49 protein-coding genes, 3 tRNA genes and 1 pseudogene (1 of these 53 running past the window's edge) are annotated in these 56,731 nt (G+C 71.3%); 21 read left to right on the top strand and 32 right to left on the bottom strand.

From position 1 onward, the window contains the following. The 4 genes from AB0C82_RS16380 to AB0C82_RS16365 form a co-directional block, all read right to left on the bottom strand. Positions 1–467 carry the start of an alkaline phosphatase PhoX gene (locus tag AB0C82_RS16380; protein WP_362841672.1) on the bottom strand. It extends 700 nt beyond the left edge of the window, so 467 of the gene's 1,167 nt are visible here — the first part of the coding sequence; the start codon lies at positions 465–467; the stop codon falls past the left edge of the window. 120 nt (positions 468–587) lie between these two features. Then, on the bottom strand, positions 588–953 hold the full coding sequence (gene nirD / locus AB0C82_RS16375) for a nitrite reductase small subunit NirD (protein ID WP_362841670.1): 366 nt from the start codon (positions 951–953) through the stop codon (positions 588–590). Beyond that, complete coding sequence (gene nirB, locus AB0C82_RS16370; protein WP_362841668.1) at positions 953–3,538, bottom strand: nitrite reductase large subunit NirB; 2,586 nt, start codon at positions 3,536–3,538, stop codon at positions 953–955. The genes nirD and nirB overlap by 1 nt, the downstream gene beginning before the upstream one ends. Before the next feature lies 1 nt (position 3,539). Next, positions 3,540–4,814: an FAD-dependent oxidoreductase gene (locus AB0C82_RS16365; protein WP_362841665.1), complete on the bottom strand. Its 1,275-nt coding sequence runs from the start codon at positions 4,812–4,814 to the stop codon at positions 3,540–3,542. Between the two features lie 171 nt (positions 4,815–4,985). Here AB0C82_RS16365 and AB0C82_RS16360 point away from each other — a divergent pair, with 171 nt between their 5' ends. Continuing rightward, positions 4,986–5,777: a TSUP family transporter gene (locus tag AB0C82_RS16360; RefSeq protein ID WP_362841662.1), complete on the top strand. Its 792-nt coding sequence runs from the start codon at positions 4,986–4,988 to the stop codon at positions 5,775–5,777. A 9-nt stretch (positions 5,778–5,786) separates the two neighbouring features. On the opposite strand, the gene AB0C82_RS16355 is transcribed toward AB0C82_RS16360, so the two are convergent. The 4 genes from AB0C82_RS16355 to AB0C82_RS16340 all read right to left on the bottom strand — a co-directional run bounded on the left by AB0C82_RS16355 (position 5,787) and on the right by AB0C82_RS16340 (position 8,747). Further along, positions 5,787–6,419 carry a class F sortase gene (locus tag AB0C82_RS16355; RefSeq protein WP_362841660.1) on the bottom strand — a complete coding sequence of 211 codons (633 nt, stop codon included), beginning with the start codon at positions 6,417–6,419 and terminating at the stop codon, positions 5,787–5,789. Next, positions 6,419–6,979 carry a hypothetical protein gene (locus AB0C82_RS16350; RefSeq protein WP_362841657.1) on the bottom strand — a complete coding sequence of 187 codons (561 nt, stop codon included), beginning with the start codon at positions 6,977–6,979 and terminating at the stop codon, positions 6,419–6,421. The genes AB0C82_RS16355 and AB0C82_RS16350 overlap by 1 nt, the downstream gene beginning before the upstream one ends. A 389-nt stretch (positions 6,980–7,368) precedes the next feature. Then, on the bottom strand, positions 7,369–7,830 hold the full coding sequence (locus AB0C82_RS16345) for a DUF5990 family protein (protein WP_362841654.1): 462 nt from the start codon (positions 7,828–7,830) through the stop codon (positions 7,369–7,371). Between the two features lie 128 nt (positions 7,831–7,958). Then, entirely contained in the window at positions 7,959–8,747 is a 789-nt protein-coding gene (locus AB0C82_RS16340; protein ID WP_362841651.1) for an aminotransferase class IV family protein, read from the bottom strand. A gap of 77 nt (positions 8,748–8,824) precedes the next feature. Between AB0C82_RS16340 and AB0C82_RS16335 the strand changes: the two genes are divergently transcribed. From AB0C82_RS16335 to AB0C82_RS16325, 3 genes are read left to right on the top strand one after another with little or no spacing between them, the layout of a single operon-like run. Next, complete coding sequence (locus AB0C82_RS16335; protein ID WP_362841648.1) at positions 8,825–9,454, top strand: NAD(P)H-dependent oxidoreductase; 630 nt, start codon at positions 8,825–8,827, stop codon at positions 9,452–9,454. A gap of 56 nt (positions 9,455–9,510) precedes the next feature. Continuing rightward, positions 9,511–9,852 (top strand): divalent-cation tolerance protein CutA, encoded by a 342-nt coding sequence (gene cutA / locus AB0C82_RS16330; protein ID WP_362842094.1) that lies wholly within the window; start codon positions 9,511–9,513, stop codon positions 9,850–9,852. Further along, positions 9,849–10,298 (top strand): gamma-glutamylcyclotransferase family protein, encoded by a 450-nt coding sequence (locus AB0C82_RS16325; protein ID WP_362841645.1) that lies wholly within the window; start codon positions 9,849–9,851, stop codon positions 10,296–10,298. The genes cutA and AB0C82_RS16325 overlap by 4 nt, the downstream gene beginning before the upstream one ends. Here AB0C82_RS16325 and AB0C82_RS16320 read toward each other — a convergent pair. Continuing rightward, a complete protein-coding gene (locus tag AB0C82_RS16320; RefSeq protein ID WP_362841642.1) occupies positions 10,261–12,339 on the bottom strand; it encodes a molybdopterin oxidoreductase family protein in 2,079 nt (692 codons plus the stop codon). The genes AB0C82_RS16325 and AB0C82_RS16320 overlap by 38 nt on opposite strands. Before the next feature lie 125 nt (positions 12,340–12,464). Next, positions 12,465–13,073 carry an ElyC/SanA/YdcF family protein gene (locus tag AB0C82_RS16315; protein ID WP_362841640.1) on the bottom strand — a complete coding sequence of 203 codons (609 nt, stop codon included), beginning with the start codon at positions 13,071–13,073 and terminating at the stop codon, positions 12,465–12,467. Between the two features lie 342 nt (positions 13,074–13,415). On the opposite strand from AB0C82_RS16315, the gene AB0C82_RS16310 reads away from it, so the two are divergent. From AB0C82_RS16310 to AB0C82_RS16290, 5 genes are all read left to right on the top strand, one after another. Continuing rightward, positions 13,416–14,339: a sirohydrochlorin chelatase gene (locus tag AB0C82_RS16310; RefSeq protein WP_362841637.1), complete on the top strand. Its 924-nt coding sequence runs from the start codon at positions 13,416–13,418 to the stop codon at positions 14,337–14,339. Between the two features lie 48 nt (positions 14,340–14,387). Next, positions 14,388–15,698, top strand: a complete 1,311-nt coding sequence (locus AB0C82_RS16305; protein ID WP_362841634.1) for a deoxyguanosinetriphosphate triphosphohydrolase — start codon at positions 14,388–14,390, stop codon at positions 15,696–15,698. 244 nt (positions 15,699–15,942) lie between these two features. After that, positions 15,943–17,202 carry an FAD-dependent oxidoreductase gene (locus tag AB0C82_RS16300; protein WP_362841631.1) on the top strand — a complete coding sequence of 420 codons (1,260 nt, stop codon included), beginning with the start codon at positions 15,943–15,945 and terminating at the stop codon, positions 17,200–17,202. Between the two features lie 110 nt (positions 17,203–17,312). Beyond that, positions 17,313–19,223: a DNA primase gene (gene dnaG, locus AB0C82_RS16295; protein WP_362841628.1), complete on the top strand. Its 1,911-nt coding sequence runs from the start codon at positions 17,313–17,315 to the stop codon at positions 19,221–19,223. A gap of 221 nt (positions 19,224–19,444) precedes the next feature. After that, complete coding sequence (locus tag AB0C82_RS16290; RefSeq protein WP_362842091.1) at positions 19,445–20,536, top strand: RNA polymerase sigma factor; 1,092 nt, start codon at positions 19,445–19,447, stop codon at positions 20,534–20,536. Between the two features lie 88 nt (positions 20,537–20,624). On the opposite strand, the gene AB0C82_RS16285 is transcribed toward AB0C82_RS16290, so the two are convergent. From AB0C82_RS16285 to AB0C82_RS16270, 4 genes are all read right to left on the bottom strand, one after another. Beyond that, positions 20,625–22,559: an ABC transporter ATP-binding protein gene (locus tag AB0C82_RS16285; protein WP_362841625.1), complete on the bottom strand. Its 1,935-nt coding sequence runs from the start codon at positions 22,557–22,559 to the stop codon at positions 20,625–20,627. After that, positions 22,559–24,292 carry an ABC transporter ATP-binding protein gene (locus AB0C82_RS16280; RefSeq protein ID WP_362841622.1) on the bottom strand — a complete coding sequence of 578 codons (1,734 nt, stop codon included), beginning with the start codon at positions 24,290–24,292 and terminating at the stop codon, positions 22,559–22,561. Before AB0C82_RS16280 ends, AB0C82_RS16285 begins: the two co-directional genes overlap by 1 nt. A 126-nt stretch (positions 24,293–24,418) precedes the next feature. After that, the gene (locus AB0C82_RS16275; RefSeq protein ID WP_362841619.1) at positions 24,419–25,864 is read right to left on the bottom strand and encodes an FGGY family carbohydrate kinase; all 1,446 of its coding nucleotides are present in this window, start codon (positions 25,862–25,864) and stop codon (positions 24,419–24,421) included. An 80-nt stretch (positions 25,865–25,944) separates the two neighbouring features. Beyond that, positions 25,945–26,259: a YtxH domain-containing protein gene (locus tag AB0C82_RS16270; protein WP_362841617.1), complete on the bottom strand. Its 315-nt coding sequence runs from the start codon at positions 26,257–26,259 to the stop codon at positions 25,945–25,947. A 184-nt stretch (positions 26,260–26,443) separates the two neighbouring features. Here AB0C82_RS16270 and AB0C82_RS16265 point away from each other — a divergent pair. The 3 genes from AB0C82_RS16265 (at position 26,444) to AB0C82_RS16255 (ending at position 26,900) form a co-directional block, all read left to right on the top strand. Further along, positions 26,444–26,516: transfer RNA gene (locus AB0C82_RS16265), tRNA-Asn, on the top strand. A gap of 5 nt (positions 26,517–26,521) precedes the next feature. Then, positions 26,522–26,594: transfer RNA gene (locus tag AB0C82_RS16260), tRNA-Asn, on the top strand. Between the two features lie 232 nt (positions 26,595–26,826). Beyond that, positions 26,827–26,900, top strand: a tRNA-Ile gene (locus AB0C82_RS16255). A gap of 397 nt (positions 26,901–27,297) precedes the next feature. Here the strand turns inward: AB0C82_RS16255 and AB0C82_RS16250 are convergent. The 3 genes from AB0C82_RS16250 to AB0C82_RS16240 form a co-directional block, all read right to left on the bottom strand. Continuing rightward, positions 27,298–28,098: a VOC family protein gene (locus tag AB0C82_RS16250; protein WP_362841614.1), complete on the bottom strand. Its 801-nt coding sequence runs from the start codon at positions 28,096–28,098 to the stop codon at positions 27,298–27,300. Positions 28,099–28,176: 78 nt separating this feature from the next. Further along, complete coding sequence (locus tag AB0C82_RS16245) at positions 28,177–29,649, bottom strand: acyl-CoA synthetase (RefSeq protein ID WP_362841611.1); 1,473 nt, start codon at positions 29,647–29,649, stop codon at positions 28,177–28,179. 69 nt (positions 29,650–29,718) lie between these two features. Continuing rightward, a complete protein-coding gene (locus AB0C82_RS16240) occupies positions 29,719–30,858 on the bottom strand; it encodes an MFS transporter (RefSeq protein ID WP_362842089.1) in 1,140 nt (379 codons plus the stop codon). 212 nt (positions 30,859–31,070) lie between these two features. On the opposite strand from AB0C82_RS16240, the gene AB0C82_RS16235 reads away from it, so the two are divergent. Beyond that, positions 31,071–31,502, top strand: a complete 432-nt coding sequence (locus AB0C82_RS16235; RefSeq protein ID WP_362841608.1) for an Lrp/AsnC family transcriptional regulator — start codon at positions 31,071–31,073, stop codon at positions 31,500–31,502. Here AB0C82_RS16235 and AB0C82_RS16230 read toward each other — a convergent pair. From AB0C82_RS16230 to AB0C82_RS16220, 3 genes are all read right to left on the bottom strand, one after another. Further along, on the bottom strand, positions 31,480–33,144 hold the full coding sequence (locus tag AB0C82_RS16230) for a GAF domain-containing protein (RefSeq protein ID WP_362841606.1): 1,665 nt from the start codon (positions 33,142–33,144) through the stop codon (positions 31,480–31,482). The two genes, AB0C82_RS16235 and AB0C82_RS16230, sit on opposite strands and share 23 nt — an antisense overlap. Before the next feature lie 27 nt (positions 33,145–33,171). Then, positions 33,172–34,209: a rod shape-determining protein gene (locus AB0C82_RS16225; RefSeq protein WP_362841603.1), complete on the bottom strand. Its 1,038-nt coding sequence runs from the start codon at positions 34,207–34,209 to the stop codon at positions 33,172–33,174. Between the two features lie 131 nt (positions 34,210–34,340). Continuing rightward, positions 34,341–34,907, bottom strand: coding sequence for a hypothetical protein (locus tag AB0C82_RS16220; protein ID WP_362841601.1), 567 nt, complete (start codon positions 34,905–34,907; stop codon positions 34,341–34,343). 144 nt (positions 34,908–35,051) lie between these two features. Here AB0C82_RS16220 and AB0C82_RS16215 point away from each other — a divergent pair, with 144 nt between their 5' ends. Then, positions 35,052–35,783 (top strand): hypothetical protein, encoded by a 732-nt coding sequence (locus AB0C82_RS16215; protein WP_362841598.1) that lies wholly within the window; start codon positions 35,052–35,054, stop codon positions 35,781–35,783. A 71-nt stretch (positions 35,784–35,854) separates the two neighbouring features. On the opposite strand, the gene AB0C82_RS16210 is transcribed toward AB0C82_RS16215, so the two are convergent. Next, the gene (locus tag AB0C82_RS16210) at positions 35,855–36,292 is read right to left on the bottom strand and encodes a MarR family transcriptional regulator (RefSeq protein ID WP_362841595.1); all 438 of its coding nucleotides are present in this window, start codon (positions 36,290–36,292) and stop codon (positions 35,855–35,857) included. A gap of 110 nt (positions 36,293–36,402) precedes the next feature. Between AB0C82_RS16210 and AB0C82_RS16205 the strand changes: the two genes are divergently transcribed. From AB0C82_RS16205 to AB0C82_RS16195, 3 genes are all read left to right on the top strand, one after another. Beyond that, positions 36,403–37,422 carry an NADP-dependent oxidoreductase gene (locus AB0C82_RS16205; RefSeq protein WP_362841592.1) on the top strand — a complete coding sequence of 340 codons (1,020 nt, stop codon included), beginning with the start codon at positions 36,403–36,405 and terminating at the stop codon, positions 37,420–37,422. Positions 37,423–37,520: 98 nt separating this feature from the next. Further along, entirely contained in the window at positions 37,521–37,949 is a 429-nt protein-coding gene (locus AB0C82_RS16200; RefSeq protein WP_362841589.1) for an organic hydroperoxide resistance protein, read from the top strand. A gap of 325 nt (positions 37,950–38,274) precedes the next feature. Further along, on the top strand, positions 38,275–39,780 hold the full coding sequence (locus tag AB0C82_RS16195) for an alpha-N-arabinofuranosidase (RefSeq protein ID WP_362841587.1): 1,506 nt from the start codon (positions 38,275–38,277) through the stop codon (positions 39,778–39,780). Positions 39,781–39,890: 110 nt separating this feature from the next. On the opposite strand, the gene mmsB is transcribed toward AB0C82_RS16195, so the two are convergent. The 6 genes from mmsB to AB0C82_RS16165 form a co-directional block, all read right to left on the bottom strand. Next, the gene (gene mmsB / locus AB0C82_RS16190; protein ID WP_362841584.1) at positions 39,891–41,117 is read right to left on the bottom strand and encodes a multiple monosaccharide ABC transporter permease; all 1,227 of its coding nucleotides are present in this window, start codon (positions 41,115–41,117) and stop codon (positions 39,891–39,893) included. A 7-nt stretch (positions 41,118–41,124) separates the two neighbouring features. Beyond that, entirely contained in the window at positions 41,125–42,669 is a 1,545-nt protein-coding gene (mmsA, locus tag AB0C82_RS16185) for a multiple monosaccharide ABC transporter ATP-binding protein (protein ID WP_362842086.1), read from the bottom strand. A 17-nt stretch (positions 42,670–42,686) separates the two neighbouring features. Then, positions 42,687–43,790, bottom strand: coding sequence for a multiple monosaccharide ABC transporter substrate-binding protein (gene chvE, locus AB0C82_RS16180; protein ID WP_362841582.1), 1,104 nt, complete (start codon positions 43,788–43,790; stop codon positions 42,687–42,689). 15 nt (positions 43,791–43,805) lie between these two features. Further along, positions 43,806–44,807 carry a hypothetical protein gene (locus AB0C82_RS16175; protein ID WP_362841579.1) on the bottom strand — a complete coding sequence of 334 codons (1,002 nt, stop codon included), beginning with the start codon at positions 44,805–44,807 and terminating at the stop codon, positions 43,806–43,808. Between the two features lie 106 nt (positions 44,808–44,913). Continuing rightward, on the bottom strand, positions 44,914–45,933 hold the full coding sequence (locus AB0C82_RS16170; protein ID WP_362841576.1) for an alcohol dehydrogenase catalytic domain-containing protein: 1,020 nt from the start codon (positions 45,931–45,933) through the stop codon (positions 44,914–44,916). Next, entirely contained in the window at positions 45,930–47,084 is a 1,155-nt protein-coding gene (locus tag AB0C82_RS16165) for a mandelate racemase/muconate lactonizing enzyme family protein (RefSeq protein ID WP_362841573.1), read from the bottom strand. The genes AB0C82_RS16170 and AB0C82_RS16165 overlap by 4 nt, the downstream gene beginning before the upstream one ends. A gap of 111 nt (positions 47,085–47,195) precedes the next feature. Here AB0C82_RS16165 and AB0C82_RS16160 point away from each other — a divergent pair, with 111 nt between their 5' ends. Beyond that, positions 47,196–47,975: an EI24 domain-containing protein gene (locus tag AB0C82_RS16160; RefSeq protein WP_362841570.1), complete on the top strand. Its 780-nt coding sequence runs from the start codon at positions 47,196–47,198 to the stop codon at positions 47,973–47,975. Positions 47,976–47,980: 5 nt separating this feature from the next. Beyond that, entirely contained in the window at positions 47,981–48,589 is a 609-nt protein-coding gene (locus tag AB0C82_RS16155; RefSeq protein ID WP_362841567.1) for a LysE family transporter, read from the top strand. A 37-nt stretch (positions 48,590–48,626) separates the two neighbouring features. On the opposite strand, the gene AB0C82_RS16150 is transcribed toward AB0C82_RS16155, so the two are convergent. Then, positions 48,627–49,202: a TetR/AcrR family transcriptional regulator gene (locus AB0C82_RS16150; RefSeq protein WP_362841564.1), complete on the bottom strand. Its 576-nt coding sequence runs from the start codon at positions 49,200–49,202 to the stop codon at positions 48,627–48,629. A gap of 172 nt (positions 49,203–49,374) precedes the next feature. Between AB0C82_RS16150 and AB0C82_RS16145 the strand changes: the two genes are divergently transcribed. Continuing rightward, entirely contained in the window at positions 49,375–51,852 is a 2,478-nt protein-coding gene (locus AB0C82_RS16145; protein WP_362841561.1) for a glycoside hydrolase family 3 C-terminal domain-containing protein, read from the top strand. 98 nt (positions 51,853–51,950) lie between these two features. Here AB0C82_RS16145 and AB0C82_RS16140 read toward each other — a convergent pair whose 3' ends face one another. Next, positions 51,951–52,973 carry an aldose epimerase family protein gene (locus AB0C82_RS16140; RefSeq protein WP_362841558.1) on the bottom strand — a complete coding sequence of 341 codons (1,023 nt, stop codon included), beginning with the start codon at positions 52,971–52,973 and terminating at the stop codon, positions 51,951–51,953. Between the two features lie 11 nt (positions 52,974–52,984). Beyond that, positions 52,985–53,902: an SGNH/GDSL hydrolase family protein gene (locus AB0C82_RS16135; RefSeq protein ID WP_362841555.1), complete on the bottom strand. Its 918-nt coding sequence runs from the start codon at positions 53,900–53,902 to the stop codon at positions 52,985–52,987. Between the two features lie 372 nt (positions 53,903–54,274). On the opposite strand from AB0C82_RS16135, the gene AB0C82_RS16130 reads away from it, so the two are divergent. After that, entirely contained in the window at positions 54,275–54,769 is a 495-nt protein-coding gene (locus tag AB0C82_RS16130) for a DUF3145 domain-containing protein (RefSeq protein WP_362841552.1), read from the top strand. A 909-nt stretch (positions 54,770–55,678) separates the two neighbouring features. Here AB0C82_RS16130 and AB0C82_RS16125 read toward each other — a convergent pair. Together AB0C82_RS16125 and AB0C82_RS16120 are read right to left on the bottom strand one after the other, a co-directional pair. Beyond that, complete coding sequence (locus tag AB0C82_RS16125) at positions 55,679–56,290, bottom strand: hypothetical protein (protein ID WP_362841549.1); 612 nt, start codon at positions 56,288–56,290, stop codon at positions 55,679–55,681. A 12-nt stretch (positions 56,291–56,302) separates the two neighbouring features. Continuing rightward, positions 56,303–56,578, bottom strand: a pseudogene (locus tag AB0C82_RS16120) (hypothetical protein); the annotation flags it as partial. Between the last annotated feature and the right edge of the window lie 153 nt (positions 56,579–56,731).

Raw genomic sequence — 56,731 nt, 5'->3', positions numbered from 1 at the left:
TCGTACACGAAGCCGCGGCTGACCTCCTCGCAGGACAGCCAGGTGTCCCACGGCGTACGGCCGCCCGCGCAGTTGTTGTTGGTGCCGGACAGGATGCGGGAGGCGGAGGTGACGGTGCCCGCGGAGTTGAAGCGCACGGCACTCGCGCCGCCGCCGCTGCCCGAGGAGACCTCGGCGTTGGAGACGTAGATCCAGCCGGTGCCGTCGGCGAAGGTGGCGCCGCCGTCGGGTGCGCTGTGCCAGGTGTACGAGGTTCCGGCGACGGTCTGGCCCGAGCGGGCGATGATCCTGCTGGTGAAACCGCTGGGCAGCAGGATGCCGTTGGCGTTGGCCGGCTGGAGCGCCCCGTAGGGGCCGGGGGCCGGCTGGGCCGGGGCCGCGAAGGCGGCGCCCCGCCACAGGGTGCCGCCGAAGGCCGCCGCCGAGGTTCCGACCACCGCTGTGCGCAGAAATGTCCGACGTTCCACGATCACTCCACAGGTGACGTGAGGGCCCGCCGCCCGGTCGGGCGGCGGGTCGCGCGTCAGGACAGTAGAGCGGCGCAGTTGACGGAGCGGCAACGACGGGTGAACGCTCCGCGCACGCGGTCAGTCCGCCCGGACCACGAACACCGGGACCGAGACCTCGTCGTCGTCCAGGCAGCTGCCCGTCGCCAGATCGAAGCGCTGCTTCAGCAGGGGCGAGGCGACGAACGGCCGGCCCCCCGCGGAGCCCACCAGACCCCGCGAGAGCACGTACGCGCCGGTGAAGGGGTCGCGGTTGTCGATCGCGTACGCCTTGCCCGACCGGTCCACGAAGAGCGCGACCTGGCGGCCGTCCGGGAGCAGGGCCGCGACCCCCCGCCCCGGCGTCAGCAGTGAGCGGTCGCAGACCGTGAACCAGTCGTCCCCGTGGGCGAGCTGGATCACCTCGGTGTCCTGTGCCGTCTCGGTCGTTGCCGTCTGTACTGACATCAGGAGGCGGTCCCTTCAAGTGTGCGGATGGCGAGCACCGGTCCCGCGAGGATGTCCAGGTCGGGCTTGACCTGGTCCCGCTCCGGGACGAACTTCACCGAGGGGTCGGGTGCGTCGGGGGCGTTGACGAAGGTGACGAAGCGGCGCAGCCGCTCGGGGTCGTTGATGGTCTCCGCCCACTCGTCGCGGTAGCCGGCGACGTGGTCGCTCATCAGGCGTTCCAGTTCGGCGCAGATTCCCAGCGAGTCGTGGACGACCACGTCGCGTACGTGGTCGAGACCGCCCTCGATCCGGTCCAGCCAGGTCGAGGTGCGTTCCAGCCGCTCGGCCGTACGGATGTAGAACATCAGGAACCGGTCGATGAGACGCACCAGTTCGGCGTCGGACAGGTCCTGGGCCAGCAGGTCCGCGTGGCGCGGTTCGGCGCCTCCGTTGCCGCCGACGTACAGGTTCCAGCCGTTGGCGGTGGCGATGATGCCGAAGTCCTTGCCGCGCGCCTCGGCGCACTCGCGGGCACATCCGGAGACCGCCGACTTGAGCTTGTGCGGGGAGCGAAGGCCCCGGTAGCGCAGCTCCAGATCGATGGCCATCTTCACCGAGTCCTGCACGCCGTAGCGGCACCAGGTCTGCCCCACGCAGGACTTGACCGTCCGCAGCGACTTCCCGTACGCGTGCCCCGACTCGAAGCCGGCGTCCACGAGCCGGGTCCAGATCAGCGGCAGCTGGTCGACGCGGGCGCCGAACATGTCGATGCGCTGGCCGCCGGTGATCTTCGTGTAGAGCCCGAAGTCCCGGGCCACCTCGCCGATCACGATCAGTTTCTCGGGGGTGATCTCGCCGCCCGGGATGCGCGGGACGATCGAGTACGAGCCGTTGCGCTGGAGGTTGGCCAGGAAGTGGTCGTTGGTGTCCTGGAGGGCCGCCTGCTCGCCGTCCAGCACGTAGCCGCTCGCTCCGAGCGTGGGCGCCAGCGAGGCGATGATCGAACCGACCGTCGGCTTGCAGACCTCGCAGCCGTCCCCGCCACGCGCCGCCGGGCGGCCGTGTGAGTCGAGCAGCGCCGCGTACGAGGTGGTCCCCAGGGTCCTGACGATCTCGTACAGCTCACTGCGGGTGTACGAGAAGCAGCCGCACAGGCCCTTGTCGGCGCTCTGCGGCAGCAGCTGGCCGATGACCTTGACGCAACTCCCGCAGCCCGTACCGGCCTTGGTGCACTTCTTCACCTCGGGCAGGGTGGTGTGCTCGCAGATCGCGCCCTTGGTCACGTTGTGGCAGGAGCAGATCACGGCGTCGTCCGGCAGCGAGGACGGGCCGAGGGTGACCGGGCCGCCCGCGCCCGCCGGCAGCACCAGCTGCTCGGGCGCCACGGGCAGGACCGTGCCGGTCATCGGCCGCAGCGTGCCGTACTGGTCGGCGTCCCCGACGAGCACCCCGCCGAGCAGGGTGCCGTCCTGGCCTATGACCAGCTTCTTGTAGACGCCCGAGCGGGAGTCCGAGTAGACGACGTCGAGGCAGCCCTCGGCCGCGCCGTGCGCGTCACCGAACGAGGCCACGTCCACCCCGAGCAGCTTCAGCTTGGTCGACAGGTCGGCGCCGGTGAAGGAGGCCGTCTCGCCGGCGATCACCCCGGCCACCGTCTGCGCCATCTCGTAACCCGGCGCCACCAGCCCGTACACCCGGCCGTCCGAGGCCAGGGCGCACTCGCCGATCGCGAACACGTCACTGTCGGACGTACGGCACTCCTCGTCGACGATGATGCCGCCGCGCTGGCCGACCGCCAGACCGCAGTCACGGGCCAGCTGGTCCCGGGGCCGTACGCCGGCCGAGAAGACCACGAGGTCCGTTGCGAGGGAGGAGCCGTCGGAGAGGGACATGCCGTTCACCGCGCCGTTGTCGTCCGCGGTGACCTCCTGCGTACCGACACCCGTGTGAACGCTGAGACCCATGTTCTCGATGGTGCGCAGCAGCGCGGCGCCGCCGCCCGCGTCGACCTGGACCGGCATCAGCCGGGGCGCGAACTCCACCACGTGCGTCTCGAGTCCGAGGCCCTTGAGCGCTCCGGCCGCCTCCAGGCCGAGCAGCCCTCCGCCGACCACCGCGCCCGTCGTCGCCGTCTTCGCGTACTCCTCGATGGCGAGCAGGTCCTCGATGGTGCGGTAGACGAAGCACCCCTCGGCGTCCTTGCCGGGGACCGGCGGCACGAAGGGGTAGGAGCCGGTCGCCAGGACCAGCGTGTCGTACGTGAACGTCAGCCCGGAGCGGGAGACCACCCGGCGCGCCTCGCGGTCGACGCTTTCGGCCGGGTCGCCGAGGTGCAGCTCGATGCCGTGCCGCGCCATGAAGTCCGGCTCGACGAGGGACAGGTCGTCCGGGGTCTTCCCGGAGAAGTACGAGGTCAGCTGGACCCGGTCGTAGGCAGGACGGGGCTCCTCGCAGAGCACGACGACCCGGGCGGTGCCCGCCGTCGCGGTGAGACCGCGGTCGGCGAGTGCCTCCAGGAACCGCTGGCCGACCATGCCGTGCCCGACGACCACGATCGTCGGCACTCCTGCGGCGGGAGCGTTCGGGGAAGTGGGCACCGGCATCTCAGAGACCTCCGTCGTTGGTGAGCAGGTGGAGCAGGGACATGTCGGCGGGCAGCGGTTCGTCGTTCTGCCAGGTGCGGGCGAGGGTCCCGACCGCGCCCAGGTCGCCGAACAGCACCCCGCCGGCCAGCCGGTCGCCGCGGACGACGACCGAGCGGTACGCGCCCTTGGTGGCGTCGGCCAGCCGGATCACGTCGTCGCCGGGCAGCGGCCGGGAATCCCCGAACGCGGCCAGGTCGAGCGCCCCGGTCGCCGGGGCGGTGGCGGCAGTGCCGGCGGCGAGCGCACCGGCGAGCGCCGGGGCTGGTGCGGCGGACGCGGCGGGGGAGCGCAGGGTCAGCCGGGTCAGGGCGCGGGTGCCGGTGTAGCGGGCGGGCCGGCCGGCCAGTACCTCGGCCAGTACGTCCGCCTGCTCCAGTGCGGCGCCCGCCAGGCCGTAGACGGTCGAGTCGTGCTCGGCGCAGTCGCCGACCGCGTGGATGTACGGGTCGGACGTGCGCAGTTCGTCGTCCACCACGATGCCCTTGCGGACGTCGAGACCGGCGGCGAGCGCCAGGCCCGTACGGGGGCGGACCCCGCAGGCCAGCACCGTGATCTCGGCCTCCAGCTCGTAGCCGTCGGCGAGCTCCACGGCGCGTACCGCGGAGTCGGCGCAGCGCAGGCCGCGGACGCGGCACTCGGTGTGCACCTCGACCCCGAGGGCTTCGAGGTGGCGCCGCAGCAGCCCGGCCGACTCGGCGTCCAGCTGCCGTTCCATGAGGTGCTCGCCCTGCTGGGCCAGCACCACCTGGGCGCCGCACTCGGCGAGCGCACGGGCGGCGGAGACCCCGAGGAGGCCGCCGCCGATGACGACGGCGCGCGTTCCGGGACGTACCGCCGCGCGCAGGGCCAGGCAGTCGTCGAGGGTGCGGAACGGATGCACCCCGTCGGGCAGTGTGTTCCCGAGCCCTCGCAGCGGCGGCAGCACCGGGTTGGAACCGGTGGCCAGCACCAGGCGCCCGTACCTGACGACGCTGCCGTCGTCGCAGTGCACCAGCCGGTCGGCCGGATCGATACGCACCACCCGGACCCCGCGCCGCACATCGGCGGGCGGCAGGGCGATCACGTCCGGTGCGTACCGTCCGGCCAGCACCTCGGCCAGCAGCACCCGGTTGTACGGGGCGTGCTCCTCCTCGCCGATGACGGTGACACCGGGGACCCGGGCGGCGAGCCGTGCGCCCGCCATTCCGGCGCCGATCACCACCACACGTGCCGCGTTCTCCGTCTGTGTCCTCATGGAGACGAGAGTGCGCGGCGGGTGTTACCCGACCGCATCCCCGCTGTTTCCCGGGAGGAACCTTGCGCTCAGCGCGGTGCCGGGAGGTGTGTGAGGGGTCCGACGGGCTGGCCGCCCGGGTGTGTGAGGGCGCGTGCCGGACGGCCCGGCCGGGAGCTTAGGGTCGGGATCATGCCCGAGATATCGCTGACCACCCTCGTTCTCCTCTGCCTGGCCGCCGCGGCGGCCGGCTGGATCGACGCGGTGGTGGGCGGGGGAGGGCTGCTGCTCCTGCCCGCGTTGCTGCTGGGTCTGCCCCAGGTGTCCGCCGCGCACATCCTCGGCACCAACAAGGCGGTGGCGATCGTCGGCACCTCGGGAGCCGCGGTCACGTATCTGCGCAAGGCCCCGGTGCGGGTGGGCACGGCCGTACGGATCGGGCTCATGGCGCTGACCGGCTCGATGGCCGGTGCGTTCTTCGCCGCCGGGATCAGCAGCGAGGTCCTGCGTCCGGTGATCATGGTGGTGCTGCTCGGAGTCGCGGCCTTCGTGCTGCTGCGGCCGTCGTTCGGCACGGCGGTCGCGGGGGACGGTACGGGCCGCGAGGTCTCCCGGGCGCGTACCGTCACGGCGATCGTCCTGGTCGGCGGCGGCATCGGCTTCTACGACGGGCTGTTCGGGCCGGGCACCGGCACCTTCCTGGTGCTCGCGCTGACCGCCGTACTCCACCTCGACCTGGTGACCGCTTCCGCCAACGCCAAGATCGTCAACGTGTGTACGAACGCCGGGGCGCTGGCGATGTTCGCCTACCAGGGCACGGTGCTGTGGCAGCTGGCCGCCCTGATGGCCGTATTCAATCTGGCGGGCGCCATGTTCGGTGCGCGGATGGCGCTCAGGAAGGGCAGCGGGTTCGTGCGCGGCGTACTGCTGGTCGTGGTGTTCTCGCTGGTCGCCAAGCTCGGCTTCGACCAGTGGACGGCGTGACCCGGTCGCTCAGCGCACCTCGGTGAGGTGCGCGTACGCCACGACGTTGCCCTGGTAGCCGGTCTTCTCCGAGAATCCGCCGCCGCAGGTGATCAGCCGCAGCGAGGCGTGCGGCGACTCGCCGTAGACCCGCTGGTCGGGGAAGTCCTCGTTGTCGTACACCTCGATCGCGTCGATCGAGAAGACGGCCGTGCGCCCGTCCTTGCGGTCGATCTCGACCGCGGTGCCCCGCTTCAGCGCCCCCAGGGCGTAGAAGACGGACGGCCCCTGGGCGTTGTCGACGTGGCCGGCGACGATCGCGGTGCCCTTGGCGCCGGGCGGGGTGCCGTTCTTGAACCACCCCGCGACGTTGCGGTTCCCGTCCGGCGGCACGTCGAGGCTGCCGTCCTTCCCCAGCCCCAGTCGCATCATCGGCGCGTCCACGTCGATGCCGGGGATGCGGATGCGGACCGGTTCGGACGGGCGCATCGGGTCGGCGACGGGGGAGCCCGGCTGGAGCTGGGGACCGGCGGCGAAGGACTCGGCGGCGGTCGGCTGGGGCGGCACGATCAGGGTGTCGGACCCGTTCTGGATCAGCCAGAGGCCGCACAGTACGGCGATGCCGACCAGCCAGCCCTTGGCCTTCTGTGCCGTCTGGGACATCAGCTGCCGTGCGTGCCGTTCGCCCGGCGGCGCATCAGCAGCGCCCCGCCGACGGCCGCCGCGGCGAGCACGCCGGCGCCCGCGGCGATCTGCGCGGTGTCCGGCCCCACGCTGCCGCCGACGCCGGTCCTGACGTGCCCTGCGGGCCGGTCGTGCTCGGGCTTGTAGGGGTCGGGCGTGTGGGAGCCGCCGCCGGCGGTCACTTCGAGGTCACCGCCGGCCTCCTTGCCGTTGTCGCACACGACGCCGATGCCGTACGTTCCGGGCTTGGTGTCGTGCGGCACGGTGAACCGGCCGACCACGACCTCCTTGTGGGTCCCGGCGCTCACCTCGAAGTCACCGGCGTCCAGGGAGTTCGCGTCGCCGATGCCCGAGCCGTTGGGTCCGCACGCGGTGGTGCTCACGGTGACCGTGGCGCCGGGAGTGGCGGTCGCCGGGGTGATCTCCAGCTTGCCGAGGTCCCCCGCGTACGCGGAAGGGGTGGCGAGAGTGAGGCCGAGCGCGGCGACGGTGAGCGCCGAGGCGGCGGTACCGGTCACGAGGCGGGCAGGACTGAGCATGGGGAATTCCTCCGGGCAGACGGCACGAACATGGGTGTCCTGTCTCCGAGGTAACGGTCGCCCCGCCACTCACGCCTGCTGACGCCCGGTCAGCTTTCACCCGTACGGCCCGGCGCGGCACCCTTGCCCCCTGGTGTCGCCGCAGGTCAGGGCGGTGCGGCTGCGCTGTTCGGTCGGCCGCGGCGCACCCCGTGCCGATCGAGTGACGAGCCGCCGGGCAAGTGTGACACAGGTCACACGCATGGCCGCGGCGGTCCAGGGCACACGAACGACAACCCCCCCACGGGACACGGCATCCCCCCGCCGTCGCCCCACGGCAGTCGCCCTCACGGACCCACCCCCCCCCGGGTCCGTGGGGGCGACGTCGTCTCTCCGCGCGCCCCGCCGGGTCAGGCCCCGCCCGTGGCGGTCCATTCGACGACCGGTGCGCGCAGCCGGCCGCACAACGGCTGTCCCTTCGCGTCGGTCAGCGCGAGCCGCGCGGTGAGATGCCCGGTCCGTACGGCCGCGTCGAGGACCGCCGGGTCGATGTCGCTGAACATCAGCTTGGCCCGGCGGAACATGGAGAACACTCCCGAGTCGTCCACCGTTCCCCAGGACAGGTAGACGAAGCGCCCGCCGAGCCGGTTCTGCACGTACGGCCCCGACACCTGCGTGCCTTCCTCCGAAGGTGTCGTGACGCAGTCCAGCGTCCAGTCCGCGGAGGGGGCGTCGCCGGGGCACAGCCCGAGCAGCTCACCTGGGCGGTCCTTGCGCTGCACCCCGACATGGATGTTCTCGTAGCCGGGAAAGTCGGAGTCCGGCCCGCAGGCGCGGCCCGGCAGCGCGGAGGCTTCGATGTGGATCTGCATGGAGCCGAGGATATGTTCGCCGTCCTGCGCCGGGCCCAGACCTCCGGTCCGTATATCCACGGGTACCGGCCCTCGCGCCGCCGGTACACGCTCGCCGGTTACGCGCGCCGGGCGCGGACGGCACCCCGTCAGACGCTGTCCCAGGGCGCGTCCTCGTACACCTTCCCGAGCCGTCCCATCAGCGCCTCGTCGACATCGAAGGGCCGGTCGTCGATCCGGTGGACCGCCGCGATGCCCTGGGAGTTGCTGACGAACGCCGACCGGTACGCCCCCAGATCCTCCAGCGTCACCGGCCGCCGCACCGAGCCGGCGGGGCCGAGCCCCCGCTGGAGGAGCGCCATCGTGGTGCCGGTCAGAGCGGGGGCGTCCGGCCAGACCACCGAGGTGCCGTCCCAGAAGCCGATGTTGGTGAACGCCCCCTCCGTCACCACACCGCCGGGTGCGGTCAGCAGGGCCCCGTCGAAACCGGCGCGTTCCGCCAGCCGCCCGTAGTAGGTCTGGCCGAACTCGCCGGGGCGCTTGATGTGCGGCACCGCGCGGGCGTACGGGACCGACATCAGGCTCTGCGGGGCCCCGGCCGTCCGCACGGGCGGCCGTACCGTCACCATCACCGTCGTCGCACCCTCGCCCGGCGGCAGGAGTCCGTGCACCCGCACCGAGCCGTCCACCACTCCGGCGCCCTCCAGGGCGTGCCCGACCAGCCCGCGCACCGACCCACCGTCCAGCGGCAGGCCGAACAGTTCCCTGTTCGCTCCGTCCAGCCGGGCGAGGTGCAGATCCAGGCCGCGCACCCCGCCGTCCCTGACCTGCATGGCGGTGAAGTGGCCGTACGGGAAGAAGGCGGCGACGCGCAGGTCGTCCTCGGTGGCCGGGTGCCCGTTGACCTCTACGTACGGCGCCTGTGCGGGAGTTGTCATGCCGTCCACCGTATGACGGGAAATCGCGAGAACGGGCCGCTTGACCTCAAGTGCGGTTGAGGCACGAGCCTCTGGGCATGGACCTCGACGCGAACGTATCCGCATCCGTATCCCACGCCACTACGACTCCCGCTCCGCTGAAGGTGGCGGTCATCCTCGGCAGTAACCGTGAAGGGCGCTTCGGCCCCGTCGTCGCCGACTGGTTCCTCTCCCGGGCGGCCGGCCACCCCGGTATCGAGACCGAACTGCTCGACGTCGCCGGACTGGACCTCCCGTTCGCCCTCTCCTACAGCCCCGACCCCGCGGCGAAGGCCCGACTCGCCCGCGTCTCGACGCGGTTGGCGGCGGCCGACGCCTTCGTCGTCCTCACCCCCGAGTACAACCACTCCTTCCCCGCCCCGCTCAAGAACCTCATCGACTGGCACCACGCCGAATGGCAGGCCAAACCCGTCGCCTTCGTCTCGTACGGAGGGATCTCCGGTGGTCTCCGGGCCGTCGAGCAGCTCCGGCAGGTCTTCGCCGAACTGCACGCCGTCACGATGCGCGACACCGTCTCCTTCCACAACGCGGGCACGCACTTCGACGACGAGGGCCGCCACAAGGACCCCACGGTGCCCGACGCGGCGGCCAAGTCGATGCTCGACCAGCTGGTCTGGTGGGGGCACGCACTGCGGGACGCCAAGAAGCGCCGCCCGTACGGCGCCTGACCGGGACCCGGCCGACAATCGATGAGTCCACCGCCGTACGTACTCCCGAGGAGCCGATCATGACCGAGCCGGCATGGCTGACCGTACTGACCACCACGGACAGCGAGGAGAAGGCCCGGTCCCTCGCCCGGAGCACGGTGGAGGCCCGGCTGGCCGCCTGCGCCCAGATCTCCGCACCCGTCACCTCCGTCTACCGGTGGGAGAACGCCATCGAGTCCACCGAGGAGTGGCAGGTGCTGTTCAAGACGACAGCCGAGCGGTACGAGGAGCTGGAGGAGCACATCGAGGCGGTGCACGACTACGAGACCCCGGAGATCATCGCGGTCCCCGTCGTGCGCGGCAGCGCCGGCTACCTCGCCTGGGTGACGGCACAGACGGCACCCGTGGTGGCCCTGTGACCGCCGCTCCGGCCGCGGAACTGCCGTTCTTCGTCTACGGCACGCTGCTGCCGGGGCAGCGCAACCACGACCTGTTCCTCCTGGGCCGCACGGCCCGGGAGGAACCCGCCCTCCTGCCGGGGGCGCTCCTCTACGAGGGACCCGGCTACCCGTACGCCGTCGAGGGCCACGGCACGGTCCACGGCGTCCTCGTCGTCCCGTCGCCCGGTGCTTACGGGGAACTGCTGGGAATGCTCGACCGGCTGGAGCGGTACGCCGGCCCGGGCCACCCGCGCAACCTGTACGAGCGGGTGGCCCGGGACGTCCGGACGGAAGCGGCCACGACCAGCGCCTGGGTCTACTTCGCGGCCGCCGCCGTCACCCGCTCGCTGCGCACGGGCGGCACCCGGATCCCCGGCGGGAACTGGCTCACCCCGCGGGCTCCACCCGCACCGCGCACACCTTGAACTCCGGCATCCGCGAGATCGGGTCCAGGGCCGGGTTCGTCAGCGTGTTGGCCCGGCCCTCGCCCGCCCAGTGGAACGGCATGAACACGGTGTCCTGCCGGATCGCCACCGTGATCCGGGCCGGCGCCACGGCCCGCCCCCGCCGTGAGGTGACCGCGACCGCGTCGCCCTCCCCCACCCCGATCCGCTCCGCGAGCCGCGGGTGCAGCTCCACGAACGGGCCGGGCGCCGCCGCGTTCAGTTCCGGCACCCGGCGGGTCTGCGCCCCCGACTGGTACTGGGAGACGACCCGCCCGGTCGTCAGCACCACCGGGTACTCCGCGTCCGTCTCCTCCGCCGACAGCCGGTGCGTCACCGCGACGAACCTGGCCCGGCCGTCGTCCGTGGCGAACCCGTCGAGGAAAAGCCGCGGCGTACCGGCGTGCTCCACGTCCGGGCAGGGCCAGAACACCCCGTCCTCCGCCACGATCCGCTCGTAGGTGATGCCCGCGTAGTCCGCTGGGCCGCCCGCCGAGGCCCTGCGCAGCTCGTCGAAGACCTCCTCCGGGTCGGTCGGGAAGCCCTTGCCGTGCCCGAGGAGCCCGGCCAGCCCGTTCAGCACCTCAAGATCGCTGCGTACGCCCTCCGGCGCGGTCACCGCCTGGCGCCGCAGCAGGACCCGGCCCTCCAGATTGGTCGTCGTCCCGCTCTCCTCGGCCCACTGCGTCACCGGCAGCACCACATCGGCGATCGCCGCCGTCTCCGACAGCACCACGTCCGCGACGGCCAGGAAGTCCAGCGACCGCAGCCGCTCCTCGACGTGGCCGGCGCGCGGCGCGGAGACGACCGGGTTGGAGCCCATCACCAGGAGCGACTTCACCTCCGACCCCAGCGCGTCCAGGAGCTCGTACGCACTGCGGCCGGGCCCCGGCAGCGAGTCCGGGTCCACACCCCACACGCCGGCCACGTGACGGCGGGCCGCGGGGTCCGTGAGCTTGCGGTAACCGGGCAGCTGGTCGGCCTTCTGGCCGTGCTCGCGACCACCCTGCCCATTGCCCTGGCCGGTCAGACAGCCGTAACCGGACAGGGGACGACCGGCCCGGCCGGTGGCCAGACAGAGGTTGATCCAGGCGCCGACCGTGTCGGTGCCCTTCGCCTGCTGCTCGGGGCCCCTGGCGGTCAGCACCATGCCGGTCTCCGCGCCGCAGAACATCTCCACCGCCTCGCGCAGCTGCGGCACGGGCACCCCGGTGATGCGCTCCACCAGCTCCGGCCAGTGCGACATCACCCCGGTCCTGGCCTCGTCCCAGCCGTTCGTGCGGGAGGCGACGAACTCCTCGTCCACCCGGCCGTCGGCCACCACCAGGTGCAGCATCCCGAGCGCGAGCGCCAGATCGGTGCCGGGCCTGGGCGCCAGGTGGAGGTCCGCCTGCTCGGCCGTCCTGGTGCGGCGCGGATCGATGACGATCAGCTTGCCGCCGTTCTCCCGCAGCTCGGTCAGGTAGCGCAGCGCGGGAGGCATCGTCTCGGCGAGGTTGGAGCCGACGAGGATCACGCACCCGGTGCGGGGGATGTCCTCCAGGGGGAACGGCAGCCCGCGGTCGAGGCCGAAGGCCCTCTGGTGCGCGGCGGCGGCCGACGACATGCAGAAGCGGCCGTTGTAGTCGATCTGGGAGGTGCCGAGCACGACCCGGGCGAACTTCCCGAGCGTGTACGCCTTCTCGTTGGTCAGCCCGCCCCCGCCGAACACCCCGACGGCGTCGGGCCCGTGCGCCGCCCGGGTCCCGCGCAGCCCGTCTGCGATCCGCTCCAGGGCCTCGTCCCAGCCGGCCGGCTCCAGCTCGCCGCTCACGGTGTTCCGAACGAGCGGGCCGGTGAGCCGCACCGCCGACGAGAGCACGGCGGGCGCGGTCCGGCCCTTGCCGCACAGCGCTCCCCGGTTGACGGGAAAATCGGTACGCTCCACGACCTCGACCACCGCGCCATCGGTGACCGGTCGCAGATTCATCCCGCACTGCAGGGCGCAGTACGGGCAGTGGGTGGAAGTCTCGGTGCGGGCCATACGCCCAGCGTGCGAGCTGGGTATTACGAGCACCACAGCTTCCGGTTACGCACCGGGTACACCCACCTCAGCCCGCCCGGGACCCGGCGGTGAGGTCGGCCGGGCAGGCGTCACCCCCGTACGGCTCACCTTGCCGCCAGCGCCTCCGTGACACCCGGCTCGCGCGGGCCGAGGAACTGCGGATCCGGCCGGAACACGACGTCCAGCCCCGCCTTCGCCGAGGCGAACAGCTCCCGTGTACCGCCGTAGTACCAGGTCGTGTCGTGTACGGCGTCGACCCCCACCCCGTACGCGTCGATCCCCGCACTGCGGCACAGCGCGATCGCGCGCCGGATGTGGAAGCCCTGGCTCACCAGGACCGCCCGGTCGACCCCGAAGATCCTCTTGGCGCGTACGCAGGAGTCCCAGGTGTCGAACCCCGCGTAGTCGCTGACGATCCGCCCGTCCGGCACCCCGCGCCCGGTGAGGTACGTCCGCATCGCGTCCGGCTCGTCGTACTCCACCCGGCTGTTGTCGCCCGTGACCAGCACGACCCTGACCTTGCCCGTCCGATACAGCTCGGCGGCCGCGTCGAGCCGGTGTGCGAGATACGCCGACGGCCTGCCCCGCCACAGTCCGGCGCCGAAGACCACCGCGACCTGCTGTGCGGGTGCGTCGGCCGTCGTGCGTACCCGGGCGTCGGCCGTGGCGTGCATCCAGGTCGCGGGGGCGAGACCCAGCACGCAGGCCACCATGAGCCCCTGGACGACCAGCCGCTGCGCGCGGCGGCTCCGCGGCAGCGACGGCCTCGGCCGGCCCTGCCACCGGAGCCTGTCCGGCCACCGGAGCCGCCGCCGCGCCGCCGGCCGTCGCGCCCATCCGGGCATACCCGGCCGTCTCAGTCGTCCCTCGGGCACCCGGGCCCCCCTGTCGGTTCGTCGTCACCACGTTCTGCCGTCCCCTATGACCGGACGAACGACAGGCCGAAACAGTTCACTCCCGCGCTCACCTCTCCGCGACATCTGCCGTGAGCCCACGGCAAACACCCGTCACCCTCACGCAACGGCACGGCAACGTCCGACCGGCACCATCGGTCCATGACGGCGCCGGCATCGGAACATCCCCGTGAGTCCCTGCCCCTCGACAGCACCGCGCAGCTCCTGACCCGCATCACCGATCAACTCGGTACCCAGCTCAGCCTCGTCTCCCTGAACGGAACCCGCAGGCCCATGCACCGCACCCGGCAGTACGCCCGACCCGCCTCCGTGGCCGGCGGCACACCCGCCCCCACGCTGGTCGCCGTCGCGCACGGCAGCCGGGACCCCCGGGCCCTGCGCACCGTCCTGGAACTCCTCGAACGGGTCAGGGAGCTCCGCCCCGGCCTCGACGTCCGTCTCGGCCACATCGAGCTGAACCAGCCCCTGCTGCCCGCGACCCTGGCCGCCGTGGGCGAGGGCGACGCCGTCCTCGTACCCCTGCTGCTCAGCCGCGGTCACCACGTCAAGCACGACCTGCCCGCCGCGGCGGCCGCCGCACCCGGCCTGCGGAGCCGGATCGCCGCACCGCTCGGCCCGCACCCCCTGCTCGTCGAGGCGCTCCACGGGCGGCTCCTCGAAACCGGCTGGGACCCGGGCGACGGGACGGGCCGCAGCGCCGGGGTCGTCCTCGCCGCCGCCGGTTCGCGCGACCCCGACGCGGCCACCGACACCCGCCGTACCGCCAGGATGCTCAGCGACCGGCTCGGCGGCATACCCGTCGTGCCCGCCTACGCCTCCGCCGCCGCACCCACCGTCCCGGCCGCCGTGCGCGCCCTCGCAGCCCGGGGCCGCCACCAGGTCGCCATCGCCTCGTACTTCACCGCACCCGGCCGCTTCGCCACCGCGGCAGCCGACGCCGCACCGGGGGCAGCGGCCGCACCACTCGGTGCGCATCCGGCGATGGCGCGGCTGCTGCTGCACCGGTACGACCACGCACTCGGCTACGGATCCCCGGTGAACGAACGGCTTCTGGCGTCCGCCTGACCCCGGTTCGTCCCTGGTTTGTCAGCACCGCCGATTACTGTCGGAACCATGGACGGTACGCACGGCAGCCACGACACGCACCCGGCCGCATACGGGCCCCGGGACACCGAGCGCTGGGACACCGAGCCCGACAAACGGCCCGGCCGCACCGCGTTCCAGCGCGACCGCGCCCGTGTGCTGCACTCGGCGGCCCTGCGCAGGCTCGCGGGGAAGACCCAGGTGGTCACCCCCGGCACCCGGAGCCGCGCCTGGGACGCCAGCCCCCGGACCCGGCTCACGCACTCCCTGGAGTGCGCCCAGGTCGGCCGCGAGCTGGGGGCCGCGCTCGGCTGCGACCCCGACCTGGTCGAGACGGCGTGCCTCTCCCACGACATGGGCCACCCCCCGTTCGGACACAACGGGGAGCAGGCACTCAACGACTTCGCGTCGGACTGCGGCGGATTCGAGGGCAACGCCCAGTCGCTGCGCCTGCTGACCCGCCTCGAACCCAAGCGCTTCGTGCGCGATCCCAGCCGCGGGGAGCTCGTCAGCGTCGGGCTCAATCTGACCCGCGCCGCCCTGGACGCCGCCACGAAGTACCCCTGGCCGCGCGGTGGCCACCCCACCGACCCGGGCTCCACGAAGTTCGGGGTGTACGAGGACGACCTCCCGGTCTTCCGGTGGGTCCGCCAGGACGCCCCCCGCGACCGGATCTGCTTCGAGGCCCAGGTCATGGACTGGGCCGACGACGTCGCCTACTCCGTGCACGACTTCGAGGACGGACTGCACGCCGGGCACATCGACCCGAACTGTCTCTTCGCCGAGCCGGAGCGGTGCGAGATCTGGGCCGTCGCCATCGGCAGGTACGTACCGGCGGACACCGACCCGCAGGAGCTCGCCGACGCGCTCGACCGGCTCGTCGACCAGGAGTGGTGGCCGCACGGCTACGACGGATCGGCCGTCGCCCAGGCCCGGCTGAAGGACGCGACGAGCCAGCTCATCGGCCGCTTCTGCCAGGCGGCGGAAGCCGCCACGTTCGCGCACCACGGCCCCGGGCGCCTCAGCCGGTACGGCGCGGAGCTCGTCGTACCCCGCGAGGCCCGCAACGAATGCGCCGTTCTCAAGGCCGTCGCCGACCGGTACGTCATGCAGCGCGCCGAGCAGGAGGTCATCCGCGCCGAACAGCGCGTCGTCATCGCGGAGCTTGCCGCCGCCCTCACCGCCCGCGCGCCGGAAGGGCTGGAGCCCCAGTTCCGCGCGCAGTACGAGAGCGCGCCGGACGACAGGGCCCGCAAGAGGGTCCTGGTCGACCAGATCGCCGCACTCACCGACGCCTCGGCCCTGTCCCTGCACACGACGCTGACCCTGCGCCACTCCTGACCCCGCGGCACTCCCGCGGTCCGAGGGGCGCGGCGACGGCGTCCGGCCGCGCCGCAAGTGGTGTGCTGGGGGCACATGACCGCCGTCGGGGACCCCTCTCCGCGCGGCGCCGACCAGGATCGGCACACTGAACCGTGACCACTGGGTGTGACCTGATCGGGGCACACCCCCTTTCGTCATCACGCTGCGTGCGGGACGCTCGCAGGTGGCGGCGGAGCACAGCACCAGCACCGAGGAGGCACAAGTGGTCGACGCACATCGCACGTTCGTCATCGTCGGCGGAGGACTGGCAGGAGCGAAGGCGGCGGAAACACTCCGTGCCGAGGGGTTCAGCGGGCGGGTGATCCTGATCGGCGACGAGCGTGACCATCCCTACGAACGGCCCCCGCTCTCCAAGGGCTATCTGGCCGGCAAGGAGGAACGGGACAGCGTCTTCGTCCACGAGACGGCCTGGTACGCGGGGGCGGACGTCGAACTCCACCTCGGCCAGCCCGTCACGGCCGTCGACCGCGCCGCCCGTTCCGTGCAGCTCGGTGACAACACCGTCATCCACTACGACAAGCTGCTCCTCGCCACCGGGGCCGAACCCCGCAGGCTCGACGTCCCCGGCACGGACCTCGTCGGCGTCCACCACCTGCGCCGGCTCGCCCACGCCGACCGGCTGCGCAACGTCCTGGCCTCCCTCGGCCGGGACAACGGCCACCTGGTCATCGCCGGAGCCGGCTGGATCGGCCTGGAGGTCGCCTCCGCGGCCCGTGGATACGGCGCCGAGGTCACGATCGTCGAACCCGAGCAGACCCCGCTGTACCAGGTCATCGGCCCGGAGCTGGGACAGATCTTCACCGATCTGCACAGCGAGCACGGTGTGCGCTTCCACTTCGGGGTCCGCCTCACCGAGATCACCGGCCAGGACGGCCTCGTCCTCGCGGCCCGCACCGACGACGGCGAGGAGCACCCCGCACACGACGTCCTCGCCGCGATCGGCGCCGCACCGCGCTCCGCGCTCGCCGAGGCGGCCGGACTCGCCATGGCCGACCGGGCGCACGGCGGCGGCATCGCCGTCGACGCCTCGCTGCGGACCTCCGACCCGCACATCTTCGCCGCTGGCGACGTGGCCGCCGTCCAGCACCCGCTGCTCGGCACCCGGCTGCGGGTGGAGCACTGGGCGAACGCGCTGAACAGCGGCCCGGCCGCCGCCCGCGCCATGCTGGGCCAGGAGGTCTCCTACGACCGGGTGCCGTACTTCTTCTCCGACCAGTACGACCTCGGCCTCGAGTACTCGGGCTGGGCCCCGCCCGGCAGCTACGACCAGGTCGTCATCCGCGGCGACGCGGGCAAGCGCGAGTTCATCGCCTTCTGGCTGAAGGACGGCAAGGTCCTGGCCGGGATGAACGTCAACGTCTGGGACGTCACCGAGCACATCCAGCAGCTGATCCGGGCCGGCGGCCAGATCGACGCCGACGCGCTCGCCGACCCGTCGGTGCCCCTGGAGTCGCTGCTCTGACCGTGCGGGGCGGCCGGGAGGAGCGGTCCGTCCTCCCGGCCGCCCCGCCCGTTCCACGGATCACACCGTCGTGCGGTCCGGGTGTCCTGGCCCACCCGTAGACTTCACGCGTGGCAGGCAGGATCAATGACGACGACGTGAAGGCGGTCCGGGACGCGGTCCCGATCGACGCCGTCGTTTCCGAGTACCTCCAGCTGCGCAACGCGGGCGGCGGAAACCTCAAGGGACTCTGCCCCTTCCACGACGAGAAGTCCCCCTCCTTCCAGGTGAGCCCCAGCAAGGGGCTCTTCCACTGCTTCGGCTGCCAGGAGGGCGGCGACACGATCGCCTTCGTGATGAAGCTCGACCACCTCACCTTCTCCGAGACGGTCGAGCGCCTCGCCGCGAAGGCGGGCATCACCCTGCGTTACGAGGAGGGCGGCTACAACCCCTCCCACCAGCGCGGCGAACGCATCAGGCTGGTCGAGGCGCACAAGGCGGCCGCCCAGTTCTACGTCGAGCAGCTGGAGAGCCCGGAGGCCGAGATCGGCCGGAAGTTCCTCGCGGGACGCGGCTTCGACCAGGCGGCCGCCGCCCACTTCGGTGTCGGCTACAGCCCCGCCGGCTGGGACCACCTCACCCGCCATCTGCGGGGCAAGGGCTTCAGCGACAAGGAACTGATCACCTCCGGCCTCTCCCAGGACGGCCGCCGCGGCCCCATCGACCGCTTCCGCGGCCGGCTGATGTGGCCGATCAGCGACACCTCCGGAGAGATCGTCGGCTTCGGCGCCCGCAAGCTGCGCGACGACGACAACGGACCGAAGTACCTGAACACCCCGGAAACGTCGATCTACAAGAAGTCCCAGGTGCTGTACGGGATCGACCTGGCGAAGAAGGACATCGCCAAGGCCAGCCGCGCCGTCGTCGTCGAGGGCTACACCGACGTCATGGCCTGCCACCTCGCCGGAGTCACCACCGCCATCGCCACCTGCGGCACGGCCTTCGGCAACGACCACATCAAGCTCCTGCGCCGCCTCCTTATGGACAACGGCAGCGCCCGGGTGATCTTCACCTTCGACGGCGACTCGGCAGGCCAGAAGGCGGCCCTGCGTGCCTTCGAGGACGACCAGAAGTTCGCCGCCGAGACCTACATCGCGATCGCCCCGGACAACATGGACCCGTGCGACCTGCGGCTGGCCAAGGGCGACGAGGCCGTCCGCGAGCTCGTCGAACCCCGCACCCCGCTCTTCGAGTTCGCGCTGCGCCAGATCGTCGGCCGGTACGACCTGGAGACCCCGGCGGGCCGCGCCGCCGCGCTCGACGAGGCCGCACCCGTCGTCGCCAAGATCAAGACGAGCAGTGTGCAGCGCGAGGTCGCCGTCCAGCTCGCGGGCTTCGTCGGCATCCTGGACCAGGAGTTCGTCGTGCGCCGGGTGGCGCAGATCGCCCGCTGGGCCCGGGACCGGGGCGACCGCGGCCCCGCGCAGGGCCCGCCCAGGGGCGCCCCCCAGCACCCCGGCCAGGCCTCCGCGGCCCCGGCCGGCATCTCGGGCCCCGCGCTCAACCTGCGCAGCCCCGCCCACCGCACCGAACGCGAACTGCTCAAGCTCGCCCTCCAGAAGCCCGCCCTGGTCTCACCCGCCTTCGACGCGTACGGCATCGACGAGTTCACCGCCCCGCCGTACGCTGCGGTGCGTCAGTGCATCGCGGAGGCGGGCGGCGCCGAGCAGGGCCTGGCCGAGACCCGCGAGTACCTGGTCAACGTGCTGGACGTGGCCCCGGACGACACCGTGCGCAACCTCGTCACCGAACTGGCCGTCGAGGTCTTCCACGGCAAGTCCATCGACGAGACGTACGCGGGTATGCAGCTCGTCCAGGTCCGCCTGCGCGCCGTCGACCGACGTATCAACGACGTGCAGGGCAGCCTCGCCCGCCTCGGGAGCAACGTGGCCCCCGAACACCTCGCGGCCGCGCAGAACGAGGTCTGGGTCCTCCAGCAGTACGCGCAGTCGCTGCGCAGCAACGGCGCCGACGCGCTCTGACGCGCCCGCCCGCCGGCCCGGGCGCACCGCCGTCACCCCGGGCCCGGTAACCGTCCGGTGACGCACCGGACTCAGAAAGTCACCGCACGCCCCTCGTGGCGGTGATGTGTCGTACCCCACACTGGGTGGCGGTGCCTGAGTCATCGGAGCGCGGTCGGTCCACCGAGGGCGGACCCACACCCGCCGCGGTCCGGCAGCGCGATCACCTGGAGGTCGCCCCCGTGCAGACCCGGACCGTGACGAGCCCGACCGAGCGTGTCCCGGCGATTCCCGCGCAGAACCGGGCTGTGCGCCATCCGGAGGCCACAGCGGCCCCACCCGGGGAGGCGGTGGGCACAGTGATGGAAGAAGGCCCGGAGCTGCCCGAACTCCCGGAGCGGCGCAGCCGCCCGGACACCGGGGGCACCTCGTCCGACCTTTTTCGCCAGTACCTGCGGGAGATCGGCAGGATCCGGCTACTCACCGCAGCCGAGGAGGTCGAACTCGCCCGCCGCGTCGAAGCGGGGCTCTTCGCGGAGGAGCGGCTCGCCGGCACCCCCGACCCCGACACCGGACTGGCCGTCGACCTCGACCGGCTCGTGGTCATGGGGCGGATGGCGAAGCGCCGGCTCATCGAGGCCAACCTCCGCCTCGTGGTCTCCGTCGCCAAGCGGTACGTCGGCCGGGGGCTGACGATGCTCGATCTCGTCCAGGAGGGAAACCTCGGACTGATCAGGGCCGTCGAGAAGTTCGACTACGCCCGGGGCTACAAGTTCTCCACGTACGCGACCTGGTGGATACGCCAGGCCATGTCCCGCGCGCTCGCCGACCAGGCCCGGACCATACGGGTCCCGGTGCACGTCGTCGAGCTGATCAACCGCGTCGTACGGGTGCAGCGCAGGCTGCTCCAGGAGCGGGGCTGCGAGCCGACGGCCGAAGAGGTCGCCGCCCAGCTCGACCTGACGCCGGAACGGGTCGGCGAGGTACTGCGCCTCGCCCAGGAGCCCGTCTCGCTGCACGCCCCGGTCGGCGAGGAGGACGACGTCTCCTTCGGCGACCTCATCGAGGACGGCGACGCCGCGTCCCCCGTCGAGTCCGCCGCGTTCCTGCTGCTGCGCGAGCACCTGGAGGCGGTGCTCTCCACACTGGGCGAGCGGGAGCGCAAGGTGGTCCAGCTGCGGTACGGGCTCGACGACGGGCGGCCCCGCACGCTGGAGGAGATAGGCCGGATCTTCGGCGTGACGCGCGAACGCATCCGCCAGATCGAGTCCAAGACCCTCAGCAAGCTGCGGGACCACGCCTTCGCGGACCAGCTTCGCGGCTATCTCGACTGACCGGTCCGCCCGTCGCCAGGGCCTGTCGTACGGATCATGCCGGAGCTCGCGGGCTCGCGGGCTCCGGCATGATCCATGACCGAAGGCCCTAGTCGACCTCGGCGAGCGCCTGCGCGAACTGGGCCGCGTACAGCCGGGCGTAGGCGCCCTTCGCGGCCAGCAGGCCGTCGTGCGTGCCCTGTTCGACGATCGAGCCGTTCTCCATCACCAGGATCACGTCCGCGTCCCGGATCGTGGAGAGCCGGTGCGCGATCACGAAGCTGGTCCGGCCGTGCGCGAGGCGCGCCATCGCCTTCTGGATCAGTACCTCGGTACGGGTGTCCACCGAGCTGGTCGCCTCGTCGAGCACCAGGATCACCGGGTCGGACAGGAACGCCCGCGCGATGGTGATCAGTTGCTTCTCGCCCGCGCTGACCCCGGAGCCCTCGTCGTCGATCACCGTGTCGTAACCGTCCGGCAGGGTGCGGATGAAGCGGTCGGCGTGGGCCGCCCTGGCCGCCTCCTCGATCTCGGCGCGGCCGACCTCGCGCGAAGCGCCGTACGCGATGTTCTGCGCGATCGACCCGCCGAACAGCCAGGTGTCCTGGAGGACCATGCCTATCCCGGACCGCAGTTCGTCGCGGGACATCGTCGACACGTCGGTGCCGTCGAGGACGATCCGGCCGCCCGTCACCTCGTAGAACCGCATGAGGAGGTTGACCAGGGTCGTCTTGCCGGCTCCGGTCGGGCCGACGATCGCGACCGTGTGACCCGGCTCCACGCTCAGCGACAGATCCTCGATGAGCGGCTTGTCGGGGTCGTAGCGGAACGACACCTTCTCCAGCGAGACGCTTCCCAGCGGCTTGCCGGGACGCTCGCGCACCTCGGGGTCCGGGTCCGGGTCCTGCTCGTCGGCGTCCAGCAGCTCGAAGATCCGCTCGGCCGACGCGACACCCGACTGCACCAGGTTCGCCATCGAGGCGACCTGGGTCAGCGGCATCGAGAACTGCCGCGAGTACTGGATGAACGCCTGCACGTCACCGATGGACAGCGCGCCCGACGCGACCCTGAGCCCACCGACGACCGCGACCAGTACGTAGTTCAGGTTCGACACGAACATCATCAGCGGCTGCATGATCCCGCTGTTGAACTGCGCCCTGAAGCCCGCCTCGTACAGCGCGTCGTTCTGCTCGGCGAAGTCCCGCGCGGACTCCTCCTGACGGCCGAAGACCTTCACCAGGGTGTGACCGGTGTACATCTCCTCGATGTGTGCGTTGAGACGGCCCGTCACCTTCCACTGCTGCACGAACTGCGGCTGCGAACGCTTGCCGACCCGGGCGGCGACGAACACCGACACCGGGATCGTCACCAGGGCGACCAGTGCCAGCAGCGGAGAGATCCAGAACATCATGATCAGTACGCCGATGATGGTCAGCAGGGAGTTGATGAGCTGCCCCATCGTCTGCTGCATCGTCTGCGAGATGTTGTCGATGTCGTTCGTCGCGCGGCTCAGCACCTCGCCGCGCTTCTGCCGGTCGAAGTACGACAACGGCAGCCGCGCCAGCTTCGTCTGGAGGTCCTCGCGGAGCTGGAACACGATCCGGTTGATCACCCGGATCGACAGCCGCGTCGACACCAGCATCAGCAGCCCGGCACCCAGATAGACGACCAGCGCCACCAGCAGGACGTCGCCCACCGCGCCGAAGTCGATGCCCTGGCCCGGGGTGAAGTCCACGGTGGAGAGCATGTCGGCGAGACCGCCGCTGCCCTTCTCCCGCAGGTCCTCGATGGCCTGCGCCTTCGTGGTCCCCGCAGGCATCTCGCGGCCGACGACCCCCGCGAATATGAGGTCGGTCGCGTTCCCGAGGATCTTCGGGCCGACCACCGAGAGTCCCACGCTCAGGGCGACCGCGACGAGCATCGCGTACAGCGAGGACTTCTCCCGGCTGAATCTCCTCAGCAGCCGTTTTCCCGACCCCTTGAAGTCCATGGACCGCTCGGTCGGAGCCCCGCCCGCCATCATGCGTCCGCCAGGCCCGGCCATTACGCGGCCTCCGCTTCCGTCAGCTGGGAGAGCACGATCTCCCGGTATGTTTCGTTGCCGTCCATCAGCTCGTGATGGGTGCCGGTCCCGACGACCCGGCCCTCGTCCAGCACCAGGATCCGGTCGGCGTCGCGGATGGTGGACACCCGCTGCGCCACGATCAGCACCGTCGCCCCGGCCGTCTCCCGCGCGAGCGCCCCGCGCAGCGCGGCGTCCGTCGCGTAGTCCAGCGCCGAGAACGAGTCGTCGAAGAGGTAGATCTCCGGCCGCTGCACGAGCGTCCTGGCGATCGACAGGCGTTGCCGCTGACCACCGGAGACATTGGTGCCGCCCTGCGCGATCGGCGCGTTCAGCCCGTTCTCCAGCCCCTCCACGAACTCCTTGGCCTGCGCGACCTCCAGCGCGTGCCAGAGCTCCTCGTCGGTGGCGTCCGGATTCCCGTACCGCAGGTTCGTCGCGACCGTCCCGGAGAACAGGTACGGCTTCTGCGGTACCAGGCTCACGGTCTTCGCCAGCAGCACCGGGTCGAGCGTCCGCACGTCGACGCCGTCGACCAGCACCTCGCCGCCCGTCGTGTCGAACAGTCGCGGCACGAGACCCAGCAGCGTCGACTTCCCGCTGCCCGTCGACCCGATGATCGCGGTCGTCTCACCGGGCCGCGCCACCAGGTCCACCGCGCGCAGCACCGGCTCCTCGGCGCCCGGGTAGCGGAACTCCGCTCCCCGCACCTCCAGGTGGCCGTGGCTGCGCAGTTCGGTGACCGGGGCGAGCGGCGGGACCACGCTCGAATCGGTCTCGAGGACCTCCTGGATGCGCTCGGCGCAGACCTCGGCGCGCGGCACCATCATGAACATGAAGGTGGCCATCATCACCGCCATCACGATCTGCATCAGGTACGCGAGGAACGCGGTCAGCGCACCGATCTGCATCCCGCCGCTGTCGATGCGGTGCGCACCGAACCAGACGACGGCGATGGAGGACACGTTCACCACGGTCATCACGGTCGGGAACATCAGCGCCATCAGCCGGCCCGTGGACAGGGACACGTCCGTCAGGTCGGTGTTGGCGCCGCGGAAACGCTCCTCCTCGTACGCGTCCCGGACGAAGGCCCGGATGACGCGGTTGCCGGTGATCTGCTCGCGCAGCACCCGGTTCACCGTGTCGAGCCGCTCCTGCATCGTGCGGAACAGCGGGCGCATCTTCTTCACGATGAGGCTCACCGAGATGCCGAGGACCGGCACCACGGCCAGCAGCACGGCGGAGAGCGGCACGTCCTGCCCGAGCGCCATGATGATGCCGCCGACACACATGATCGGCGCAGAGACCATCAGGGTGAACGCCATCAGGACCAGCATCTGGACCTGCTGCACGTCATTGGTCGTACGGGTGATCAGCGAGGGCGCGCCGAAGCGGCCGAGTTCACGCGCGGAGAAGGACTGCACCCGGTCGAAGACCGAGGCCCGGACATCGCGGCCGAGCGCGGACGCGGTCCGTGCCCCGTAGTAGACCGCCCCCACGTTGCACACCACCTGGACGACGCTCACGGCGATCATGAGACCGCCGAACTCCAGGATGTAGCCCGTGTCCCCCTTCACGACACCGTTGTCAATGATGTCCGCGTTGAGGCTGGGCAGATAGAGGCTGGCGCAGGTCTGCAGGAGCTGGAGAAAGACCAGCAGTGCGATGGGTTTCCGGTACGGACCGAGATAGGTCCGCAGAATTTTTATGAGCACGCGTGTCTCTCGGAGTCGGCGTCGGGCAGAGGCCGACCCATTTTCCGGTACTCCGCACCACGACCGCGAACGCTTTTCCTCAAGCCCAGGTCAAATACTCGGCGCGGTCCCAGGGCTGGTTCCCTTTCAGGCGGAACCGCCGAAGGCACCGGGGTGGATCTGGTCACGGGTGACCTCGTACTGCTGGCGCACGGCCCGCCCGGCGGACAGTTCCTCGCCCGGCTCCAGCACCTGGGCCGAGGCCCCGCGCCAGGCCGGGGGAGTACGCGGGTCGAGCGTCCCCTGCGAGACCCCGAGTGCCCACGCGGCCTGCCGGGCCGCGCCCAGTGCCGCGTACTCGGCGGGCTGCGGCACGACGACCTGGGTACCGAACACCGAGGGCGCCAGCGCCTGCACCGCGGGCAGCTCGGCCGCGGCACCCAGCAGGAACACCCGCCGCACCTCGACCCCGCGGCGGCGCAGCACGTCCAGCGCGTCGGCCAGCGAGCACAGCATCCCCTCGAACGCAGCCCGGGCCAGGTGCTCCGGCTTCATCGACTCGCGGCGCAGCCCGCACAGGGTGCCCGCGGTGTGCGGCAGCTGAGGGGTGCGCTCACCCTCCAGATACGGCAGGAGTACGAGCCCGGAGGCGCCCGGCGTCGACTTCAGCGCCAGCTCGGACAGCTCGTCGAGCCCCTCGACCCCCAGCATCTCGGCGGTGCCGCGCAGCGCGCGCACGGCGTTGGAGGTGTGGACGACCGGCAGGTGCATCCCGGTGGCGTCGGCGAACGAGGTGATCATCCCGGTCGGATCGGCCAGGGCCTCGTGGTGCACGGCCATCACGGAACCGGAGGCGCCCAGCGACACCACGGCGTCGCCGACGGCGACCCCGAGCCCGAAGGCGGCGGCCATCGTCTCGCCGGTGCCCGCGGAGATCAGCAGACCCTCGGGTGTCATCCCGGCGGCCTCCGAGGGGCCGAGCACCTCGGGCAGCGTCGCCTGGTGGCCGAGTGCGAGCTCGACGAGATCGGGGCGGTAGGAGGCGGAGCCCGCCGACCAGTACCCGGTACCGGAGGCGGCGCCGCGGTCGGTCGTACGCCGGGCCGGGCGGCCCAGCAGCTGCCACACCAGCCAGTCGTGCGGCTGCATGAGGGCGGCGACGCGCTGGGCGTTCTCCGGTTCGTTCCGTGCCAGCCAGCGCAGCTTCGAGACCGGCTGCGGGGCCTGGGGTACGGCGCCGACCGCCTCGGCCCAGGCCTGCCGGCCACCGAGTCCGTCGATCAGGTCGGCCGCGGCGACCTGTGCCCGCCGGTCGTTGCCGAGCAGCGCGGGGCGCACGAGATTGCCCTGGCGGTCCAGGGGGAGGAGGCCGTGCTGCTGGGCGGAGACGCCGATGGCCTGCACGCCTTCGAGCAGCCCGCCGGAGGCCGCCTCGCCGAGCGAGAGCAGCCATACCTGCGGATCGACCTCGGTGGCCTTCGCCTCGACGGGGTGTGCGGCGTACCCCTGCCGCAGCACGGCGCCCGTGTCGGTGTCACAGACGACGATGTGAGTGAAGGCGGAAGAACTGTCCAAGCCGGCGACTATGCCCATACACAGATTCTGCCGCACCGGCGGAGCTTTCCCGCACCGGACGTCCTCGGACGCCCGGCGCGGGCCGCGGGCCGGGCGGGCTAGGTATTGGTCGTACCCCAGTCGTCGGCGCCGTTGTGCGCACTGCGGTCACGCAGCGAGCGCACCCGGTCGGCCACCGACGCGGGCACCCGGTCGCCGACGGTGTCGCCGACCTTCTCGCTCACCGAGTGGTACGCCTTGCCGGCGAACTCCCGGCCGCCGTGGGCCGCTGACTCCGCGGCGTTCCGGACGGCGGGATTCTGGGCCAGATGCTGCGCGGACTTCTTCAGTTGCTCGTACCGCTCGCGCCCGGCTCGCGTGCCGAGCACGTAACCGAGGGCCAGTCCGGCGATGAATGTGAGCCGGTACCGCATGGGTGCCACCCTTCCTTCGCTCCGTGCGACGTGTGCCTTGCCCGCCTACCCGGGGGCACCCGAGATCACCCCGGGTGGAACCGATTGGCGGAGCACCCCCCTGCTTGCGCTAATGTATGTGTCGCAGCGAACGCGCGCCGCCCGGCAGCCGCCAGGCAGGTACGATTTCGCAGCAACGCCTCAATCCCCTGTAGCTCAATTGGCAGAGCAGCCGGCTGTTAACCGGCAGGTTACTGGTTCGAGTCCAGTCGGGGGAGCGCGATCCTCTGTAGCTCAATTGGCAGAGCAGCCGGCTGTTAACCGGCAGGTTACTGGTTCGAGTCCAGTCGGAGGAGCAAATGGAAGAGGACCCTTCGGGGTCCTTTTTCGTGTGCCCGGCCCGTCCTTCACACCACCGCGGCGGACTCCGGCGGTGACTCTTTCGAGGGGACCCGGCCGCGGCCGGAACCGGGCAGGCGGCAGCGCGGTCTTCATGGTCATGCGAAGCGGGGCATCCGAAGCGAGAGATCGTATGACCGGCTATGCTGCGGCAGACGGCGCGCACACGTGTACGCGCCACGCCGAAACGGGGCGGTAGCTCAGCCGGTTAGAGCAGCGGACTCATAATCCGTCGGCCGTGGGTTCGAGTCCCACCCGCCCCACTCCTGAGGTTCCCAGCAGAATCGTTTCGAGCTGAGAGAACCACCATGCCCCCGAGGGCGCGCGCAGCGAGCGCGACGCACCGGGGGCTCGGTCGTTTCCGTGCCGTTCCCGCACACGCCCGGCAGGGCGCGTGGGTGAGGGGCGATCAGATGTTCGGTGTCCTCGCGCCGGGGGTCGCCACCTCTCCGCCACGGGGAGGGTCCGACGGCGCTCGCCGTGCCGCTCCGGGGCCGGCGGGTGCTCCCGGGGCCCGGGACGGGAGTGGGCGGCGCGGACCTCGCGTGTGTGGCCTGGGGCGTCCCTGACGGTGTTGCGGTGGCACGGTGCCGCACACGACGTACGGGACCCGCGGCCGGGGAAACGGCCGGGGTCCCGCGCGATGCGTACTGCCGAGGTTCAGCCCGCGTCGTGCAGCGAGGGCATCTCGCCTTCGGTGGTGTCGACGTCGATGACCGAGAACGCCGCTCCCTGCGGGTCGGAGAGGGCGGCGAACCGTCCGAACGGGCTGCTCATCGGTCCGAACCGCAGCACCGCGCCACGCTCCGTCGCCTTCGCCACCGCCGCGTCGCAGTCGGAGACGGTGAAGTACACGTTGACGTACGAGGGCACCTCGGGCGGGAAGTCGTCCGTCATCTTCATGCGCCCGAGCACGGTGTCCTCGCCCAGGTTGTAGACGGCGAAGTCGATCGCGTCGTCCTCCATCTCCCTCACCTTGTACGGGAAGAGACGGGGGAAGAAGGCGTCCGACTTCTCCGGCGCCCGGGTGAAGACCTCCGCCCAGCAGAACGCGCCGGGCACGGCCTGTGCCTCGAACCCCTTGTGCGTGTCCGGCTGCCAGATCCCGAACACCGCCCCGCCCGGGTCGGCGGCCAGCACCATCGTGCCGAAGTCGCCGACCTGCATCGGCTCCATCAGGACCCGTCCGCCGCTGTCGCGGACCTTGTCCGCGGTGGCGGAGGCGTCGGAGGACGCGAGGTACAGACACCAGGCTGCGGGGGCCGCTTCCTGGCCGGGCATCGGCGGGGCCACGGCGGCCACCGCCTTTCCGTCCGCGTACGCCTGGGTGTAGTTACCGAACTCCGGCGACGACTCGCCGAAGGACCAGCCCAGCACATCCCCGTAGAAGCGCTTCGCCGCTTCCATGTCGGGGAACGTGGCGTCCGCCCAGATCGGCGAGCCCTCAGGTGTTTCGGCCATGGCGCTGCTCTCTCTTCGCTCGATGACAGTCCGGTTTTTCACGCTAACCAACCATTCGTCACCATGCGCGCCGGAGCGTCAGCGACTCAGCGAGCGCTTCATGATCTTTCCCAGGTCGTTACGGGGCAGCGCGTCCAGGAAGTGGACCGCGCGCGGGCGCTTGTGCGGGGCCAGCAGGCCCGCGACGTGGTCCGCCAGCTCCTGCGCCGAGGGGAGCGAGCCGGGCCCGGCGGGTACCACCCAGGCGACGATCCGCTCTCCGAGGTCCGGATCGGGCTCCCCGGTCACGGCGGCCTCCAGGACCCCCGGGTGGTCCAGCAGCGCGTTCTCGATCTCACCCGCGCCGATCTTGTACCCACCGCTCTTGATGAGATCGGTGGCCTTGCGGCCGACGATCCGCACATATCCGTCGGCGTCGAGCGTCGCCATGTCGCCCGTACGGAACCAGCCGTCCTCGGTGAGGGCGGCGGCCGTCGCGTCGGGCCGGTTCAGATAGCCGGTGAACAGGTTCGGACCGCGCACCTGGATCTCACCGATGACGGACGGCTCGTCGAGCACCGAGCCGTCCTCCTCCACCAGGCGGAGGGCGACGCCGCGCAGGGGCGGCCCGACCGTCCCGGGGCGGGCCTCGCCGTCGGCGCGTACACCCGTGTTCATCAGGGTCTCCGTCATCCCGTACCGCTCGATGACCCGGCGCCCGGTCGCCGCGGCGATCCGCTCGTGGTCGTGGACCGGCAGCGCGGCCGAGCCGGAGACCAGCAGCCGGGCGCCGGCGAGCGCCTTCGTGAGTCCGGGGAAGCCCGCAGGGCCGGCGAGTGCCTCGGCCAGCCGGTGGTACATCGTCGGTACGCCGAAGAGCATCGTGCCGCCGGACAGCAGCTCCGCCGCCACGCCGTCGACGGAGAACCTGCCCAGGTGGCGGACCGCCCCGCCCCGGCGCAGCGGTCCGAGCACGCCCAGGATCAGACCGTGCACGTGGAACAGCGGCAGGGCGTGGACGAGGACGTCGTCGCCGGTCCACTGCCAGGCGTCCTCCAGCGCGTCCAGCGAGGCGGCGATGGCACGGCGGGGAAGGATCGCGCCCTTCGGCGGTCCCGTGGTGCCGGAGGTGTAGACGATCAGCGCCGGGGCTTCGGGGGAGGGCTCGGTGAACCCGGCGGCAGGGGAGTCCGCCGCCGTGTCGACGTCCAGGCGTTCGAGCCCGGCCAGCGCCGCCGGGAGAACGTCGCCCGCCCCGGCGAGCACGATGGCCGGGCCGCTGTCGGCGACGATGTGCGCCAGCTCGCGTTCGCCCGTCATCGGGTTGACCGGGACGGCAGGCACTCCGGCGCGCAGCGCCGCCACCACCGCGACGACGGTCTCCGCGGTGGGCGTGGCCCAGACGGCGACCCGCCCGGCGCCCGCGATACGGGCCGCGAGAGCGTCCGAAGACGCTGCCAACTGTGCGTACGTCAGGGAGAGTCCGCCGAACCGGACGGCTTCCCGGGAGGCCGCGGCGACGGGGCCGGACGGTCCTGACAGATCCTGGAGTGCAGGCAGAAGAGGCGTCACCCGGCGAAGCCTAGAGCCTCCCGCCGGGAAGGCGCCGGGCTCGCCGGGTGCGGGTGCGGTGCCGGTGGTTCAGCTGTCGCGCTGGATCGTCCGCATCCGGCCGTACGCGTACACGCACCCGGCCAGCGCCAGATCGGACAGCAGCATGAAGCCGATCGAGTACGAGTCCTTGGCGCTGTAGATCGCGCCCATCACCAGCGGCGGCACGAAGCCCCCGAGGCCGCCCATCGCGCCGACGATGCCCGTCACGCTGCCCACCTTGGGCTGCGGCGTCACCTGCGAGACCAGGGCGAAGACACTGCCGCTGGCGGTACCGAGACCGGCCGCCATGCAGAGCAGTGCGATGGTGCCGCCGGGCACCAGAGGCGGGTCGAAGGCCTGCACGATCGCCATCAGCGCGGCCACCAGCAGGGCGGCAGACGTGACCATCGCCGGGTGGACGCGGTCCGACAGCCAGCCGCCGATCGGCCGGAAGAGGACCGTGACCACGGCGAACCCGGCGGCACGCGTGCCCGCGTCGGTCGGTGAGAGGTCGTACCAGGTCTTCAGGTACGTGGGCAGGTAGACGCCGAAGGCGACGATGCCGCCGAAGCCGATCGCGTACAGCGCGGACAGCTCCCAGGTCACCCGCAGTTTCCCGGCCTCGCCCAGCCTTTGGGCCAGGGTGTCGGTCGGGATCTTCCGGTCCGGGCGGTCGGTGATCAGTACGGCGGCGAGGAACGCGTAGACGACGAGCGCCCCGCCGACCACGAGGAACGGCAGATCGTCACCGTGCTTCGCGATCCTGGGCGTGAAGTAGCCCGACAGCGCCACCCCGCCCATGCCCATGCCGAAGATCCCCAGGGCGAAGCCCCGCTTGGCGGGCTGGAACCACGAGTTCACCAGCGGGACGCCGATGGCGAACGTGGTGCCGCCCAGTCCCAGCAGGAAGCCGACCGCGAGCATCGCGCCGTAGGAGTCCCTGGCCGGAATCAGCAGCAGTACGGGGACGACCGTCAGCGCCGAGATCAGCGGGAACATCTTCCGCGCGCCGTACTTGTCGGTGAGCGCGCCCACCGGGATCCGGCCGAGTGAACCGACGAGCACCGGCACGGCGACGAGGAGGGACTGCTCGAACGAGCTGAGCCCCAGCCTGTCCTTGTAGTCCGCGGACATCGGGGCGATGAGGTTCCAGGCCCAGAAGGTGAGCGTGAAACCGACCGTGGCCATGGCCAGGTTGCGGTAGGGGACGGTGGACTCCTCCGCCGCGGGGGCGGGTGGCTGATTCACGGCGGTATGCACAGCCCAAGTCAAGGGCGCGAGCTCTGCACGAGCCCGTCGGACTGCTCCATGCGGGGTAGGGAGCCCCGCGGGCGGTGGTCAGAGGCCGCTTGTCCGCGCTTTCGCCGTCGTTATCCGGCCAGTGCTGAGACAATCGCAGTATGGACAGGCTCGACAGAGAAATCCTCTCCGTCCTCCAGGAGGATGCGCGGATCTCGTACCGAGACCTGGGCGTACGCGTGGGACTGAGTGCCAACGCCGCGGGCGACCGGGTACGCCGGATGCGCCGTGACGGGGTGATCCGCGGCTTCACCGTGATCATCGACCCGGCCGCCGACACCCGTTCCGGCCTGGTCGTCTTCATCGATGTGTCCCTGCGCCTCGACACGACCAACGAGGAGTTCGAACGCTCGGTGCTGATGCTGCCCGGAATCACGGAGGTGGTGCATGTGACTGGTGGACACGACTACCTCGTCCGCGCGACGGTGGCGGACCCGGGAGCCCTGGACACGCTGCTGCGCCGGCTGAAACGGGAGGCGGGGGTCGCCCACTCCAACACCCGGATCGCCCTCAGAGCGGCGCCTGCCAGGTGAAGGTCGGCGTCCGCGCCCCGTCATCCTCGCGCCCGTCGTCGGCGACCACCAGACGTACCGCCGCCCCGCCCGTGGGCGTACGCACCGTCGCGTCCACCTCGACCTCGATGGCGCGGACCCCGGCCCGACGGTGCGCGGCGGCCAGGGCGCCGCGCAGCGCGGCGAGGAGATCCGTCGCGGCGGGCTCCCCGACGAGTGTGTCGACCGCTCCCGTGAAGTGCACCGACGGCTGGAGACCTAGTACGGCCGCCGCGCCCCCCGTCTCGCGCAGGACCCGGCCCCGGAACGTGGCGGGTACCTCGGCGGGCGGCTGCTGCAGGGCGAAGATCGTGGTGCGGACCTCCTGGATGGTGGAGTCCAGCTCGTCGACCGCCCTGACGAGCAGTTCATCGGTCTCCGGCGCGGCGCTGCGGCGGCGGGTCGACTCCAGCATCATCTCGGTGGCGAACAGCCGCTGGACGACCAGATCGTGCAGGTCACGGGCGATCCGGTCACGGTCCTCGTAGACCGCGAGCTGCTCCCTGTTGTGCTGGGCGTCCGCCAGGACCAGAGCCAGGGCGGCGTGCGAGGCGAACTGGGTGGCGAGCGTCCGCTCCTCGGGTGAGTACGGGGGCTCCTCGCGCCCCCGGGGCAGGGCGAGGGTGCCGATGAGCCGGCCGCCGCTCTGCAGCGGCAGCATCATGCTCGGGCCGAACCGGGACCGTACCGGCGTCGTCATCCGGGGATCGGACGCCGAGTCGTCGATGAAGACGGGTTCGCCGCCCAGGAGCTTGACGAGGACCGGGGAGCCCGGCTCGATGACCGTGCCGACGATGCCGGCAGGGTCGTCGGGGGTGGACGCCGTGACGATCTCCATGCCCCCCTCGGGGGTCGGCTGGAGGATCACTCCCGCCGAGGCCCCGGCCAGCACCCTGGCCTGCTCGGCGACGGTCCTGAGCGCGTCGGCGGGGTCGGCGCGGCTCAGCAGCGCCGTGGTCACGGCGGCGGCGCCCTCGATCCAGCGTTCCCGCTGGCGCGCCGTCTCGTAGAGGCGGGTGTTGCCGAGGGCGATGCCCGCCTGGGCGGCGAGGACCCGCAGCAGCCCGGTGTCCGTGTCGTCGAAGCACCCGGAGCGCTTGTCCGCGAGGTAGAGGTTGCCGAACACCTCGTCGTGCACCCGGATCGGGACCCCGAGGAAGGAGCGCATCTCGGAGTGTCCCGGCGGCACGCCGCAGGCGCGCGGATCGGCGCTCACGTCGTCGCAGCGCAGCGGCTGCGGGTCGTCGACGAGGAGGCCGAGGACGCCGTGGTGGCCGTCGGGCAGCCGGCCGATGCGCCGGCGTTCCTCGTCGGTGAGGCCGGTCGTGTACAGCTTCGTGATGCGGTCGCGCACCGGGTCGAGGACCCCGAGGGCCCCGTAGCGCGCGTCGGTCAGGGCGGCGGCGGCGTCGACGATCTGCTGGAGCGTGGCGCGCTGGTCGAGGTCGGACCCGACGCCGAGCAGCGCCTCCAGCAGGGCGGGCAGCCGCGGTGCGGCGCGGCGCCGCACCCGCTCCGGCTCGTCGCCCCGCCCGGAGTTCCGCCTCGCGGCCGGCTCCGTGTCCCGCTCCGGGTCCTGTGCCATGTTCTGAGCCACGTTCCGTGCCGTGCGTTGCCGGGGCATGTGCTCCCCCTCGGGGGCTGCCGGCTGTCAGCCGGCGAGCGGGTTGAGGACCATCGGCTGGATCTTGCCGTCCAGCATGGCACCGAGACCGAGCACGGAGCACACGTCGGGGCGCTCGGCGATGTGCACGGGCATACCCGTCGCGTCGCGCAGCATCTGGTCGAGGCCCGGCAGCAGCGCGCTGCCGCCGACCATCATGATGCCGCGGTCCGCGAGGTCGGCCACCAGATCGGGCGGGCAGTCCCGGAGTACCTTGCCGAGCCCGTCCAGCACCGCGGTGAGCGGGGTGTGGATGGCCTGCCGCACGGCGGCGGTGTCGACCTGCACCGAACGGGCCAGACCGGTGGCCACGTCGCGGCCGTGGATCTCGGTCAGGGCGGGGCCCGTGGGCGTCAGTCCGTTGCTGCTGAGTGCCAGCTGCAGAGGGCGCACGGACTGGCTCGGCAGCACCAGCTCGTGCTGCTGGCGCAGGTGCTGGATGATCGCGTGGTCGATGGCGTTGCCGCCGACCGGAATACGTACGGCGGTCACGATGGACCCGAGCGAGAGCACCGCGATCTGGGTGGTCGCGGCCCCGCACACCATGATCATGGTGGCGGTCGGCTGCTCCACGGGCAGTCCGCAGCCGACCGCCGCCGCGATCAGGGTGTCGACCAGTTCGACCCGCCGGGCGCCGAGCCCGACGAGGGTCTCGATGGCGGCGCGCTGGGCGAGCGGATCGCTGTCGTGCGGTGTGCAGGCGGCCGCGCGCAGCCGGGGCTTGCGGCGCAACTGGCGGCGGAGCTTGTCCCCGAGCAGATGGCGCAGCATCCGCTGGGCCATCTCGATGTCGACGACGGTCCCGCCGGAGACCGGGCGGACCACCCGGATGTACGCGGGTGTCCGGCCCGTCATCTGTTCGGCGAGCGCGCCGACGGCGATGAGCGAACCGGTACGGGTGTTCACGGCGGCGACACTCGGCTCGTCGACGACGAGCCCCAGCCCCTTGACGTACACACGGGTCCTCGCGGCCCCGAGATCGACGGCGATGTGGCAACGGCGCAACTGCTCAAGACTGACGGTCACGGCAGGTTCTCCCGAGAACGCTGGGACGGGGCACCGGCGGCAGCCGGTTCTCCTTGCATCGTTGCCCCGGCGGAGGCGTCCCGCTCGCTGGGATGAGCCGTAGGGGGGTTTCCAGCTGACGGCGTGCCAGGTCAGCCGGGCAGCAGTCGCTGGAACAGCCCCCAGGTGAACTCCGCGACGTGACGCCGCCCGCTGCCGGGGCAGGTGATCGCCAGCGCCCACCGGGTCGGCGCGCTGCCCTCCATCGGCCTGGCGGGTGCGAAGGCCCTGGCCACCTCGTCGACCGTGCACGACCAGGGCCGCAGGTCCTCGACGGTACGCAGTCCGGGCCCGTCCGCCCCCGGCGCGCGGACCAGCCACTCGTTCCACACCGCCCCGCCGGGCGCGGCCGTCACCTCGAACCGCAGGTCCGGCCAGAGGGGCACAGGCCAGAACAGCACGTCGCACTCCAGATCGCCGATCCTGCGGCGTACGGAGAGCTCGGGCTCCCCGAGCACGGAGCGGTAGCGCCGCAGCGTCCCCCGCCCGCGAGGCGCGCGCACCATGGCCTGCCAGCGGCGGTTGGCCTCCCGCATGTCGGCGAGCGAGGCACTGAGCTCCTGCCGGGCTTCCTCGACGAGCTCCGGCTGATGATCCGCCATCCGGCGCAGCAGGACGAGCTGGAATTCGAGCGGCCCGAACGGGGCGGGAGCGGTCATGCCGCCCATCCTCCCGCGTGTGCCGCTTATCGGAGCGGTATTACACGTATCGGACTCCCACGCCGTGGAATGACCGCTTCCACACACGATCCTCACCTGATCGGCTTCCTCCGTCGATCCGCGCACGTCTACTCTGCGGGCGCCATGGATTACTGCCAACCGTGCCGACGGCACCTCAACGGCGCTCTGGCCTGCGCCGGTTGCGGAACCCCCGCCGAGGCGCTCGGCCCCTATGACGCCCCCGCGTACTCCGGTCACGAGCCGGATCCGCGGGACGAACCCCGTGAGCCGTCCGCGGCCACGGGGCGGCGCCGCCGTGCGCCCGAACCCGTACGCGGCCGGGGCGCGGGACGCGGCGCGAGGAAACGCGAGAGCCGGGGCAGGCGCGGCCACCGCCGACGGGGCCGTACGGCGCTGCTCGCGGTGCTCGGAGTCGTACTCGCGGTCGGGGCGCTGGGCGTGACCCGGCTGGCCACGGCGCCGGAGGGGGACAGCGGCGCCGCCGACTACGTGAGCGAGTCCGCCACGACGGCCGAGCCCGTCCCGGATCCGTCGCGAAGCGTCACGCCGGACCATCCGGCGCCGGTCGAGAGCCTCGCCGCGCGCCCCACGGCCCCCACCACGAAGGGCACGGGGACCGGCTCGGCGAAGCCCACGGAGACGGCGCCCACGGAGGAGCCCCGCGCATCGGCCACACCCTCGCCCTCCGGCACCACGGGCGTACCGGCCGTCCCCGACGACACCAGTGCGTCGACCGGCCCGTCGGGACCCGCCGACGTCCCGACGACCGCCCCCGCCCCGCAGGAACCCACGGCCCCCGCCCCGACCCCGGAGCCGACCGAGACGTGCGACTGGTTCCTGTGGTGGTGCACCTGACGGGCCGACGCGACGGGTAGGCGTCACGCGCGTCGTCGCACACGGCCGCGCCGGCTCACGGGCCATGGCGGCTACGGGATCACGTCGGCGCCCAGCATCCGGCGCAGCAGGTCCCGCAGCACCGTGCGCTCCTCGTCCGACAGCTCGGCGAGGGGCTCGCGGGCGAAGCCGAGGGCTTCGCGCAGCCGGCGTGCGGTCCCGATGCCCTCGTCGGTGGGCGCGGCGAGCTTCACGCGCCGGTCGGACGGGTCGGGCCGCCGTTCCACGAGGCCGCGGGCCTCCAGGCGGTCCACTATCCCGGTGATGTTCGACGGCTCGCACCGCAGCTTCCGGGCGATCTTCCGCATGGGCATCGGTTCCATGGAGAGCAGCCCGAGCACCCGGGCCTGCGCGCCTGTGAGCGCGTGCGCGGCCGCCGCCCGCTCGTACTCCTCGTAGTAGCGCGCCACTACGGTGCCGATCAGCTCGACCACTTCGAGGGTCAGGGGGTCTGTGCGCGGGGTGGCCATGACACACAGGATACGCACTTGCTTGACAACGTGAAATATTCAGGCGCATGGTTGTTTCACGTCATGAAGCATTTTCTGCTTCTCCGGAAGGCATCTAGGAGACCGAGCCCATGTCTGCAGCACTTCCCACCTCCAGCCGCGAATGGCACCTCGTCGCCCGTCCGAGCGGCTGGCCCGTGGCCGAGGACTTCGCGCTGCGTGAGGCCCCCGTCACCGCCCCGGCCGAGGGTCGCGTTCTCGTCCGCAACCTGTACTTCTCGGTCGACCCCTACATGCGCGGCCGGATGAACGACGTGAAGTCGTACACCCCGCCCTTCAAGCTCGACCACCCCATGGACGGCGGCGCGGTCGGCGAGGTCATCGCCTCCGACGCCGAGGGTTTCGCCGTCGGTGACCACGTCCTGCACGGTCTCGGCTGGCGTGAGTACGCAGAGGTCCCGGCCAAGCACGCGGTGAAGGTCGACGCCTCCCTCGCCCCGCTCTCCGCCTACCTCGGTGTGCTCGGCATGACCGGACTCACCGCCTACGCGGGCCTGTTCGAGGTCGCGTCCTTCAAGGAGGGCGACACCGTCTTCGTCTCCGGCGCGGCCGGTGCCGTCGGCAGCCAGGTCGGCCAGCTGGCCAGGATCAAGGGTGCGGCGCGGGTCATCGGCTCGGCCGGCTCCGATGAGAAGGTCAAGCTCCTCGTCGAGGAGTACGGCTTCGACGCCGCGTTCAACTACAAGAACGGGCCCGTCGGCCAGCAGCTGCGCGAAGCCGCCCCGGACGGGATCGACGTCTACTTCGACAACGTCGGCGGCGAGCACCTGGAGGCGGCGCTCTCCTCGTTCAACGTGCACGGCCGCGCCACCATCTGCGGAATGATCGCCCAGTACAACGCCACGGAGCCCTCCCCGGCCCCGCGCAACCTCGCGCTGGTCATCGGGAAGCGGCTGCGTCTCCAGGGGATGCTCGTGAACGACCACGCCGCGCTCCAGCCGCAGTTCGTGAAGGACGTCGCCGGCTGGCTGGCCTCCGGCGAGCTGAAGTACCGCGAGACGACCGTCGAGGGCATCGAGAACGGCTTCGAGGCGTTCCTCGGCCTGATGCGCGGCGAGAACACCGGCAAGATGATCGTCTCGCTGGTCTGACCGCCATCCCGCCGCTCCGGGTCACCCGTTAGGCTCTCCGGCAGGCCGTCGCGATCGTGGGCGCGAGTCGCGGCGCATCAGCAGGAGGAATCCTCGGCATGACCATTCAGCAGATAGACGTCGCCTACACCGCCGTGGCCACCGCGCAGAACGGCCGCGACGGACGGGTCGCCACCGACGACGGCAAGCTCGACGTCGTCGTCAACCCGCCGAAGGAGATGGGCGGCAGCGGCGCGGGCACCAACCCGGAGCAGCTCTTCGCGGCGGGCTACAGCGCCTGCTTCCAGGGCGCCCTGGGTGTGGTCGCGCGTCAGGAGAAGGCGGACATCTCCGGATCGACCGTGACCGCTTCCGTCGGTATCGGCAAGACCGAGGCGGGCGGATTCGGCCTGCAGGTCGCGATCACGGCGACCATCCCGAACGTCGACCGGGCCACGGCCCAGTCGCTGGTCGAGAAGGCGCACCAGGTCTGCCCGTACTCGAGCGCGACCCGAGGCAACATCAAGGTCGCCCTCTCGGCGGCCTGATCCGCGGAACGTCCGAAGGACCGCACCCCGTCCGGGGTGCGGTCCTTCGTCGTGCGGCGGGGCGGATCGTCGCCTGACTGCCCCTCACCGTTCGGCGTACCGGCGGTTGTCCGAGATCTTCGCGCAACCCATTGACGTGCCGTTGAATCGATTTTACGGTCCGTCCGAAGTTACGAGCGTCATTCGATATGTCGAACAAGAAGGGCGGGCAGGACGTGGGGCGGCCTGACCTCGACCGGAGGCGGCTGACCGGCGGGCTCGGTGGCCGGCCGCGTCAGGAGGCTCTGCCACGCCCTCCCTTCCGCACACACATGACGAGGGATTCATGACCCGAACCGCACGCTTCACCCTCCACCCCTCCTTCACCGTCGGCGAGGTGAACCCCCGCCTCTTCGGCTCCTTCGTCGAGCACCTCGGACGCTGCGTCTACACCGGCATCCACGAGCCCGGCCATCCCACCGCCGACGAGGCGGGGCTGCGCGGCGATGTGCTCGAACTGATCCGTGAACTGGGCCCCACGGCCATCCGCTACCCGGGCGGCAACTTCGTCTCGGGCTACCGCTGGGAGGACGGTGTCGGCCCCGTCGAGGACCGCCCGCGCCGGCTGGACCTGGCCTGGCGGACCACCGAGTCCAACCGGTTCGGGCTGAGGGAGTTCATCGGCTTCGTGCGGAAGGCCGGACCGGAGGCCGAGCCGATGATGGCCGTCAACCTCGGTACGCGGGGCGTCGCCGAGGCCGTCGAGCTCCAGGAGTACGCCAACCACCCCGGCGGCACCGCACTGTCGGACCGGCGCGTAGAGCACGGCGACAAGGACCCGTTCGGCATCCGGCTGTGGTGTCTCGGCAACGAGATGGACGGCACCTGGCAGACCGGCCACAAGACACCCGAGGAGTACGCCCGCGTCGCGGCGGAGACCGCCCGCGCGATGCGCCGGATCGACCCGGACGTGGAGCTGGTGGCCTGTGGTTCCTCCAGCTCCTCGATGGACACCTTCGCCGAGTGGGAGGCGACGGTGCTCAAGGAGACGTACGACCTGGTCGACCTCGTCTCGATGCACGCCTACTACTGGGAGACCGACGGCGACCGGGACTCCTTCCTGGCCTCCGCCGTCGGGATGGAGTCCTTCATCGAGAACGTCGTCGCGACCTGCGACCACGTGGGAGCGCGGCTCAAGTCCAAGAAGAAGATCAACATCTCCTTCGACGAATGGAACGTCTGGTACCTCGACAGGCCCGACCCGGACGACTTCGAGGAGTGGCAGGAGGCCCCGCGCCTCCTGGAGGACGTCTACTCGGTCACCGACGCCGTCGTCTTCGGCTCGCTGCTGATCGCCCTGCTCCGCCACGCGGACCGGGTGGCGGTCGCCTGTCTCGCCCAGCTCGTCAACGTCATCGCCCCGATCATGACCGAGCCGGGCGGCCCCGCCTGGCGGCAGACCACGTTCTTCCCCTTCGCCCAGGCGTCGAAGCACGGGCGGGGCCAGGTCCTCGACGTCCGGGTGGACTCGCCCACGTACGAGACGGCGAAGTACGGCGAGGCCGACCTGCTGCACGCCACCGCGGTACGCGGCGAGGACGGCTCCGTCACCGTGTTCGCGGTCAACCGGGGCCGGACGGAGGCCTTGCCGCTGGAGGTCGACCTGCACGGCCTCGGCCTCACGGGCATCGCCGAGCACAGCGTCCTCGCCGACGCGGACCCGGAGGCCCGCAACACCCGGGACGCACCCGGCCGCGTCACCCCGCACCCCGCCGCGGGCACCACGCTCACCGGCTCCACGCTGACGGCCACCCTGGAGCCCATGTCCTGGAACATGATCCGGCTGGTCTGACGCCGCCGGAGAGGACGCGCGGAACAGGAGCGGCGCCCCCCACGTTCAGGGAGGGCGCCGCTCCTGAGGCCCGGACCGCCTCCCGTGCGAGGGGAGGCCGCGAAGGGAGGTTACGAGCCGGCCTTGCGCTTGTTCCAGACGTCGAAGCCCACCGCCGCGAGCAGCACGAGACCCTTGATGACCTGCTGGTAGTCGGTGCCGATGCCGACCAGGGACATCCCGTTGTTGAGGACACCCAGGACCAGGCCGCCGATCACGGCCCCCATCACGGTGCCGACGCCGCCGCTCATCGACGCGCCACCGATGAACGCGGCCGCGATCGCCTCCAGTTCGAAGTTGAGCCCCGCCTGCGGGGTGCCCGCGTTCAGCCGGGCCGCGTAGACACAGCCGGCGAGCGCCGCGAGGACGCCCATGTTGACGAAGACGAGGAAGGTGACCTTCTTGTCCTTGACGCCCGAGAGCATCGCCGCGGCCTTGTTGCCGCCCAGCGCGTACACATGGCGGCCGACGACCGCGTTGCGCATGACGTAACCGAGGCCCAGCAGCAGTGCGCACATGATCAGCATGACCACGGGCACACCGTGGAAGCTCGCGAGCGTCAGGGTGAAGGCGAGGACCGCGGCGGTCATCGCCACACACTTCGCCGCCCACAGGCCGGTCGGGAGGACCTCCAGCTCGTAGGCCAACTGGCGCTTGCGGTCCCGCCATTCACGAATGAGCAGGAAGGCGATCGCGGCCAGACCGATGAGGAGCGTCGGGTTGTGATACTGCGTGTAAGGGCCCATCTCCGGGATGAAGCCCTTGGCGATCTTCTGGAAGCCCTCAGGGAACGGCGACAGCGACTGGCCGCCGAGCACGATCTGCGTCAGACCCCGGAAGAGCAGCATCCCGGCCAGCGTCACGATGAACGACGGGATGCCGAGATACGCGATGAAGTAGCCCTGCCAGGCCCCCGCCGCCGCGCCGATGAGCAGCGAGAGGACGAGCGCGAGCACCCACGGCATGTCGTGTTTGACCATCATCACCGCCGACATGGCGCCGACGAAGGCGACCAGTGAGCCGACGGACAGGTCGATGTGACCGGAGATGATCACGATCATCATCCCGATGGCCAGGATGAGGATGTAGCCGTTCTGCTGGATCAGGTTGGAGACGTTGTTGGGCAGCAGCAGCGTGCCGTCGGTCCATATCTGGAACAGCACGACGATGAAGACGAGGGCTATGAGCATCCCGTACTGGCGCATGTTGGCGCGCACGCTCTGCGCGAGCACCTGCAGGGCGGGCTGTGTCGCGGACGGCGAGGTGGCGTCCTTGGGCGGTGTGGTCGTGGTCGTCATGGCGGCCTCAGCTCTTGTTCTCTGACGTCTGGCGCGTCATCCGGCGCATCAGGGCTTCCTGGGTGGCGTCCGCGCGGTCGATCTCACCGGTCAGCCGGCCTTCGGCCATCGTGTAGATCCGGTCGCACATGCCGAGGAGTTCGGGCAGCTCCGAGGAGATGAAGAGCACCGCCTTGCCGTCGGCCGCCAGCTTGTCGATGACGCTGTAGATCTCGAACTTCGCCCCGACGTCGATCCCCCGGGTGGGTTCGTCGAGGATCAGCACCTCGGGGTCGGCATGGACCCACTTGCTCAGCACGACCTTCTGCTGGTTGCCGCCGGAGAGCCGGCCCACCTGCTCGAAGACCGTGGGCGCCTTGATGTTCATCGAGGCGCGATAGCGCTCGGAGACCCGGCGCTCGTGGTGCTCGTCGACGACGCCGCGTCTGGTCATCCCGGGCAGTGAGGCCAGCGAGATGTTGCGGTTGATGTTGTCGATGAGGTTGAGGCCGTACGTCTTGCGGTCCTCGGTGACGTACGCGATGCCCGCCGCGACCGCTTCCGGCACGGTCTTCGTACGGACCGCCTTGCCGTTGACCTCCACGTCCCCGGCGACGTAACTCCCGTACGACCGGCCGAACACCGACATGGCCAGCTCGGTGCGGCCCGCGCCCATCAGACCCGCGATCCCGACGATCTCGCCCCGGCGCACGGTCAGCGAGACGTCGTCGACGACCTTGCGCTGGTGGTCCACGGGATGCCGGACGGTCCAGCCGCTCACCTTCAGCGCCGTGCCCTGCTCGCCCTCGTACCCCGTCCGCTCGGGGAAACGGTGATCGAGGTCGCGGCCGACCATGCCGCGGATGATGCGGTCCTCCGAAAGCTCCGGCTCGGACTCGGCGGTCTCCCGCACGGTGAGCGTCTCGATGGTCCGGCCGTCGCGCAGGATCGTCACCGAGTCGGCGATCTCCCGGATCTCGGTCAGCTTGTGGGAGATGATGATGCACGCGATGCCCTGCTCACGCAGCTCCCGGATGAGTCCGAGCAGCTTGGCGCTGTCCTCGTCGTTGAGCGCGGCGGTCGGCTCGTCCAGGATGAGCAGCTTCACCTCCTTCGACAGGGCCTTGGCGATCTCCACCAGCTGCTGCTTGCCGACGCCGATGTCCGAGATCGGGGTCTGCGGATTCTCCGGCAGTCCCACCCGCCTGAGCAGCCGCGTGGCCTCGCGCAGGGTGCCGTTCCAGTCGATGAAGCCGCGCCTGCCGCGCTGCTCGTTGCCGAGGAAGATGTTCTCGGCGATCGACAGGTACGGGACGAGCGCCAGTTCCTGGTGGATGATCACGATGCCGTGGCGCTCGCTGGCCCGGATGTCCTTGAAGGCGACGGGCTCGCCCTCGAAGAGGATCTCGCCCTCGTAACTGCCGTGCGGGTGGACCCCGCTGAGCACCTTCATGAGGGTGGACTTGCCCGCGCCGTTCTCGCCGCAGATCGCGTGGATCTCCCCGGCGCGCACGGTGAGGTTCACCTCGGAGAGCGCCGTGACCCCGGGGAAGGTCTTGGTGATGGAGCGCATCTCCAGTGCGGGGCGGCTCACTTGAGCTGTCCCGCGGTGAAGTACCCCTCGTCGACCAGGAGATCGGTGTTCTCCTGGTCGATGGAGACCGGCTTCAGCAGATACGAAGGCACGGTCTTCACGCCGTTGTTGTAGTCGCTCACGTTGTTGACCTCGGGCTTCTTCCCGGTGAGAACCGCGTCGCCCATCTGCACGGCCTGCTTGGCGAGCTCACGGGTGTCCTTGAAGACGGTCTGTGTCTGCTCACCGGCGATGATGGACTTGACGGAGGCGAGCTCGGCGTCCTGACCGGTGACGACGGGCAGCTCCTTGCCCGTGTACCCGGCGCTCTTCAGGGCCGAGATGATGCCGATCGAGATGCCGTCGTACGGCGAGAGGACGGCGTCGACCTTCTCGGTGCCGTAGCTCTTGCTGATCAGGTCGTCCATCCGCTTCTGCGCGGTGCCGCCGTCCCAGCGCAGGGTGGTGGCCTGGTTGAGCCGCGTCTGCTTGCTGCGGACCACGAGCTGTCCGGACTCCAGGTACGGGGTGAGCACCTTCATGGCGCCGTTCCAGAAGTACTTGGTGTTGTTGTCGTCGGGCGACCCGGCGAACAGCTCGATGTCGAACGTGTCGCCGGAGCCCTTCTCCGGCTTCTCCAGCCCCAGCCGGTCCAGGATGTACTGGCCCTGGAGCTCGCCGACCTTCTCGTTGTCGAAGGAGGCGTAGTAGTCGATGTTCTTCGTGCCCGTGATCAGGCGGTCGTAGGAGATGACGGGAATTCCCGCGTCGTGCGCCTTCTGGAGGACGTCGGAGAGTGCGGAGCCGTCGATCGCGCCGACGACGAGCAGCCGGTGCCCCTTGGTGATCATGTTCTCCAGCTGGGCGACCTGGTTCTCCACCTTGTCGTCGCCGTACTGGAGGTCGGTCTCGTACCCGGCCTTCTTGAACTGCGAGGCCATGTTGCGGCCGTCGGCGATCCAGCGTTCCGAGGATTTCGTCGGCATGGCGAGGCCGATGGTCCCGCCCTTGGCGTCATCGGCCTTGTAGCGGCTGCCACCTCTGGCCTCCTGGCCGCAGGCGGTCAGAACGAGCCCCAGGGTGACGGCGGTTGCGGCTACGGCGGCTCCGCGTATACGCATCGTGATCAGTGCCTCTCAGTGGTTCCGGACAGTTCCGGACAGTTCCGGGCTGGTGGGGAAGCGGTGCAGTTCGCCCGGGAGCCGGGAGCCGAGCGGCGACATGCCGCCGTCGGCGCCGTGCCGGGCGAGCAGGTCGAGTACGAGCCGGCCGCGGCGGACCCGCTCCCGCGCGGTGGCGAGCGCCAGCTCGCGCAGGTGTCTGCCGTACGGGTAGATGCCGGGCGACTTGCTGAGCCCGAACTTCAGGTAGAGCGGGGCGCCGCGCCGGATCAGCTCGGCCGCCTCGTACATCCGGACGTATCCGCCCAGGTCGTCCGGAGCCTCGACGTACAGATCGAGGGGTACGCGGCTGGCTCGCCGGATCTCCGTGAAGTGGGCGAGCGTCAGGTCGGACGGCACGTTGACCGAGTCGGCGCCCAGGCGCTCCTGGACCTGTACGGCGGCCGGGTTCACCGAACCGATGAGTGCGGAGACCTTGAGCGTGGTGTCGGCGGGGATCATCCCCTCGTCGCGCATCCGGTGCAGGGTCCACAGGACCCCTTCGTCGGCGATGAGCAGGCACTTCACGCCCAGCTCGGTCGCCCGCACGGCATCCTCGACGCATCCGGCGAGGCCGTCGTGGCCCCGGGCCCGCAGCCCCGCGCCGCCGGAGTCCGTACGGGTGGAGGCGCCGGTGTCCCACGTGCCGCGCGGCCCGGTGAACAGGCACAGCTCGATGTCGCGTTCCGCGCAGCCCGCCACCATCTCGGTGATCTCGGCGTCGGTGAGCATCCAGATGCCGCTGCCCTGGCTGATCCGGTGCACGGGGACACCGAGTTCGGCCGACTCCTTCAGTACGACGCCGAGCGCGTCCGGGCCCTCCACGGACGGGATCTCCGTACGCCAGCGGCCCCCGTCGGGAAAGGTGTGGGGCGAGGCGTCGGCGGGGGACGGGGCCGCGGCGCCGAGGCCCAGCGCGGTGAGCGCCGAGTCGCCTGGGCGGCGCGGGCCGGGGGGAGAAGCTGTGGCGTCGTTCACGGCTGATCCTTCATATTCGATGATTCGGGACAAGGGAAGGGTGGGTGCACGCCGGTACGGGGGTCGTCGTCCGCCTCCGTACCGGCGTGCGGATCAGGTGGGCCCGTCACGGGCGCAGCAGCACCTTGCCGGTCTCCGGTCCGCCGGCGCCGACGAGCGCCACGGCCTCCGCGAACCGCTCCAGCGGGAACTCGTGGGTGATCAGCGGCGCCGGATCCAGGAGCCCCGCGGTGAACGCCCGCACCGCGTACGACCACGCCGACGACGACGCCCCGAACACGCTGCGGACGGTGAGCTGGCTCAGCGACAGGTGGACCGGGTCGATCCCCACGGCTCCCGGCGTGAACATGCCCGTGAGCACCACGCGCCCGCCGCGCCGCGCCAGCAGGCAGGCGTCGGCGGCGGTGGTCGCCGCCCCGGCCGTCTCCACGACCAGGTCGTAGCCGCCGCGCGCCTCCTCGGCCTGCTCGGGGGTACGTGTGTCACTCGCCCCGAACTCCAGGGCCAGGGCGGCCCGTTCCTCCCGCGGGTCGATCACCGTCAGCTCGCCGGGCGACACGGCGGCCAGCAGCTGCACGGCGAGCAGCCCCAGCGTGCCCGCCCCCACCACGGCGACGCGCTCACCGGGCTCGGGAGCCCCGGCGCGTACCGCGGCGGCGACCACGGCCGCCGGTTCCAGCAGGGCGGCGGCCCGCAGGTCGGCGTCGTCGGACAGCAGGTGCAGCAACCGGGCCGGGACCACGACGTGGTCGGCGAAGGCGCCGGGCCGGGTGAACCCCGTCTCGTCGTATCCCGCCGTGCACAGCGAGGTCTCACCGCTGCGGCAGCGCTCGCACCGCCCGCAGGACCGGAACCCCTCCGCGACCGTCCGCCGGCCGGTCAACGCCGGATCGACCCCCTCGCCCACCGCGTCGACGGTGCCCGACCACTCGTGGCCCGGCACCACCGGATAGCGGACGTAGTCCGCGTCGCGATGGCCGTCGTACACCTCTCGGTCGCTCATGCAGATCCCGGCCGCGGCGACCCGCACCCTGACCTCGCCGGGCCCCGGCTCGGGAAGGGGAGCCGTCGCGAGGCGGTGCTGCCCCGGCCGGTCCACGACCAACGAGCGAGAAAGGGAGGTCACTTGGGCTGCCTCTTCTCCCAGCCGTCGGCCCACAGGTCGAACCGCGCCTGCTGCTGCGGGAATTCGGCGGCAGCGTCGACATCGAGCTCGACGCCGAGCCCCGGGGCGTGCGACAGCTCGAAGCAGCCGGTGGCCGGGTCGACCTGGGGCGCCCCCTTCACGACCTTCTTGATGTCGGCGTCCGCGAAGTCGTTGAAGTGCTCAAGGATCTTGAAGTTGGGTGTGCAGCCGGCCAGCTGGAGGCTGGCGGCGGTCAGCACGGAGCCGCCCACGTTGTGCGGGGCGATCAGCATGTAGTGCGTCTCGGCGGTCGCCGCGAGCTTGCGGGCCTCCAGGATGCCGCCGATGTGACCGACGTCCGGCTGGATGATGTCGGCGGCCTGCGACTCGAAGAGCTCACGGAACTCGACGCGGTCGTGGATGCGCTCGCCGGTCGCGATCGGCAGATCGACCTTCCCGGCGACCTTGCTCAGCGCCTTCAGGTTCTCCGGCGGCACCGGCTCCTCCAGCCACGCGGGGCGGAACGGCGCCATCTCGCGGGCGATCCGCACCGCGGTCGACGGGCTGAACCGGCCGTGCATCTCCAGCATCAGTTCGGTGTCGGGGCCGATGGCGTCGCGCACGGCCTCGATGAGGGACACCGCGTACCGGGTCTCCTCCTGGCCCAGCTCGAAGTGGCCCGTACCGAACGGGTCGATCTTCAGCGCCCGGTAGCCGCGCTCCACGACCGCCTGCGCGGCCTTGTGGTAGGCCTCGGGGGTCCGCTCGGTGGTGTACCAGCCGTTGGCGTACGCCTTGACCCGGTCGGTGACCTTCCCGCCGAGCAGCTGCCAGACCGGGACGCCGAGCGCCTTCCCCTTGATGTCCCAGCACGCCATCTCGATGACGGCGATGCCCGACATGACGATCTCCCCGGCCCGCCCGTAGTCGCCGTACTTCATGCGGCGTACGAGATCTTCCACCGCGAACGGGTCGGAGCCGGTGACGTGGTTCGCCGCCGCCTCGCGCAGGTACCCGACCAGCGCGTCCGTACGTCCGAGCATCCGGGTCTCACCGACACCGGTGAGGCCTTCGTCGGTGTGGACCTGGACGTAGGTGAGGTTGCGCCATGGGGTGCCGACGACATGCGTGCTGATTCCGGTGATGCGCACGGAAGACGCCTCTCGGTTGTTCGATATTTCGTCACTCGTTCGAAATGCTGGCGTGACCGTAATGACGGGCCAGGGCACGTGTCAATGGGTCACACAAGTACGCTGACCCGCATGAGTGATCTCGGGGTGGGCTTCGGCTATCTGATGAAGGGTCAGCGCTGGGCGTTCCGGCACGGCCGGTGGCTGGGGTTCGGGCTGCTGCCCGGACTGATCACCCTCGTCGTATACGCGGGCGCGCTGGTCGGACTCGGCTACGGCGCGGACGACTTCGTCGGCTGGGCGACCCCGTTCGCCGACGACTGGTCCTCGCCCTGGCTCGGCCTGCTGCGCAACACCCTCGTCGTGCTGGTCTTCGTCTTCGGCCTCTTCCTCGCGGTGATCACCTTCACCGCGGTGACCCTCCTGGTCGGCCAGCCGTTCTACGAGTCGCTCTCCGAGGCGGTCGACCGCAGCGAGGGCGGCGAGGTCCCCGAATCGAGTCTGCCGCTCTGGCGCGAACTGTGGATCTCCGCCCGCGACTCCCTGCGCGTCCTGCTGCGCGTCGCGCTGTACGGGGTGCTGCTCTTCGCCCTCGGATTCATCCCGGTGATCGGGCAGACCGTCGTGCCGGCCATCGGCTTCTGCGTCTCCGGCTACTTCCTCGCCCAGGAACTGACCTCGGTCGCCCTCCAGCGCCGGGGCATGGTCCTCGCGGACCGGCTCACCCTGCTGCGCGGCCGGCGCCTGCTGGTCCTCGGCTTCGGCGTCCCGCTCACGCTGTCCTTCCTCGTCCCGTTCGTCGCGGTGTTCCTGATGCCGGGCGCCGTCGCCGGAGCCACGCTGCTGGTCCGTGACCTGGTGGGGCAGGACGACGCGGAACCGGCGGTCCCGTACACGCTGAACAAGGGCTGACGGCCATGACCGAGATCCTCGCGGTAGCCCTCATCACCGTCCTCGCCGTCATCAGTCCGGGCGCCGACTTCGCGATGGTCGTCCGCAACAGCTATCTGTACGGGCGCAGGACCGGCGTCCTGGCCGCCACCGGAGTCGCCGCGGGCGTCCTCGTCCACGTCTCGTACACGATGCTCGGCGTGGGCCTGCTGATCGCGTCCTCCACCGCGCTGTTCACGGCGATCAAGCTGGCGGGAGCGGCGTACCTCGTCTACATCGGGGTCCGCACGTTCTTCGCCCGCAACGACCTCTCCGTCGACCTGGCCCCGGCGTCCGGGCTGAGCCCGTTCGGCGCGCTGCGCGCCGGCTTCCTCACCAACGCGCTGAACCCCAAGACGACGCTCTTCGTGGTCTCCACCTTCACCCAGGTCGTCGGCCCGGACACGGCGCTCTGGCGGCAGGCGGGCTACGGAGTCTTCATGTCCGTGGCGCACTTCGGCTGGTTCGGCCTGGTGGCACTGTTCTTCTCCCACTCGCACCTGCGGGCGGCGATGCTGCGCCGGCAGAAGATCCTCAACCGGTCCATCGGCTCCGTGCTCGTGGGCCTCGGCGTCACCCTGGGACTGGCCCGCTGAACCGCGGTCCTTCCCGTCGGTCCCGCTTTCCTTCCCGTCAGTCCCGCTGTTCGCGCAACAGCCGCAGGAAGTCGTGGAACGCCCCCGGCATGTCCACCGCCTCCGGGTCCAGCAGCCACTGGTACTGCAGGCCGTCCATCACCGCCACCATCAGAGTGGCCGCACGCTCGGGTGTCAGCCCGCCCGGCAGCTCCTCGCCGTGCTCCGCCCGGAGCGAGGCAGCCATGTCCGCCCGGACCTGCGTGTAGCGCAGGGTGAAGAACTCCCGCGCCGGATGCTCCTCGGTCACGCTCTCGCCGAGCAGCGCCGAGAAGGTCTGGACGATGGCGGGACGCATCGCGTTGTACTCCACGAGCGAGCCCAGCAGTTCGAGCGGCCACGGGCCCTCCCCGCGGCTTCCGCCCCCGCCGGTGTCCCACCGGTCGCGGTCCTCCAGCACGGCGACGAGCAGCGCCTCCTTGGTGGGGTAGTAGTGCAGCAGCCCCTGCTGGCTGAGGCCCACCCGCTCGGCCACCGCGCTCAGAGTGGCTCCGCGGTAGCCGCGCTCGGCGATGACTTCGAGGGTGGCGCGGAGGATCTCCGCCCGCCGTTCCTCGCTCCTGGCCCGTACCATCGCCGGCCCCTTCCTGTGCGCATCGGCCCCCTGTCAGCAGGACCGTACGGCATCCGGAGGGCGCGGAAACCGCAAGGTAACGAAGTGGTAACCAAAACTACCGGGTTACCTGGACCGACGTCACTATGGAGACCTTCGCAGTGGAGCAGTAACTCGACGAGGAGGTAAGGCCGTGGCAGACGCGTCCCCATCCAGCACGCCCGAGGCGGTCCGCGGTGCCGCGGTGGAGGCGGCGCTCGCCGCACTCGGCCTCGACGACAAGGCGCGGCTCCTGGCCGGCCAGGACATGTGGTCGCTGCCCGCGCTGCCCGCGATCGGACTCGGGTCGCTCGTGATGTCCGACGGCCCGATCGGTGTACGCGGTGTCCGCTGGAGCGCCGACGACCCCTCCGTGGCCCTGCCCTCGCCCACCGCCCTCGCGGCGACGTGGGACGCCGGACTCGCCCGCCGAGCCGGCCGGCTGCTTGCCCAGGAAGCCCGCCGCAAGGGCGTCCACGTCCTCCTGGCGCCCACCGTCAACCTGCACCGGTCCCCACTCGGCGGACGCCACTTCGAGGCGTACAGCGAAGACCCCTATCTCACGGGCGAGATCGGCACCGGCTATGTGCGCGGGGTGCAGGAGGGCGGGGTCGGCACCACCGTCAAGCACTTCGTGGCCAACGACGCCGAGACGGACCGCTTCACCGTCGACAACATCGTCGCCCCGCGCCCGCTGCGCGAGCTCTACCTCGCCCCCTTCGAGCGGATCGTCAAGAACGCCCACCCGTGGGGCATCATGGCGGCCTACAACCAGGTCAACGGCTCCACCATGACCGAGCACCACTACCTGCAGAACGCGGTGCTGCGCGGCGAGTGGGGCTTCGACGGCTTCGTCGTCTCCGACTGGCTGGCCGCCCGCTCCACCGTGGGCGCCATCACCGGCGGCCTCGACGTCGCGATGCCTGGACCGAGGACGGTGTACGGGGACGGGCTCGCCGCCGCCGTCCGGGCCGGTCAGGTCGACGAGGCGGTGGTCGACAGCGCCGTGCGCAACGTCCTGCTGCTCGCCGCCCGCGTCGGCGTCCTCGACGGCGCCCCGCCCGTCGTCGATCCGGCCGACCACCCGGTGGGCATCGACGGCGAGGCGCTGGCCCGCGAGATCGCCCGCCGCTCCTTCGTCCTCGTACGCAACGAGGGCGCCGTACTGCCCGTGCGCCCCGGGACCGTTCGCAGGATCGCTCTCAGCGGCGCCCTGGCCCGGGACGCCCGCGTCCTCGGCGGCGGATCGGCCCAGGTCTTCCCCGACCACGTCGTCTCCCCGCTCGACGGCCTCACCGCCGCGCTCCCGGAAGGCGCGGTCGACTACCAGGTCGGCGCCGACCCGAACGACCGGCTCGCCCCGGCCGAGCAGGGCTTCGAGCTGAAGGCGGTCTGCTCGGACCGGTCGGGCGCCGTCCTCGCCACGGCCCCGCTGCCCAGCGGCTCCGTCCAGTGGGTCGGCACGGACGTGCCGGACGGCGTCACCCTCGACACGCTCCACAGCGTCGAGGTGACCGGCACCTTCGTGCCGCGCGAGAGCGGCGAGCACACCTTCGGGACGCGTGGCACCGGCGCCCTCACCCTGAGCGTCGCCGGTGAGACCCTGTACGACGGGGTGCACCGGGTCACCGGCTCCAGCGACCCGGGCGAGGCGTTCTTCGGCAACCCCGTCGAACGCGGCCGGGTCACTCTCACCCGGGGCGTCCCCGTAGAGGTCTCCCTCCGGCAGGTGCCCGACACCCTCGGAGCCGACTCACCGATCCCCGGTGTCTCGTTCGCGCTCGTCCATCTCGGTCCGCGCCGTGACCCCGCCGAACTGATCGCCGAGGCGGCCGACGCGGCCCGCGCCGCCGACATCGCCGTCGTCGTCGTGGGCACCACGGAACACGTCGAGTCCGAGGGCTTCGACCGTACGGATCTGGCGCTCCCCGGCCATCAGGACGAGCTGGTGCGGGCGGTGGCCGCGGTCAACCCGAAGACGGTCGTGGTCGTCAACTCCGGTTCCCCGGTGGAGCTCCCGTGGCGCGACGAGGTCGCCGCCGTGCTGCTCAGCTGGTTCCCGGGACAGGAGGCGGGGCACGCCCTCGCCGACGTCCTGCTCGGCGTGGACGGCGCCGAACCGGGCGGCCGGCTCCCCACCACCTGGCCGGCCACCCTCGCCGACGCCCCGGTCTCGGGTACGGCCCCCACCGACGGTGAACTCCACTACGACGAGGGCGTCTTCATCGGCTACCGGGCCTGGGAGCGGGCCGCCGCGACCCCCGCGTACCCCTTCGGCCACGGCCTCGGCTACACCACCTGGGCCTACGAATCCCTGCACGCCACCCCGGAGGCCGCCACCGTCCGTGTCCGCAACACGGGCGCGCGCGCCGGCGCCGAGACCGTCCAGCTGTATCTGGCGCCCGAGACGGACACCGCGGGCCGCCCCGCCCGCCAACTGGCCGGCTTCGCCCGCGTCGAGGCGGCTCCGGGGGAGACGGCCGAGGTCACGGTTGCGCTGGACCGGCGGGCGTACGAGATCTGGGACGAGGACGCCTACGGGTGGCAACTGCTCCCCGGCACCTACCAGGTGCAGGCGGCCCGTTCCGTCGCCGACATCCGGCTCACCGCGCCGGTGGAGATCAAGGACTAGAGGCCCTGGAGCTCCCGTGGGCGGAGGGAAGCCCCTCCGCCCACGGAGCCCGCTCACGCAAGCGCGCTCACGCAAGCGCGCTCACCGCGTGCCTACGGTCAGCGCACCGAGAAGCCGTACACGGTCGTGGAAGTGAACTCCTCGCCCGGCCGCAGCACCGTGCTGGGGAACTCCGGCCGGTTCGGCGAGTCCGGGAAGTGCTGGGTCTCCAGCGCGATGCCCGCGCACGGCCCGAAGGGCCGGCCCTCGAAGTGGTCCGCGGTGTACAGCTGCATCCCCGGCTCCGTCGTACGGACTGTCAGGACGCGACCCGAAGCGGGCGCGTACAGCTCCGCCGCCACCCCGTCCGCGGGGGAGCCGTCGAGCACGTAGTTGTGGTCGTACCCGGCGCCCACCGCCTTCGGCTCCCGGAAGTCGAACCGGGTCCCCCCGACCGGGGCGAGTTCGCCGGTCGGCAGGGAGTCGCCGTCCACCGGGGTGATCGCCCCGGCCGCGATCCGCAGTTCGTGCCCGAGGGCGCTCGTGCCGTCCGCACCGGCCATGTTCCAGTACGTGTGGTTCGTCAGGTTCACCACCGTGGGCGCGTCCGTCGTCGCCCGGTAGTCGATCCGCAGCGCCCCGCCGGGCTCCAGGCCGTACGTCACCGAGACCGCGAGCCGCCCTGGGAAGCCCTCCTCGCCGTCCTCGGCGACCAGCGAGAGGCACACACCGTCCGGGACCTCCCGCGCGTCCCACACCCGCTTGTCGAAGCCCCTGGGCCCACCGTGCACCTGGTTGGGGCCCTCGTTCGGCGTGACCCGGACGTCCGTCCCGTCCAGCACGAACCCGGCGCCCGCGATCCGGTTCGCGTACCGCCCGACCAGGGCCCCGAAGTAGGGCCCCGAGAACTCCTCGTACGCCGCGAGATCCGGCAGCCCCAGGGCCACAGGACCGCGGACGCCGTCCCGGTCCGGCACCTCGGCCGACTGAAGGATGCCGCCGTACGTCAGCACGCGCACCCGCGTGCCGTCCCGCTCCAGCGTCCAGCGCCTGACGGCCGTGCCGTCGGCGAGGGCGGAGTAGTCCTCCGCGTGTATGTGCGTGCCCGTCGTACCCGGCGTGTCCGTCGTACCCGTCGTCATGATCAGGGACCCTACGCGGGTGGTCCGGCGGCCGTGACATTGCGGTAAGCGATTTCTGCCAGCCTGGCCTGACCGTCGCGCCCCGGGTGGAACCAGTCCCAGCGGCTGAGCTGCTTCCCGGTGAAGCGGTAGTCGAAGACGGCCCCGCCGTCGTACCGGCAGCGCGCGTCCTTCGCGCAGACGTCCTCCAGGACCCGGTTGTACGCGACCACCCGTTTACGCACCGCGTCCCGGCGTGCAACGGCCGCCGCGCCCATGTTGTCCGCGTCGCCCAGCATCGACCTGCAGATCCCGAGCTTCCAGATCTGCTTGCCCAGCTCGTTGGTGCGCCCCGTCGACCAGAGGCGCTTCAGGTCCGGCACGCTCGACACGTACACCTGCGCCTTCGGGGCGGTGGCCCGCAGCTGCCGCATCGACGCCTCGAACGAGGCCCGGAAGTCCGTCACCGGGGTCATGATCCGCGCCGAGTCCCGGCACGCGTCGTTGGCGCCGATCATGACGGCCACCAGCTCCGGCTTCTCCTGCGCCGCCAGCGCCATCTGCTCCGGCAGCTGCGCCATCCGGGCGCCGGAGACAGCGTGGTTCCAGCTGTGCGAGGCGGCCTTCGAAGCACCGAGCAGCCGCACCGCGAGGCTGCGCACCCCGCTGTCCGTGCCGGTGGCCCAGGAGACCTCAGGGCAGTCGGCCAGCACCGAGCAGGCGTCGAAGCCACGGGTGATGGAGTCCCCGACGGCGGCGACCGAGGCCGGCGTGCGGTCCCAGAGGGGCGCCGCGGCGGGGGAGGCCCGGCGTGCGGCGTCCGAAGCGCGTTCCTTCTGCCCTTCGGAGCCGCTGGAGCAGCCCGCCAGCGTCAGGCCCCCGGTGAGGGACAGCGCCGCCAGTGCGGCAACGGCCGCGTGCCCGCGACGGCGTGACGAACGTTCCGGCATTCCTGGTCCCCTCCGGTCGAAGTCCCTGGTTATGCCGCTGGCCATGCCTCGGGCAAACCCCTGCGGCGCAGGTGGCGGGCCCGCGCGCCCTGCCGGGTGAAAGCTGTGCGAATCATGGGCCCAGGACCGACGGTACGTCACACACCCGGCCCCGGCGCACGGTAGCTTTTCCCCGTCGGCCCAGTGGAGCTCTGCTCACCGCGTACATACGGGTGGCTCCGATTCGTTACATCTCGTCACATACTGTCCTTTTTCAGGAGATTAACTCCCGATGCTGTTTACTGATGACAACCTCGGGAGCCGACCGGGAAGAGGCGGTACGGGTACGAGGCCGCTGGCCAAGGCGAACTTCGTCCCACACTGGAGGTCCCGGTGACGACACGTGGAGTTCTGTACGTTCACTCCGCACCGCGCGCGCTGTGCCCACATGTCGAATGGGCGGTGGCGGGTGTCCTCGGTCTGCGGGTCCAGCTGGACTGGATCAGACAGCCGGCCGCCCCCGGCACCTGGCGGTCCGAATTCTCCTGGCAGGCCCGCCCCGGCACGGCGTCGGAGCTCGCGTCGGCGCTGCGGGGCTGGGACATGCTGCGCTTCGAGGTGACGGCCGAGCCGTCCGCGACGGCCGAGGGCGAGCGCTACAGCTCGACGCCCGGGCTCGGCATCTTCCACGCGGTGACCGGAATGCACGGTGACATCCTGATCCCCGAGGACCGGCTGCGGGCCGCGCTCGCCCGGTCCGTACGCGGCGAGACGGACCTGGAGGCCGAGGTCGCCAAGTTGCTCGGCAAGCCCTGGGACGACGAACTGGAGTCCTTCCGCCACGCGGGCGAGGGCGCGCCGGTGCGGTGGCTGCACCAGGTGGTGTGACGCGCCCTCCCAGCCCGGCCTGAACGGAAGGCGCTCAACCGCGCCCGGCCGGCCGGCGGCCTGCCGCAGCTCGCTCGCGTCCGGCAGGAGCCCCGTGATCCGTGTCCAGATGGTCCTGGCGTCCACGCGGACGAGCCTGAAGGGGGCGGCCGGCGTGACCCGCTCCTCGGGTACGGGCTCGGTGGGCAGCTCGCGCAGCCAGTAGCCGAAGGGGCCGCAGTCCCAGACGGCGAAGCCGCGCGTCTCCGTACCGTCCTGACCCCCGGCGTGAGCGCGCCAGGCCGAGGTCAGGCGCCAGCTCGAACGCAGCTCGCAGATCAGGCCGGTGAGGAGGGCCAGTCCCGGCTCGCCGAGACGGCCGCCCGTCGCGAGCGCCCGGTGGACGGCCTCGCGCTCCTCCTCGGCCGACCGGACGAGCGGCTCTCCCTCCAGGACCGCCAGCCCCGCCTCGACGGTGCCGATGGTCGTCTCGACGACCGAGTCGGCGGTGTCACGGCCGGTCGAGGACTGTTGAAGGTTCACCATGTCGGCGAGCTTCCACACCAGCATCTTCGGCTCGACGCAGGAGTACTCGGCTTCGGCGGTGCCGGGCCACGCCTCGTGCGCGACGACGTGCTCCTCGCCGATGAGGAGGCCGTGGTGCAGCTTCCCCTGCCTGCCCGCCGCCTCCAGCGAGATGATCACCCCCGGAGTGAGGACCGTCTTCATCAGCGGCAGCAGCAGAGGGGAGAGCTTCCCCTCCTCGTTGATCAGGCCGCAGGCCACCAGCTCCTTACGTGCCGCCACGAACTCGTCGGGCGACGCGTTCCCCGCGGCCAGCTCGGAGAGCACGATCAGATGCTCGTCGGCCAGCCGGAAGCGGGACCTGGAAATGTCGAACGAAGGCATACACACTCACTTGGTAGTCGCTCAGGACTGGGACTCGGCCCAGAAGTTGAAGATCCTCGACATGCCCGCCCGTACGGCGCCGCGCCGCGTGAGTACGGACCGGTCGACTCCGGTGAAGACGACCGCGAGGGAGATGTCGGCGGGCAGGACCCGGCCCGCGGCCTGCACGGTCATCCTCTTGCCGCTTCCGAGACCCGACTGCCGCACCGTGATGACCGAACCGGGGTCTTCGGAGTCGGCCTGCCTGGACAGCTCGTACGCCCGGCGGTTGACGGCCTTGAGCCGGTACACGTCGCCCAGGTAGGTCATGCGCAGCGAGCGCCCCCGGTGCGTCGGCGCCCACCGGTTGCGGCTCATCCGTACGAGCCCGTCCCCCACGCGCAGCGTCGAGCGGTTGAGCGTCGGCATCGACACGACGTCCGCGTGCGGGCCGCGCGTCTCGAAGGTCGCCGTGGGGATTCGGCCGCCGCGCGCGTCCGTGGTGATCGCGTTCGGCGAGTCCCGGCCCGCCGGGTACACCACCCGGATGTCACCGAGCTCCGCGGAAGTGCCCTGCCAGCCGAACTTCGTGAGCCCAGCCGGCTGTTTCTCCTTCCAGTACGCGAGCGTGAACGGACTGATGGTCGTGTGCATGTCTTTCCCTCGCTAGTCGAACGGGTTGAGAGCGCTGCCCAGCTTCTTCGCCCCGTCGGCGACGCCCTCCCCGATGTCCGAGGCCGTGTCGCCCACCCATTCCCCGGCCTTCTCGATCCCGTCGCCGATGGCCTCGTGGTTGTCCCAGATCAGGCAGCCGCCGTATACAAGGCCCGTGCCGATCGCCAGGCCGGCCGTGACCGGGTTGGGCGCCACGGTCAGCGCGGTCAGCGACGCGTTGAACGCCGTTCCGCTGAGGTCGGTCGCGAACTTCGCGGGATCCGCCTTGATCATGTCCGCGTCGTAGGTGGCGCTCCCCCGGCCCCGCCGACCGCGGCGGCGAACGCGGCGGCCGTGATCGAGCCCTTCTGGACGGCGGCGAAGAGATCCGCGAGCCTCTTGCTCCCAGTGATGTGGACCAGCGGGAGGAATGGTGAAACC

This window comes from Streptomyces sp. NPDC048560 (assembly GCF_040650955.1).
In the GTDB taxonomy this organism is placed as follows: domain Bacteria; phylum Actinomycetota; class Actinomycetes; order Streptomycetales; family Streptomycetaceae; genus Streptomyces.
Note: the sequence above shows the minus strand (reverse complement) of the source record. Positions and strands in the feature narration are given on the sequence as shown.

Coding starts and splice junctions, on each gene's coding strand:
- nirD (WP_362841670.1), bottom strand. CDS start 953: ATGTCAGTACAGACGGCAACGACCGAGACGGCACAGGACACCGAGGTG.
- nirB (WP_362841668.1), bottom strand. CDS start 3,538: ATGCCGGTGCCCACTTCCCCGAACGCTCCCGCCGCAGGAGTGCCGACG.
- AB0C82_RS16365 (WP_362841665.1), bottom strand. CDS start 4,814: ATGAGGACACAGACGGAGAACGCGGCACGTGTGGTGGTGATCGGCGCC.
- AB0C82_RS16360 (WP_362841662.1), top strand. CDS start 4,986: ATGCCCGAGATATCGCTGACCACCCTCGTTCTCCTCTGCCTGGCCGCC.
- AB0C82_RS16355 (WP_362841660.1), bottom strand. CDS start 6,419: ATGTCCCAGACGGCACAGAAGGCCAAGGGCTGGCTGGTCGGCATCGCC.
- AB0C82_RS16350 (WP_362841657.1), bottom strand. CDS start 6,979: ATGCTCAGTCCTGCCCGCCTCGTGACCGGTACCGCCGCCTCGGCGCTC.
- AB0C82_RS16345 (WP_362841654.1), bottom strand. CDS start 7,830: ATGCAGATCCACATCGAAGCCTCCGCGCTGCCGGGCCGCGCCTGCGGG.
- AB0C82_RS16340 (WP_362841651.1), bottom strand. CDS start 8,747: ATGACAACTCCCGCACAGGCGCCGTACGTAGAGGTCAACGGGCACCCG.
- AB0C82_RS16335 (WP_362841648.1), top strand. CDS start 8,825: ATGGACCTCGACGCGAACGTATCCGCATCCGTATCCCACGCCACTACG.
- AB0C82_RS16320 (WP_362841642.1), bottom strand. CDS start 12,339: ATGGCCCGCACCGAGACTTCCACCCACTGCCCGTACTGCGCCCTGCAG.
- AB0C82_RS16315 (WP_362841640.1), bottom strand. CDS start 13,073: ATGGTGGCCTGCGTGCTGGGTCTCGCCCCCGCGACCTGGATGCACGCC.
- AB0C82_RS16310 (WP_362841637.1), top strand. CDS start 13,416: ATGACGGCGCCGGCATCGGAACATCCCCGTGAGTCCCTGCCCCTCGAC.
- AB0C82_RS16305 (WP_362841634.1), top strand. CDS start 14,388: ATGGACGGTACGCACGGCAGCCACGACACGCACCCGGCCGCATACGGG.
- AB0C82_RS16285 (WP_362841625.1), bottom strand. CDS start 22,559: ATGGCCGGGCCTGGCGGACGCATGATGGCGGGCGGGGCTCCGACCGAG.
- AB0C82_RS16275 (WP_362841619.1), bottom strand. CDS start 25,864: ATGGGCATAGTCGCCGGCTTGGACAGTTCTTCCGCCTTCACTCACATC.
- AB0C82_RS16270 (WP_362841617.1), bottom strand. CDS start 26,259: ATGCGGTACCGGCTCACATTCATCGCCGGACTGGCCCTCGGTTACGTG.
- AB0C82_RS16250 (WP_362841614.1), bottom strand. CDS start 28,098: ATGGCCGAAACACCTGAGGGCTCGCCGATCTGGGCGGACGCCACGTTC.
- AB0C82_RS16240 (WP_362842089.1), bottom strand. CDS start 30,858: ATGGCCACGGTCGGTTTCACGCTCACCTTCTGGGCCTGGAACCTCATC.
- AB0C82_RS16235 (WP_362841608.1), top strand. CDS start 31,071: ATGGACAGGCTCGACAGAGAAATCCTCTCCGTCCTCCAGGAGGATGCG.
- AB0C82_RS16230 (WP_362841606.1), bottom strand. CDS start 33,144: ATGCCCCGGCAACGCACGGCACGGAACGTGGCTCAGAACATGGCACAG.
- AB0C82_RS16220 (WP_362841601.1), bottom strand. CDS start 34,907: ATGACCGCTCCCGCCCCGTTCGGGCCGCTCGAATTCCAGCTCGTCCTG.
- AB0C82_RS16215 (WP_362841598.1), top strand. CDS start 35,052: ATGGATTACTGCCAACCGTGCCGACGGCACCTCAACGGCGCTCTGGCC.
- AB0C82_RS16210 (WP_362841595.1), bottom strand. CDS start 36,292: ATGGCCACCCCGCGCACAGACCCCCTGACCCTCGAAGTGGTCGAGCTG.
- AB0C82_RS16205 (WP_362841592.1), top strand. CDS start 36,403: ATGTCTGCAGCACTTCCCACCTCCAGCCGCGAATGGCACCTCGTCGCC.
- AB0C82_RS16200 (WP_362841589.1), top strand. CDS start 37,521: ATGACCATTCAGCAGATAGACGTCGCCTACACCGCCGTGGCCACCGCG.
- AB0C82_RS16195 (WP_362841587.1), top strand. CDS start 38,275: ATGACCCGAACCGCACGCTTCACCCTCCACCCCTCCTTCACCGTCGGC.
- mmsB (WP_362841584.1), bottom strand. CDS start 41,117: ATGACGACCACGACCACACCGCCCAAGGACGCCACCTCGCCGTCCGCG.
- mmsA (WP_362842086.1), bottom strand. CDS start 42,669: ATGCGCTCCATCACCAAGACCTTCCCCGGGGTCACGGCGCTCTCCGAG.
- chvE (WP_362841582.1), bottom strand. CDS start 43,790: ATGCGTATACGCGGAGCCGCCGTAGCCGCAACCGCCGTCACCCTGGGG.
- AB0C82_RS16160 (WP_362841570.1), top strand. CDS start 47,196: ATGAGTGATCTCGGGGTGGGCTTCGGCTATCTGATGAAGGGTCAGCGC.
- AB0C82_RS16155 (WP_362841567.1), top strand. CDS start 47,981: ATGACCGAGATCCTCGCGGTAGCCCTCATCACCGTCCTCGCCGTCATC.
- AB0C82_RS16150 (WP_362841564.1), bottom strand. CDS start 49,202: ATGGTACGGGCCAGGAGCGAGGAACGGCGGGCGGAGATCCTCCGCGCC.
- AB0C82_RS16140 (WP_362841558.1), bottom strand. CDS start 52,973: ATGACGACGGGTACGACGGACACGCCGGGTACGACGGGCACGCACATA.
- AB0C82_RS16135 (WP_362841555.1), bottom strand. CDS start 53,902: ATGCCGGAACGTTCGTCACGCCGTCGCGGGCACGCGGCCGTTGCCGCA.
- AB0C82_RS16125 (WP_362841549.1), bottom strand. CDS start 56,290: ATGCACACGACCATCAGTCCGTTCACGCTCGCGTACTGGAAGGAGAAA.